This window comes from Methanosarcina sp. 1.H.A.2.2 (assembly GCF_000979975.1).
Lineage (GTDB): Archaea > Halobacteriota > Methanosarcinia > Methanosarcinales > Methanosarcinaceae > Methanosarcina.
This window is the reverse complement of the sequence record NZ_JJQL01000004.1, coordinates 1-57,671: the sequence shown is the minus strand read 5'-3', so window position 1 is coordinate 57,671 and position 57,671 is coordinate 1. Positions and strand designations below refer to the sequence as shown.

Genomic DNA, 57,671 nt, shown 5'->3' with positions numbered 1-57,671 from the left:
CCGTCAGTTTTTTCGATTTCCATATCCTCACAGCCCTCTCAGTTTTTTTCAGGTCTGCATCCGGAACTGAGTTACATTTTCAAGATAGCTGTCAATAATCTCGTAGTGGCCTCTTTCGTACCTTGACAGCATCTCAAAGAATTTTTTCTGAGTCTCGTCTTCGATTCTTTTTGCCATTTCCGAATAAAAATCCTCACTCTTTCTCTCATGTCTCATGGCTGCAAGAAGAATGCCTGTCTCTCCAGGGGTGATCTCGCCTACTTTTGTTCTGCTGACATCGAATTCAGGGCTGAAAGACTGCCCACTTGGGACTTCCGTACTGATCGCGGGCAGTTCTTTTTTATCACGGTACCCTTCGAGGTAGCCAATATGCTTTACTTCCTCGCCTGCAAGGTGTTCATAGAGTTCCTTGAATTTCGGGTTGTCCATTAAGGTAGCCTTCTGCAGATAGAAGTCCCTTGCTTCAATTTCTCTCTCGATTGCCAGAGCTATGGCTTCTTCAATCCCTTTAAGATTTCTTACTTCCTCTACTGTATCCTGATATGAACTCTTCATACCTTTTACCCCCCTTAGAACCTGATTTTCAGGTTTCCCCTAATTTAAAGTGTTTAATCTCCAATTTCTTTCCTTGCTTTGTGTTTCTTTTGTTCTTTCACTTTCAAGATTATATCTTCAGAAGGCCGTTCAAGCCCAAATAAATCATAAATCTCATATGGACTGGCAAGTACGGTTATGTTTTCCATCTGCGCAAGTTTTTCCGAGTTTGTAACATCTACTTCGCGCATACTTAGCTCAAATGCTCTCCCGCTGGGTGCAGCAGTTTTTACAGTTCCCCTTTTCTGGTCCACAGGCAGGATGAAAATAGGCGTTTTTCCTTTTGCGGTCTGAGAAACCGCATTTGTAACAAGGGTATCTGCAATCCCGTACACGATTTTTGCCACTGTATTGGCAGTTGCCGGGGCTATGAGCAGGAAATCATAATGTCCCATCTGCAGTGGGCCTGCAATGAATGGGGAGTTGGGGCCTGCATCTACTTTGAAGTTAGGGAAATCGTTCTGGATTTTGTCCCACAGGTGATACCATTTCATCACGGTTTCGCCCTCTTTGGACAGGAAAACCATTGTTTCAACGCCTGTCTGGTTCTTAATGTCCACCAGAATACTATAGGTCTCAATCATCTGGTCTCCGGAACCTGTAATTCCCCATGCTATGCGTTTAACTTTCTTGCTTAGCGGTTCTACCAAAATAACACCCTCCTTAAGGTTTCAATCTAATCTCTGCATTCCCTCATTATTCTAATTGATTTGATTTCTTAAACTATTATTCCCCTGAAACTTCCGATCTTTCTTAATTGATCTATCTCCCTGAGTTCTGTCCATTAGCCTGATTTACTGTTTGTCCTTAAGCCCAACTCTGGTTTTAAGTGACCAGTTATGTCTCATCTGCCTGAGAGGTACAGCTCATCCTGAGTTTTCAGTCCTGCGATGGCTTTTTACCTTCTTCTCCAGGGTTTTCGGGTGCCGGGGTTTCAGACTCTTCTACGGAAGCTGCTGTCTTTACGAGTCGGGCTGTCTGGATGAGCCTCTTAAGGGTTTTTTTAAGGCTCCGCATACCTTCCGAATCTTCTGAAACCCCTTCTGCTCCCTTATCCTTTGACCAGAAGGTCCCTCCCAGGTTTGCTCCAAAGGAACCCCCTCCAACAGGGATCATTTCATTAATTACATAAAAGTTAAGAATAGTCTGGATAGCAGGCTCCTGCCCGCCTATCCTGTCCCCTCCGTCCGCTATTCCCATTCCGACCTTATTTAAAAAGACCTTTGGGTCTCTGGCGACGACAGCTCTGCAGCGGTCCATAATCGTTTTTGTCTGGGCGCTTACGGTTCCCTGATAGACAGGAGTGCCTATAATCCAGGCATCTGCCCAGATCATTTTGTCGTACAGCTCAGCCGCAATATCGTCTTTATGGACGCAGCCTTCCTTTTTCTTAACACAAAAATCACAATGGATGCAGAAGTTTAACTTTTTCCCTTTGGAGGAGAAATAGTCAGTCTCTGCACCGTATTTCTCTTTTGTAATCCTCAGGGCTTCCTGAACCAGAAAATCAGTCGCCATATTCCTGGGACTTCCCGATATTCCCAGAATCCTTATTGGTTTGGTTTCGGTTTCTTGCATGTCCCCTCGCCTGTATTTCTTATAAAAGCTAAGTATCTAAAATAAAAGCTAATATCAAAAGTTAAGCATCTGCTCAAATATGTCTATATGATAGTATGTCTTCAGGGCAATAATCTTATGCCTGAATGCTTTTAGCCCTAATTTTTAACGTTTGTCTTCTTTTTGTCTTTCTTTTTATCTCTTAAGCCTTCTGAAGGCGCTACCCAGAATGAGTGCAATTCCCGTTCCGATAATTCCTAAGCCTGGAGTTGAAGACTTTTCCTCGTCGGGGTACGCTGCCATATCAATCACAGGCACTGAATAGGCTCCTTCACCGAAAAGCTCGTCAATATGCTCCTGAGCAGCCGATCTGTAGTGAAGAACCGCCTTTGTGCTGATAGGATTGGAGGCATTTTCAGGCATTATGAATGAATGCTTTTCAACTACAGATTCTTTCGGGCTTATTCTGTTATCGGAAAGGATACTTTCTGCTTCCCATACTTTTACTGTGGGGTTTCCTTCAGAGTCCGCAAAAACCGTGTGATAGACCGTTGCTCGAGGGTCAATTATCCCCTTTTCGTCAAGTTCCCCTGAGTGATATATTTCCTTTCCTTCACCGTCCAGTGCAATAAGCTCAAGCCAGATTTCCCGCTCTTCAGTAACCCCGGTTGGAATTTTGTGTCCTGCCCCTGTATTTGTAATTTCTACCTCCATTTCCACATTTTCTCCCGGTTCTGCCGAATCAGGAGCTGTTACCTCAAGCTCTGCAGCGTGTTGAAGATACTCAATAGCCCTTTTTTCGTGCCTTCCTTCTCCCATAATGCCTGTTACGAAAGCGTTTGCGCCCACAAAGTTATGGGTATACACATGTTCCCTCTCCGGGCCTGTTGAGGCAGCTTTTCCAGGGTTTTCTTCGAAGCCGACGATTCCGGGGGTCATATGGCAGGCCTGACAGGTCACTCCTTCTTCAGCATATGGGCTTTCTTCCCATTCTGTATAAGTGGCGGCAAGAGTCAAATTATTTACCGGATGGTAGATATTGTGGCACATGCCGCAGTATCCGGACTCGTTATAAAACTCGTGCGCTTCGATCTCATGGGAAGGAGACTCTGCATCGGCCCTGTTTCCCCATTTTACATCTCCGGGCTCAAGGACATAGGGAGCGTTTCCTATCCCCTCGCTTTCGGCAACTGAGTGGCAGAAATCACACTGTACTCCTTCTTTTGAAACCTCGCTCAGTTGAGAACCGTCGAGGGGAGGGATTTCAGCCGAAACCACTCCGATGGGCGTATGGCAGCGAGAGCAAAACTCAGGAGAAAGACCCTGGGCTTCTGCAGCTACACCGTATTCCTGAAGCATTGCCTGGTAAAAGAAGTCGCTGTCCGCATTCGAATGCATTGAGCCATCCCATTCTCCAAAGCTGCTCCCGTGGCAGTTGGAACAGATGCCGGATTTCGAAAATTGGTCCGATGTAAAGTTTCCAGGTCCGCCTGGTTCTGCAGCTCCGGTAGATGCACATACGAGTCCTGCAAAAAAAATAGTAGTAATTAGAATTAGAAGTTCCGTGCTTTTCACTGACGTTCCCCCCAGACTATGTCCTCAGGTTTTCAGGTTTTCCAGGTGCACGTTTGCTTTTTTCCCCGGAGATATTCTTTAGACTTATTGATAATAGTTCACTCTTCACATGCTATAGTTAGTCGAATTTTAAGGAACAGTGAGTTAGTGGTGCGAATATAATCCGTTACTTGCAGAGAAGTGCGCCACCACTACTTTAACTGCAACTTTGATTTAAAAAAATATAATTTTGGAATGTAGTTTTTTATTTATTTTAAATGTGGCTTTCACATTTCTTTCAGCAGTTTAAGAGCATTCCTGCATGCAGCCACGGCAGGAGCACCTGAGGTGATGAAGATGACTTCCATCGTCTCCATAATCTCTTCTTTGGTAGCCCCATTTTTGAGCGCACTTTTCATCTGGGATACTGTACAGGACTCACACTGCTTTGATGCCACAACTGCAAGGGCCATAAGGATCTTTACTTTGGCCGGGAGGGCTCCGTCTGTCAGAATTTTGTGGTCGCATCTTCTGTATTTGTGCAGGAATTCCGGATCAAGGTCCCCAAGTGTCTCCAGAATTTGAGGGGTGAACCCCATTTTTTCTCCCATACTCTCGAGTATCTCTTTGTGTTCTGTCATTCTTCTACTCCTCCGCTCCGTTATTATAGCTACCAATTAGTTACTTCTGATTACCAATTGGTTATTGATTTTGATTATATTGATTTTGATTATATTGGCATTTATGTTGATTATTACTTAATATTTATCAAATATATATATTCATGACCCTTAATTGCCATACCCGGGCTTCCCATGTCGCCTTATAAATGGTCTGCCAAATCGTCTTTTTAGACGCAGAACCCGTCTTCAAGAATGGAGCCGATGCATTCCTGACACATCATCCTTGGAAGGCCCTTCTTTAGCGTCTTGTGGGGCAGCGGGTATCCTCCTCCCTTCATGGGGAATTCTACCTGCTTGATGTGTTCCATGCAGAGGCCCTTTCCGCAGACGATGCAAACGCCTACTGCTTCACTATCCTTATTTTCTTCAATGCAATCGTAACATTTCAGCATTCTAGGCCACCTCAACAAACGTCATTAAACAGACAGTTTTCTTTCAGGGCTTCATGGCAGGGAATACAGACAATTCTTTTGATGTGTTCCCGGTCAGGCTTAAGTTCAACAGGATAGTCGCCTTCCCACGCAGGAGTTTCCTCGTGAATAAGGTGCTCTTTGCAAACCCCTCTCCCACATACAATACAAATCCCCACAGCATCCGTGTCTTTGCCCTCTCTGGCACATTCATAACACTTCATCACTTTCCCTCCGAATCAGGAAATCCTGTTTTTATTCGTATTTTATCCGAAAATTTTCAGGTCTTAGATCTCATAAACTTATCATATGAGAAAATTTCTGACTCTTTTATTATTCTTCTATGAGGGTCATGTCTTCTCCGCAGCAAACAAGCGTTCCGCCTCCGACTTCTGTTACGATTACTTCATTGCCGCAGATCTCACATCGGTACTTTTCTCCTTTTCTGGATACAGCCATAGCTAATTCACCTCCTGTTTTTAGTTTAAAATTATCAAAACTTTTAAGCGGGCTTTCCCCCTGCCCTGTAATTCCCGGTACTCACTCCGGATTTTATCAACACTCCTATATATTAACCATTCTTTGTATATAATTGTAAGGATTTTTAAAAACGTAACATAAATTTTTCCCTTCTATCCAAATCGGTTTTATTTTTTTCATACATCTTTATCCTGGGCTTTAAGGTGTTTTCTTCTCTTCTTTTCTTCAACTGTAAACCCAATATTTGTCACTTGCTAAACAGGGTAAACTCTGCAAATTTCGGCACCCCACATTTTTATAATATAAACCTTTTCCTAGTTCCAGAAGAAAAACTTCCTTTAAAATAAGCTAATTATTCTTTTTCCTGCACCTTATCAGTACCGTTTGAAATATGGCTTGAAAATGTCCTGTTCTGGAAAAGGTTTATAAGGTTTGATTATTTCATTTTGAATGAATCAGGTCTTAAACCGGTCTTGAACAGGTCTTGAATAGGTTTTGAACAGGTCTTGAACAGGTCTTGAATAGGTTTTGAACAGGTCTTGAACAGGTCTTCAATTTAAAGAACTGTTTTAAAAATTGTTTTATCAAGTTTTTTATATACATCTCATTTAATACAGTTAATTATATATAGATTCTTAAATACTGTTATGTGAATTATAGTTAAAGGTTGTAGTTATCATCAATTATAATTGATGATAATTATAATTTGTAACATATTTATATATGGGGCGAATAACAGACCCATCTAGCCATTAAGCAGTAGTTAAAAGGAGTTATCAAAGATGAAGTTCGGAATAGAATTTGTACCGGCCGATCCTGCTTTAAAGATCGCATATTACGCAAAGCTTTCAGAACAGCAGGGATTCGACTACGTCTGGATCACTGACCACTACAACAACCGTGACGTATATTCCACTCTTACCGTTCTCGCTCTGAACACCAATAGCATCAAGATCGGCTCCGGTGTTACAAACTCCTATACCAGGAACCCTGCAATTACAGCATCCAGCATTGCTTCAATTGCTGAAATCTCAGGCGGTAGGGCAGTCCTCGGTCTCGGACCCGGAGACAAAGCAACTTTCGATGCCATGGGCATTGCATGGGAAAAGCCTCTTGCAACCACCAAAGAATCAATCCAGGCTATCAGAGGTTTCCTTTCAGGCCAGAAAGTCTCCATGGACGGCGAAATGGTCAAGTTCGGAGGCGCAAAACTTGCTTTCAAAGTTGGAAACGTCCCTATCTATATGGGTGCCCAGGGCCCCAAGATGCTCGAACTTGCCGGTGAAATTGCAGACGGTGTCCTGATCAACGCTTCTCACCCGAAGGACTTTGAGGTCGCTGTGGAACAGATCCGCAAGGGTGCCGCAAAAGCCGGCCGTGATCCAAGTGAAGTCGATGTTACCGCATACGCCTGTTTCTCCATTGACAAAGACCCTGCAAAAGCAATTAATGCTGCAAAGGTAGTTGTCGCCTTTATCGTTGCAGGCTCCCCTGACCTTGTCCTTGAGCGCCACGGCATCCCGGTCGAAGCCAAGAAGCAGATCGGTGAAGCTATTGCCAAGGGAGACTTCGGTTCCCTCATGGGCGGACTTGTTACCCCCCAGATGGTCGAAGCCTTTGCAATCTGCGGAACTCCAGAGGACTGCATGAAGAGGATTAAAGACCTTGAGGCAATCGGAGTAACCCAGATTGTCGCCGGATCCCCTATCGGTCCTGACAAAGAAAAAGCAATAAAGCTTATAGGCAAAGAGATCATTGCAAAGATGTAATTTTATTACATCCTGCATAACCATTTTTTATTTATTTCGTTATATTTTTAAAAACATCTTGCCGATAAGGCAAGCTTATCAAGGCATTGGAGGTAACTGATTGCCACCAAAGATTGCAGAAGTCATTGACTTTGACGTATGCGCAGCCTGTGGGGCATGCGAGGCCGTGTGTCCCATTGGGGCTGTTACCGTAAAGAAGGCGGGTGAAATTCGAGATCCGAACGATCTGGGCCTGTATGAGAAAGGGGCCGGATACCAGGTTTGTGAAGGTTGCTTAACCTGTAGTCGGGTCTGTCCTGTAGTGGACGGCTTCATCGACAACGAGCTTGCAAACGTGCGTAAGTTCTTTGGTGCAAAGTCAAAGGACAATGCCGGCAGCCAGGATGGAGGAGTATCCAGCGGCATCCTCAAATCTCTTTTCAGGCAGGGTAAAATCGACTGTGCAGTTGGGATTACCAGAAATGAGAAGTGGGAGCCTGAAGTGGTCCTGCTGACAAGTGCAGAAGATGTGGAACGGACAAGAGGGACAAAGTACACATCAGACCCCGTTCTTGCAGCGCTCAGGGAAGCCTTCGAAAAGTACGACCGGATTGCAGTTATTGGAGTGCCCTGTCAGGCCCATGCTGCACATCTGATCCGGGAAAATGTAAACGAAAAGATCGTGCTAATTGTCGGATTGCTCTGTATGGAAAGTTTCCATCATGATGTCATGCTTGAGAAAATCATCCCTGAATTCCTTAAGGTAAATGTCGAAGACGTCCGGAAGATGGAGTTCACCAAGGGTAAGTTCTGGGTCTACACCAATGACGGTGAGGTTCACTCCGTACCCATCAAGGACATAGCCAAGTTTGCCCGAAACCCCTGCCACCACTGCTGTGATTATACCTCGGTCTTTGCCGATATCTCAGTAGGTTCTGTCGGGGCTCCTGACGGGTGGAACTCGGTCTTTATCAGAACCGATGTCGGAGAGAAGTACTTCGATATGGTCCGTGATGATATGGAGATCATGGAAGACCCCAAGCCGGGCCTCGAACTTGTCGGAAAGCTTATCGATATGAAGCGTAAGGGCAATGCTGAACATTTCCTCGAAGTCTGCGAGAAGTTCAGCTTTGAGACTGGAATCCGCAACGAAACGATCTAAAGAAATTTAATTAAAAAAGAGAAACCCAGTACAAATTCGAGGTTGGACCCGAATGACACGAGCTTTCTATATCGGACGTTTTCAGCCGTATCATTTCGGGCACCATGCCGTAATTACGCGGATTGCAGAAGAGGTGGATGAACTGGTTATAGGCATCGGAAGTGCCCAGAAAAGCCATGAAGCCACCGACCCGTTTACTGCAGGGGAACGGGTACTGATGCTCTATAATGCGCTTGAGCACCTCCCTATCCGTCATTACGTCCTACCCATCGAAGATGTCAGGTATAACTCTATCTGGGTCCACCACGTCGCATCCAGAACCCCTCGTTTTGACGTGGTGTACTCGAACAATCCTCTCGTCATCCAGCTTTTCCGGGAAGCCGGGTTCTGTGTTAAGGAGTCCCCACTCTATATCAGGGAAAGGTACTCTGGAACTGAAATCAGGAGGCGGATGACTGCGGGAGAAAAGTGGGAGCACCTTGTCCCGAAACCTGTTGTAGAAACAATCAAAGATATCGATGGAGTAACCCGTCTCAGGAATGTTTCTGCAAGCGATAACAACTTTTCTCTATAATGTTTTTTCTTACTTTTCTCTATAATGTTTTTTCTTACTTTTCTCTATAATGTTTTTTCTTACTTTTCTCTATAATGTTTTTTCTTATAGTGCTTTCTTTCATAATGGTTTGTTATAATTTTGTCATTTAATGGTTCTTTTGAGCCCTCTAAACACCAGCATATTCTTAATTTTATTTTATTAATAACATTTAAAAGTTAATGGCCGCACATATCACAATATTTTTTCTCTAATCGAAAAATTTTTATAAAAGATGGAACTATCTACATTCAGCATACTCTCTAATATTATTCAATATATGTTCGATTATTTATTTGCCTTTTGAGGATGATGTGTTCTAAATTTTAACCTGTATTTTACGTATTGGTTTTATTTGTAATTGAGCATAATCTCGAAAATGCACTAGGTGATTCTACTATATTGAAAAATATCTCAGTATGCCTAAATTCTAAACTATATAATTATATTAAAACCGTTTGTTGCAAAAACACACCTAAAAATCGCTTAATCATAGTAACATATTTTACTCTTTAAATTCCTGTTTTTAATCTGGAAGAGTATGTTTTATTAAACAGTAAAAACCGGATTAGAAACCAAACATCTTTAAAATATTTATGATTAAGTGACTATTATGGAGGATGTAATAATGCTAAAATTTGCGTTTGATAAATGGATGAAGGTACTGTGTATTTTCACATTAGTCTTTTTTGTCCTGTCAGTGACAGGAGCAGCATGCAGTAGTAGCAGCAGTACAAGTAAATATAAAACAGATGCAATATCTGATACATACAAAGTACCTGCCAGCCAGACATCCAAGACATTTAACGTACTGGCTAATGACAAAGGATCCGGCCTCAAAGTTGTAACTACCGGGTACATCACTACGGCAAAAGGCGGCAAAGTGCTGATGAAAAGCAATGGTGCATTTAGCTATGTAAAGCCAGTTGCCTGTTCTAAAAAAAGTGATAGTTTCACATACAGGGCAGTAAACAGGTACGGAGCTTATGACACTGCAAAGGTAACACTGAATTTTAAATGCAGCACCAGTTGCTCTACATGTTCCAAGACCTCTACATGTTCCAAGACCTCTACATGTACAAAGTGCTCTTGCAAATAAACATTTTAAGGGAACAGTGAAGTGTTAATTTTCCGGGGATTTAATCCCCGTTTCCCTTGCTCTTTCCTTACACAATCAAGGAACAAGGTCAATCCAGTCAATGGACCCGGGTTTATACTCCGGCATTTCTTTTTCGTTTCCACTTAAGATGTTGTCTATGATTTTTTCGAGATCCTGCTCTACTTCTTCAACACTCTTTCCTGTAGTATTAACCTCATAAACAATATCACACCACTCAAAAGCTTCAACCAGGATAACATCGAGAGCTTCAGCTTCAGTGTTCTCCCTGATTTTCTCTTCCGAGTAGCCGCGTGTCTCCAGTCTGTTTTTCAGTTCCGGCGGGTATGCCCGGAGGACGATAATAGTATCAGCAATATAGTGGGCAAGGTGGCTTTCAAGAATTACTACTTCGTTTGCGGATCCTTTTTCCATTTCATTAATAAGCTCAGGAAGACGGCTTTGGACAAGCTCCATATCCGCTACTACTGCATCCCTTTTTTCATCAACCTCGGTGTAGAGGTGTTCTTGTTTGATAAGGTCGTTAAGGTGAATTACCTTCCACTGCCTTCTTTTTTCTAGAAGCTTGCTTACCGAGGTTTTCCCCGTACCCGGCGTACCTGTGAGTCCTATGAGCATGGAGAGGGAGATAAGGTTTTATCGCAGTTATACTTAATGCCGGTGATTGGCTGGGCTGCTGATTGTGAGACGGCGAATTAAGAAATTTTTCGGATTTCTTTCATTCCCGCCTTTTCAGCACCGTGACGATCCCCAGGTATCCGTCCACTGCGAGGTAGTCTCCGTTTTTTATGAGCTCTGTTGCATCCGGGACGCCGGTAACGCAGGGAATCCCATATTCTCGTGCAATGATTGCCCCATGTATCAGCATTCCTCCTCTGCGCTCCACAATTGCGGAACAAAGGGGCACGATAAAAGTCATATTAGGGTCTACGGCATCACAGACAAGGACTTCCCCTGCTTTCAGGTTGAAAAGGTCGGTCTCTTTCAGGATAACTTTTGCAAATCCTTCGGCTACTCCTCGCCCGGAAGGGTTTCCCAGGAGCTGCCTTGGCTTTACCTTTTCCCTGAGGATTTTCGACTTTAGCGGCGGTTTTTTCCATTTGGGGCTATAAGAAGGGTCTCGAAGAGTTTTTGTTAGCTCTGCTGCGAGTTCCGGGGCGTAAAAAGCCTGAGCTTCTTCCGGAAGCCTGGCTTCTTCGTGAACTCTTTCATTTAGTCTTTTTCTGCCTTCGAAAAACGCCCTTTTGAGTTCAGCCTCTATTTTCCCGAGATAGATGTTGTCATCATCTCTGAGGCGGTAGCTCGCACGTCCAAGGTCAAGCAGTTCGGATGCACACTGCTTATTTTTGTCTTCGAAACCGGATATAAATTTTTCTTTCAGGTACTGCATACGGTTACTGCTTATTTTTTCTGCAGGCATGGGGGCCGGGGGATGGAGGGCCATCTCAAGGAGCAGCCTGTAAAGGCCTTTTTTTGCTCCGGGACTTTCAGAATAGCTCCCTCCGTATCTGGATATAAAAGAGTCAAGTTCTTCTTTAAATTCAGTTAAGGCTTTTCTCTCAGCTTCAATTTCAGGTCTTCCTTCAAGCTCAGTTCTATTTGTGTCTGAATGTCGGGTATCTGTATCCGAAGGTCTTGTTTCCCCCGCAGGTACTATCTCGGGCTCAGGCCTGCTCTCTTTTTCCGGGGCAGTTTCCTCAGCTTCAATCTGCTCCTTTATCGACTGTATAAGCTCTGGACTCTTCCGGATTTTTTCGGAAATTTCCTCAAGTTTTCGGTTCCTTTCGAGGCTTAACATTTCAGTCCCGGAAAGGAGGTCTGCAAACTCATAGGGGTCTTCGGGGTTTATGGTTTCATTATAGACTTTTCCAAAAAGGCGGGCCCCGTGAGCAAAGGGTATGAACTCCTCCCAGTAAATGTCATACCACTTCCTGTAGATTTCAGCCCTTCTTTCTATTTCCCCCGCAAGAGCAGAATCTGACAGTCTTTCAATATTTTCTCTTTCCAGGTCCCTGGCTTCTGCCTGCATGGCCGGGATGTATTTTTCCTCTATGGCTTTCCTGAGCTCTTTGAGGTTCTCGAAACTTCTCCTGAGGCTCAGATACCAGCGCCGTTTTTCGTCCCTGTCTTCCCGCAGGATAGTGGTTATCGGCCTTGCCTGGAGAATATAAAGGGTTGAGTCCCTGAAGGTCCATTCTATATCCTGGGGAACTCCGAACAGGTTTTCTGCTTTTCGGGCCAGTTCAAAGACTTCCAGGACCTCAGCAGGGGTAAGAGGAGGGGTTTTTTGAAAAGCTTCTGGCAGGGCTTTAAGTTCCGAACCTTCTCCTCCTGCAAAAACCGCTTTTTCCCTTTCAGCCGGCATGTGAGTTTTTATGCTTCCAGTCTGCCTGGCAAGGTTCCAGCGGTCAGGCTCCACAGTGCCGTCAACAAGTCCCCTGTTAAGCCCGTACACAGCTTCGATAACGGCTTCGGACTCGTTATCAGGATTTTCCCCGAAAGCAACTCCAGATACTCTTCCCTCTATCATTTCCTGAACCAGCACAGCCATTGCACTGCTGAGAATATCAAGCCCCATTTCTTTTCGATATAGGAGAGCCGTATCCGACCAGAGGGAAGCCCATACAAGGCGGAGGTGCCGCAGGATAGCCCGGGCTCCACGGATATTGACATATGAGGCGTGCACACCTGCAAAAGAGGTATTTGCGCTGTCTTCTCCGGGGGCAGAAGATCTGACTGCAACTGCTTTATCTCCAAAATGACTGGCAAGCCCTTCTTCCAGTTCCTTTTCCATTTCCCCGGGAAAGGGAGTCAGAGTGAACATGTGCTTGATTTTTTCAGAAATATCCCAGAGTTCTTCCCAGCGCATCTCCTCAAAATGCTTTCGGCTGAGTTCAAGGAGGATTCTGCCCCTGAGCCCTGTCCTGTCAACATATGTCTCGTAGGCTGCAGTGCAGATGCAAACACCTGCCGGGACAGTCAGTCCCTTCCTGTGCAGTATACCAAGGGCGGAAGCTTTTCCTCCGCAGACTTTTCCGGTATTTTCCCGGATCTCTTCAATAGGTATGATCCACCTTCCCGTAATCAACCCCCTCTCCATTAAAAATATCAGACCTGAATAGAAAAATGTCTGATTAATGTCTGATTAATGTCTGATTAATGTCTGATTAATGTCTGATTATATCTCTAAATGTCTGATTAAATCCAAAAAGGTTTGATTATAAAGATCTCAAACCGAATTAATATATTAAACCGAAACTTCAACAACATGCTGGAAACGGGTCACAACAATGTATTTTTCTACCCGGATTTTCAGAAAAGCCGTTGTGGGCGAATGCAAAAAATCCATAAGGTAAGGATGCTTCATCAGATATATTTTTTCCATTATGCTGCGCTCAAAGTCCTCGACGGGCTCTACTTTTCCCAGCACTGTTACAGCCATTGCGTCCCGAAAATCTTCGATTGTGTTCTTCCTGTTATCAATCAACAGGGAAATTGAAGGATTTGCTGACAAATTTGAGTATTTCCTGGTTGCTTTCGTGGTCGAAAACAGAATATACTTGAGCTTTTCATCCGAGGCAAACGCAACAAGGCTCACGTAAGGCGCTGTTCCGTTTTGAGTTGCCAGGACGGCAAGGGGCTGAGGTTCAAAAAATTCTTTCAGTTGTTCTAGCAGTTCTTTTTTTTCGAGCCCTATCTTCTTCTCTACAGGGGTTTCCCCTTCCTTTTCTTCCAGGTCCTGAGGAATTACGGATGCAATCTCATCTTTCATACTCACAACTCCCTCTTGTTTGCTATTTCCTGAATTTTCCTGAAACCTTCAAATCATTTGTCAAAACCATTCATTACAAAGCCTTTTTATTTTTTCAAAGTTCCGACAACAGGGTAATCCTTAAAAACTTCAGGGCCGTGGGGCGCTTCGTTGTCCATTGCTTCCGAGAGGTCCTGCCCTGAATCATGGAGCCCCTGGTGAGTGCCGTCTTCCCATAGATAACTGTTTGACACGTCGTATACCTGGCCGGCATAGGCGATGTAAACCTTGCCGTTCTTCCCGTTGTACTCTGAAATTTCTTCAAGTGTATACTCTTTCATTTTCGATTTTCCCCTTTCTTTTACTTTGCAGTACTGATCTGAGTTTTAATCTCATCCAATCTGAGTTTTAATCTCATCCTGAGGCATGTATCCAGCTGAGTGCGAACCTCAAACATTAAGCATCTTTAACATATCGTTGGTTTCAGTAGTAGGAAGCCGGCATTCATAGTTCTGGCAGACGTATGCAGTTGCCTTTCCCTCAATCGGGAGCTGTTCTTTTGTGTATTTTGCAAGGTCTGTAATTTCGGAATTTTCTCCTTCGGGCCTGAAAACCAGCACTTTATTAGGTATGAAGTAGCTCCAGAGCTCTTCAAGCATATTTACTGTATCCGGAGATTCGCGTTTTCCTGAAATAATTACTTCATATGAAGGTCCCAGTCTGAAATCAAGGGAAGACAGAAACTGAGTGTACCCCGAAGGCGCTTTCCGGATCAGCTTTGAAAATGAGCGTTCGAGCCTGTCAGCAGTTTCCTCGAGTTCAGGATCTGCAATTATCCTGGAGAGGCGCAGAAGGTTCAACATTTCAATTGAGTTCCCGGATGGTATTGCTGCATCTGTAAACTCCTTTTTTCTGAAGATAAGAGATTCACTATCGTTGGCTGTGAAATAGAGCCCCCCGTTGGCCGGGTCCCAGAAGTGTTCAAACAATTCACTGTTCAGGGAAATGGCTGCTTTGAGGTGCCGCAGCTGGAACCCTGCCTCATAAAGTTCCAGGAGACCATATGTCAGGAAGGTGTAGTCATCGGAAGTTCCGGAAATTCCTGCAACTCCATCCCTGTAACGGTGAAGTAGCCTGTTGTCGGGGCTGTAAAGGGTTTCCATAATAAAATCTGCGGCTTTTTCTGCGGCTTTCAGATATTTTTGTTCCCCAAAAACCTGGAAGCCTTTTGCAAAAGCTGCAATCATAAGCCCGTTCCAATCGGTCAGGATCTTATCATCCATTGAAGGCCTTTTGCGCTCGTATCTGGCTGCAAGTAGTTTCTCTCTGGAACGTTTTATCCGTTTTTCAACCTCTTCGACGGGAATATTAATTTCGGCTGCAAGGGAACCCGGAGAGAGGGCCATGTAGAAGAGATTTGTTCCGGTTTTTCTGCCCCTTATCTCTTCTTCAAAGTTGCCTCCCTCCCTCAAATTGAACATTTTTATAATCAATTCGGAATCCTCAGGGCCAAGGACGCTCCGGACCTCTTCTATGGTCCACAGGTAGTACTTTCCTTCTTCCCCTTCAACATCGGCATCCTCCCCGCAGTAAAACCCGCCTTCCGGAGATGTCAGGTCCCTTAAAACGTAATCAAGGATTCCCTCTGCTGTTTCTTTATACAGGTTTTTCCCGGTAACCTGATAGGCTTCAGTGTATGCAGCTGCGGTAAGAGCCTGATCGTATAACATTTTTTCAAAGTGAGGCAGAACCCACATGTTGTCCGTGGAATAACGATGAAAACCCGAGCCCAGCTGGTCATAGATTCCTCCCCTGCGCATATTGTCCAGGGTATGTTCTACCATATGAAGGGCTTCAGGGTTTCCGCTGCGTTTCCAGTAGCGGAGCAAAAAGGAAAGTTTGTGCGGGGTCGGGAACTTTGGAGCCCCTTCAAAGCCTCCATACTCGATATCAAATGAATTCAGAAGTTCGTCACAAGCTTCTTCGATTACCTCTTCCCCAAGTCCGTCTCCGGCAGACTCTACAATCATGCTCTGGATGGTAGATGTAATCTTTTCAGCTGAATCAAGCACATCCTCATGTTGCTGGTTCCAGATTTCTTTTATCCTGGGCACCAGTTCCAGCATTCCTGTCTGGTTGAAGCGCGATTTTTTCGGAATATAGGTGCCTGCAAAAAATGGTTTTTTACCCGGAGTAATAATGATATTAAGAGGCCAGCCTCCTCTTCCAAGAATAATCTGGCAGACAGTCATATAGATATTGTCAATATCCGGTCGCTCTTCCCTGTCCACTTTTATGGAAACAAAAGCTTCGTTCATGAGTCTTGCAACTTCTTCATCCTCAAAAGACTCATGTGCCATCACATGGCACCAGTGGCAAGTGGAGTATCCAATTGAGAGAAAAACAGGCTTGTTTTCGTTTCTGGCTTTCTCAAAAGCTTCTTCCCCCCATGGATACCAGTCCACAGGATTATAGGCGTGCTGTAGAAGATAAGGGCTCTTTTCGTTAATCAGGCGGTTATGTTTTCTTTGTTCTTTTCCCAGTAAAATCCCCCCTGCGTTTCCTCACGTTTTCTGATCCCGCCAGGCAATCATGCCGCCTCTCAGGACCTTTACCTTTCCAAAACCATTTCGGGTAAGAATCTCCGCAGCTCTGACCGCACGCATGCCGGAACGGCATACAACTATTATTTCCCTGTCTCTTACATTTTTTAGCTCCGAAATCCTGTTTTCCAGGCTTCTAACAGGGATATTTACCGAGTTTTCCAGATACCTCAGTTTTCCGGAAAGTTCATTTTCGTCTCTGACATCAAGGATAAGAATAGGAGCTCCAGACTCCAGTTTCTTCTGCAGTTCAGAGGCTGAGATAGTTTCCTGATTCAGACTTTCTCCCTTCCCGGATGTAGCTTTTCCTTCATCTGAGCTGCCGGACTCTATAGCCTCTCTGGAAGCTTGAGAACTGCGGACGCCGGAGTCTCTTGATCTAAAAAGTTTTTTTACCCAGTTTGCAGGCCCTACTTCCAGTTCCTCAGCTATTTTAAAATCCCTTCCTTTTCTGTAAAGTCCGAATTGAAAATTCATAAACCCTCACAGGAAACCCCTGAATCTTTAGCTCAGGGGCGGTTGACTATAATATTTGCAGCCTTTGAGGAGGTCGGGTAGAAGCTCCTGAAAATACCTCTTGAAGCTGTATGCTGGTGCCGCAGTTCCTTCTCAGTCAGGGCCTGGTAGAAGCTCCTGAAATATCTCTTGAGTAGCTGTATGTGCCGCAGTCTGCATGAGTTTCAGCTTTCGCCTTTCCAGAAACTTTAAATAATCCTGAAAATAGCCCTGCGCCAGATAGGCAGATATATCATCATCAGGTTTTCTGATCATTAAAATACATGCCCAGCAGGAGTAAGGATTTAACCCTCTACAAGCGCCCATTATAACTCCCCGTATCTAAATCAGTAGCTACCAAATATTTGGTCCTTTATCGGATAACCTTGCCGGATAGCTTTATCCCGTCAATAGATTTTTTTATTTTATCGGGTCTGCGATAAGTTCTCAAGGTCATCTGAGTGCCCCGAAAACTGAAAAATTAGGTATAGCCAAACTTTCCCCAATTTACATAGTCGTCACCGGAATATCAATATATCGGTACTTTTTGGGATTGTTTTTCCGGCAGGCTACCAGATCAGGAAGAAACTTTGAAAAAGCAGGGACATGAAATCTATGCAGTACAAAAAAAGTTTATTGTGATTATGGAACTTACAGGTTAACAGGGGACTAATTGTTCACCTTATTTAAGCAGGATACCCCCCTTCCTTTACTACGAAGCAGCAGGGAGGAGTAATGACATCTATTCATGTATCCTGTTTTCCACAGGCTTTTAATATCTCAGGATACTCCCTGTTTTTTTACTGGCAGAAGCTTTCCGAGTTCTTCGTTTTTTTCCCCGCATTTTCCTCCTCTAAGGAAATTTATAATTTTTGAGACACGATATGAGTGTTCCCGCTTTTTTTCGTCTTTTCGGGCCTGATACACTCTGATTGAACGAAGAAGGTCGATTTTTCGGAATTCTGGCCAGAAAGGTGCGCAGAAGTAAGTTGCGCACTCGCTGCCATTAGCCTGCCATGGCAGGAAGTTGGAAACCCTCTCATCTCCTCCTGTACGGACGATCAGGTCCACATTCGGGACGGACACACCCGGAGCAGGGTAGAGGTGTTTTGAGATCAGGTTTTCATCAACATCTTCAAGAGAAAGTTTTCCACTGGACACGCAGGCTGCAATATCCCGGACTGCCTGCATTATGTCCTGCCTGCCCCCGTAAGCAATAGCCACGTTCAGGTTAAACATTCTATGGTTCTCTGTGGCTTTCTCAATCTTTTCAATGGATTCATTCAGAAAAGCCGGCAGTTTTGACCTGTCTCCTATAATTCGGACCTGCATCTCTTTTTCATGAGTCCTCGGGTCAGAATAAAGCTTAAGGAATTTTTCGTTGATAAGGTTGAAGAGGCCGTCAACTTCTTCTTCAGAACGCTGAAAATTTTCCGTAGAAAGGGCATAAAGTGTAAGCTGTTTTACTCCGATCTCATAACACCACTCAATAACCTGTTCAGTGACTTCTGCCCCCATGGCGTGCCCGAAACTTCGAGCTTTTCCCAACTGCCCTGCATATCTGCGGTTTCCATCCATAATTACGGCTATGTGGGCGGGGATTTCAGAACTCAAAATCTCTTTTTCAAGCATCTGCTCATACTTTTGGTAGAACACACTGAAAGTCCGGTTTTTCATGAAGCGAAGCCCTGCCCGGAAGGCTCCTGTATTCCACGGTACCATTTTCAGGCTAATTATCTGTTTTCCTCCTGGCAGTATAATAGGTAACAGGAATATTAATATACATTTTTTGTGGTATGGAATTCAATATTTCTCATAAATCCAAACGTTAATTTTTCTTTTTCCTTAAAGGTTTTACTGTATATATTTATTCAGGATCATTTCAATTCTTATGTCCGTCATCCTGGAGTTTACTAAATAGAGATCATATCGTTCTATTATATGCTCCTGTTCTATTTTATACTATTATATGTACGTGTGGATGGAAAAGCTATATGATTATTAATAGGAATCTCAACTAGGTATAAACAACTAACGATTTTTAATTTTTATTAAATTAATTAAGTTAACCATCCGGCATTTAATAAAGCCAGGACTAGGGCATCAACTCCCAGTAGGGGGTTAAAGTTATATACTGATTTTAACGGAAAAACTATTTTCTACATGCCTGTTTTTTATCCCCCTAAAAGAGGAGTTTTTTATAGAGCTCTTAAACCTGCAGTTCACTATGTTTCATCTGGTGCATCAACACAGTAAAACAGGGGACTTGAAAAATTCATATCATATAAAAAACAGGATTTTTAGTACTAAAAACGGCTCAGTAGTTCTCAAGAACAGAGCCGACAATGTTCTTGTAACTCTCTTTCAGGGAATAGACGTTATGGTCCCCGGTGACATTTATGCTCAGGATTCCAAGCCTGGTATTCATAAGCCCGACCATGGCTGACACTCCCCGGTAACTTACCTCGAATTTTCCTTTATCAAGGTAGTCATAAACTTCACCGGTGGTGAACTTGTCTCCGGTCAGGAAGAGATTGAGCACAACCTTGCGTATCCCGTTTTCATCCCTGCCGAGATACTTTATCAATCTCGCTCTTACCCTTTCTTCCGCAGTCTGCAGTTTCGGACACCTCAGTTTTAATGATAATTTGAATTATATTCTTTTATTTGAGTTATATTCTTTTAATACTGTATTCTTCCCGGTCTGATTGTAATTTCCAAACAGATGCGACCCTTAAGTAGGGGCGCTAAGAATCGAATACCCTATATCCTTATCGTTTATATATTTTAGGATTACTTTTTTTTAAATATTTATACTGAAGTATATTATGGATATACAGATATGTTATGCAGATCCACCGATCAATTCAGAAAAGGATGAAACCTCATAATTTCTATCTCTCGAACCTTCAGCCTCACACAACAGGAATGCGGTGAACGTTAACTGTCAGTTACTAACTGTCAGTTACTATACCTGAGATGGTGCCCTTCTTGAAGATCCATTAGATCCATTTGTATTGCAGAATAACATCTTATGTATAAGTAGTTTACAGTAGAAATTGGTGGAAACAATTTTGAACTAATGTTGCCAGTTCAGCCTGCAAGCAGAAAGACGACAGGGGATAATTAGAAAAGGGATGATTAAAAGTATAAATCATGGATTAAGTTGCTTTGTTAAAATTACCTGAATAAGCAACCTGAATCTGATTTGGTCCTATTTGTCTGGAATTGTCCAGGGTTCTTTGAATATAAGATTGTGGATAGTCATAAAAAAAGAAAGTAAGCTGCCGCAGTAAACAGGATTATATATCAACGCTATCTGGCACACACAGCCCTGAAATTTATTCAGAAGCAGCTCATTAGTCATTTTCCTGTCTTCCAGTTTGCGGCAAGGCAGAACACCCTTTTCAATTCATATTCTTTGTGCTTTTACTCAGTTGATTTTCCAGTACATAGAGAATATGGAGACGCAAAGGCCGAACAGAAGAGTGCTCAGTATTGAGATAATCTGATTGACTCTGCCACTCTCTCCGTTTTCTTCAGATCTACTCTCTTCTGGCTGTGCAGAAGCTTTCACAAATTCCTGCATGGTTTTTGTGGATAGACCTGTGTTGTCATCCGGAACCTGATCAGAGCTGGCTTCAGCCTGTATGAATGCCCTCGTTACCATTGACATTCCACGGCCTGAACTGCTCTTCTCATTCAGTACATCGTTATCTTTGTCAGATTCCTTTTCGTTATCTTCCGCGTCATCTTCTTTATCTCCATTCTCTTCGCTTTCGTCTACGTCATCTTCATCTTCTTTGTCAGATTCCTTTTCGTCATCTCCCGCGTCATCTTCTTTGTCAGATTCTTTTTCGTCATCTCCCGCGTCATCTTCTTTGTCAGATTCCTTTTCGTCATCTCCCGCGTCATCTTCTTCGTCTACGTCATCTTCAACATCTTCGTCACATTCATCTTCTTCGTCTACGTCATCTTCATCTTCTTCGTCACATTCATCTTCTTCGTCTACATCATCACAGTTGTTGTCTTTATCTGATCCGTTGTCCTTTTCCTTATCTGATCCGTTGTCCTTTTCTTTATCTGATCCGTTGTCTTTTTCTTTATCTGATCCGTTGTCTTTTTCCTTATCTGATCCGTTGTCCTTTTCCTTATCTGATCCGTTGTCCTTTTCCTTATCTGATCCGTTGTCCTTTTCCTTATCTGATCCGTTGTCCTTTTCTTTATCTGATCCGTTGTCCTTTTCTTTATCTGATCCGTTGTCCTTTTCTTTATCTGATCCGTTGTCTTTTTCTTTATCTGATCCGTTGTCTTTTTCTTTATCTGAGTCCCCTACTGAATCGTCTCCGCTCTCAACTTGCTTTTTATCTTTTTCTCCATTATCGCTGTAATTCTGTTGCCCAGCAGCAGCCATGCACACGGTGCATGATAGTAAGAGCATAAAAACAAGAAGCCCCGAAAATATTTTCCTCATTTATACCTCTCCCATTTCTTATTTGAGTTTAATTTTTCTTCACTATCTATTTCTTATGCAAACGTGGACAGTATCCACTATCGCGCTTCTTACTAAGCCCTTATACACACTTATTCACTCCACATGCTCTACTCCACATGCATGTGTTGATAGTGTTCGAATATGGTATCCACTCCGTATACTATGTTTATCTGTATACCCCGACGTGGATCGTATCCGTATGTCTGTAAGTGGCCTTTTTACCGGTATTCAAATTCAGTGTACCTTTTTAATGTCGGTAGTTCTTCTGTATACACACCGGCATCCTTATATTCAGGGTGGATAGGCTCTCTGGAACTTTTATTTTTTTATATTTTTTAAAGCAAGAGCTATCTACCAGAATATTTTAAAAATTTTTTAAGGTCACACCTATTGAACTATTGATTATTTAATGTCCAAATAGTCCATTATTTACCTTACTCCGTAACATTCCACCCCACTTATGAAATGTTTACGCACATACGTCTTTTTTATTACTATTAATCCTTTTCTCTTTTTTGTGTTTTTTCCCTAACTTTATTCATCTATTTTGGGTGTATGGGGGCCTCGTAAATTCTATTTTTCAAATATATTTAATTTTCATTATTAAATTTCAAAATATACTACAGGGAGTTTTTTTTCTTTCCTTTGGAAGTGGGTGGTCTTCCCACGCCATTTTCTTTGAAAGCTCCCCTCTTTATAACAATTATTATATTCTATGCCATATTCATATATATTTTAAAAAAAAAATAATATTAATTTTTAATAAAAATATAATTTGTGATATCCGCAAATTCATCGGAGTTTGGAGAATATGGAGAGAATTTGCCCTGACTTATCAGGTATTTTTTCGTTCTTCTCTTCTTCCCTTCAGGGGCTTTCTTCTGTTATTCAAAATAAATTCGGCTCTTCGTTGTTTTGTGTGGATATCCTCATAAAAACCAACGAGGTCTTGTAGTGAAAATAATCTTATCCATAGGGAATGACGAAGAGCCATAACATTCTTCCATGATACCCGCGTCGTTTCAGAGCAGGGCCATGAATTAAGGTTGATGGAAATATAGCAAATAAAAATTGATGGGTAAAGATTGACGCATTAAGGATAAAGATAAAAATGATCTATAAACAGAGTAAATTTCCATGGTTTTGGAGATTTTGGGGGGAATTACCACCATAGAACTTCGGATTTTTGGCTGAATGAAAATATAAAGTCCTGTTCTCTTTTTCACCAGTTATGAATATGAGCTTTCATATACAGTCAATTGTAGTAAATATACTGTGAGTTGCATGTATACTGAGAATTTGATGACACTCTCTTTCGTTCCTCTGGAAAATATACCCCACTTATGGGAACAAAACGATGTTCTTATCTTTCTTATTGATCTGGATAATTATGACACATTGAGTATGGAATGTCTCAACAGCACCGAAAGAGAATATCTTGAAAAACTTCATACAATATATTTCAAAAAAAGATATATTGTCTCCAGAATGGTTTTGAAACATGTTCTATTCCATCTCCTTAACAAAAGTTCTGTCCTGGATATCTCTACATATAAAGACGAGTGCGGAGAAGTCCATATACTCAACCATAAAGAGTTGCACATCTGCATATCCTACTCTGAAAATGTTTTAACTCTTGCAATATCAAAGGTTGAGGTTGGTATTGATGTCGAAATTAAAAGATCACTAACACTAAAAAATACTTTAAAATACTTTCAAACAACATCTTCATGCACCGTAAAATCTGCAAGTGACGCCGACATTTTGAGGACATGGACTATGAAAGAGGCTTATTGTAAGTTTTCTAATAAAAATATATTTTCCATTCTCAGTAAAGAGCCGAACTTCAATAATATCTGTTATTTAAGCTATTTATTAGATAATAAATACATCTTTTCTGTCATTACTGATTCGGATCCACATACTATTAATATAAGTCGCCTTGAGAAAATTAACTATGGTTGAAGCAAGAATGTTTGATAAAATCAGGTAAAAAGGCATAATAGATCAAGGAATAACCCTTTTTAACTTCTTTGAATAATTTTATTATTTTTTTTAAAGCTGTATGAATCGAGTGCCATAACCTGATACATCTAAGCTCATTTGAATTTCTTTTTTTCCAATGATTTATTTAGCACTCTATTGTTTCAAATTATTTATATAGTTGTATTACATAATTACCTGTGGGGCTTTCAACTACTATAGACAAAGTGTGTATTACGTGCGATTAATGATCTTATTTGAGTACAGGGGTAAGATTGTATGGAACAGATAAAGAATGGCATACTTGATTATTTGAAGGATAATTCTTTCATGGAGCGGGAAACTGTTCTTAGAGACAGTGACTCTCTCACCCAGAACGGCATCATAGATTCTATCGGTTTACTCGAATTGATAGATTATATCTGTGAAACATATTCTATCGAAATTCCTGAAGATATGCTAACTCCGGAGAATTTCGATTCTCTACAGGGAATCACTGACCTGATAACCAGACTGGCGAAGTGAATGGTTATGAGAATTGATGCTTATATCACTGAACACGCCAGAAAAATTCCTCACCAGACTGCCCTTGAAGAGGGTAAATATTCTATTTCTTACAGCTGTCTTGATGAGGATATAAGCATAATTGCCTCATCTCTGAATGACTTTGAGCACTGCAGGTTTGCAATACTGGCTGAGTCCGGCATTCACTACATAAAGGTACTTATGGCAGTATACCGGTCAGGCAACATCGCAATACCCCTGCCAATCGAATTGCCTGGGTTAAGCCTTGAACGAATTCTTGATGCTGCATGCATTAATAACATAATTGCAACGAAAAAACAGTACTTAAGATTTGGAGATGGATTTTTTGAGCGTTTTGGAACTGTGATCGTTGTTTCAGATGATACTGCAGTGGAGACCCTCAGCAAAAGAACGATCCTCGAGAGAAACAATCCCGAACTGAGGCTGGTACTCTATACATCAGGCACAACAGGCACTCCTAAGGGAGTTATGTTAAGCGATAAAAACCTGGTCTCAAATTCCAGATCAATAATCGAGGTTCTTAACATAACCCCAAAAGATAAAGCAGCCCTGGTAATCTCTCCACACCACGCCTTTGGGAATTCAATAATCAATTCCCACCTGATGGCTGGAGGATCAATCCACACCGGAACAATGAATTTCATAGACCCGGTTTTTAACCTCATTGAATCCGGAGTATCCATATTCTATGGAGTGCCCAGTACCTATCGCATTCTTCTTAGATACCCGGAAAGGTTCAAAAAAGCCTTTGCGAATGTCAGGACCGCCGCATCTGCCGGCGGAGCCATGGACAGTGTTATAGTGCGGAGTATCAGGGAGTTAAGTCCGGGTACGCAGATTCTGCCGATGTACGGCCAGACCGAAGCCACAGCAAGGCTTGCCTACCTGCCATCAGAAGATGTGGACAAATTTATAGATACGATAGGAAAGGCAATTCCAGGAGTTACCCTGGACGTCTTCAACTCTGAAAACAGGCCAATGGGACCTGATATCACAGGCGAGCTTGTTGCCAGGGGAGATAATATCCTGCTGGGTTATCTGAATGATGAGGCGGCAACTGAAAAGAAGATCATCAATGGATGGATGCATACAGGGGACCTGGCGCAGAAACTTCCGGGAGGATACCTCAGGCTGCTTGGTCGCAAGGACGACCTCATCAAAATAGGTGACCACCGGATTAACCCGAGAGAAATCGAGAAAGAGATAGAGATGAACAATGAGGTTTCCAGCGTTTTTGTTGTGCCTGTTTCCCATGAGCTTATGGGCAACGCAATCAGCCTCATGGTCATACCCAATCAGAAAACTAAAGTCGACGATATTTTTGCTTTTTGCAGGAAGAACCTGCCGGGATACCTGTACCCTAGGGAGATCCTCTTCATTGACCATCTTCCGCTGAGCGAGAACGGGAAAATCTCCAACAGGTCCATTATAGAGGAGTACCAGCATGTCAAAGCTAGCATGTAAAAAGTGTGTTCTGAATTCGGATATTCCGGGCATAGAAATTAACGAAGAAAGCGGGCTCTGCCATTTTTGTGAGACTTATGTCCCTCTTTCCTCACAGGAAAAGGAGCAGTACCTTAACAGGATTGAAGAACTCTTCAAAGAATACAGCGGCAGGGGCAATTATGATGTGATATTTGCACTTTCAGGTGGAAAAGACTCTTCATACACACTTTACAAACTCAAAAAAGACTATCCTTTCCTGAAAGTACTTGCTGTCCAGTTTGATAATGGGTTCACTTCAGATTATGCCGTAGTAAATGCAAAGAAAATGTGTGAGATTACAGGATGCGACTATTTTAAGCTGACAATGGAAACAGAGGTCCTGTACGAGCTCTTCCGAAAGGCAGCCGAATCCTATGATGCGTTCCCTAAGTTTGCCAAATACAGGGCAAGCGACATATGCAATATCTGCATCAGCGTCATCAAACAGAAATTGCTGGAACAGGCCATAGTTCAGAACGCGCCTTTTATTGTATTTGCCTTTACAGCAGGACAGTCGCCCAACCCCATAATCAATCTATCAGCTAATTTTATACAATGGTCAAGGAATCTTTTTGAAAAGCAGCTTCAAAAAATAGGTGTTGATGACAGGGATGAGCAGTTCCTCATTAAAAATGAGGTCATTAAAAATATAGGTGAAGTTGCTCCATCCATTCTGCATCCGCTCTGTCTGTGGGAATATAGTGAGGACAAAGTGATTGAAACAGTAATGGGGCTCGGGTGGAAAGCTCCCGACCTTAATGACAGTAATTCAACTAACTGTACGCTGAATTCTTTTGCATGCCATAATCACCTCGAAAAGTACGGCTTCCATCCATATGCCTTTGACATAGCAGGGCTTGTCCGAAGTGGGGAAATGTCAAGGGAAGAAGGGCTGGAAAAACTTCACCAGGAACTATCGCAGCCGTTGATAGAGGAAGCTGCAGAGAAACTTGAAATAAAGATAAATCACTCATAAAAGAGCCGGCTGAAAGTTTAATCCGATATTCTTTCAGCAAAGAGTTATTCTTTATATGCCCAGTTATTTTAATAAATGATCCGGGGATTCAATCTATTATTGCATACAGTTTAAATGTATAACTAACTACCATAACAAATAATCGATCAGGGGAGTAATACTATGCAGATAACCGGGAGTAGCGTAGCGCAGACTACAGAGGGTAATATCGCGCAGTTATCAAAAAATAATACCGGGAGGTTAACGGACAGCAGTAATACGCAGATTATGGATGAATTGAACAGAGATGCTGATAAGCTTGCTGAAATACTCAGGGGTTTTATTAGAGGTCAGATCACGGCTTTTAAGAAAAAAGGAGTGGTTCTGGGGGTTTCGGGGGGTATTGATTCAGCTGTAGCCCTTACGCTTTGCGTACAGGAGTTCGGCAAGGAAAACGTATACGGCCTTCTCCTCCCTGAAAAAGAATCTGCTCCTTCAAGCAAAACCCTGGGGGCAGAAATCTGTGAAAGCCTGGGAGTTTCATATGAGGAGGTCCCGATTTCTCCAATCATTGAGTCTCTTGGCATCTATAACAAAAAGGAACAGATTATAAAAAGGACCTGTCCGGAATACGACCCCGAAATACATAACACCTCACTTGTGCTGCCTGATTTCCTTAATCAGGGATTGTTGAATGTTCCTCATATCAGGCTGATAAAAGACGGGGAAACGGTTGCCAGGCACAGGTTGAAAGCAAACGATTATCTGGAATTGATAGGGCTGCAGAATGTTAAGCAGCGGTCCAGAATGATAGTCCAGTATATGTATGCCGAAAAGATGAATTACGCTGTTTGCGGCACAACCAACAAGACCGAACTTGTCCTTGGCCAGTTTGTAAAATATGGAGATGGAGGTGTAGATCTCGAACCTTTTGCAGACTGCTATAAGACTCAGATCTATGCTCTGGCAAAACACCTCAGGGTAAATGAGGAAATTATAAAGCGCCCGCCAAGTGCCGACACATGGAGCCATTATACGACTGATGAGGAGTTCTACTGGCGTATGCCCATACACATCCTGGATCAGCTCCTGTATGCTCAGGAACATAAGCTGCCTTTAGAGATCACTGAAAAGAACACTGGTCTGCCCAGAGATACTATCGAAAAAGCCTGGAGGCACGTTGACAGAGTAAGAGATAGCACAGAGTATACACGGGCTGCTCCTCCAATCTGTTATCCGGGCATATAAGTCACATGGAGCAAATGCTTCATTAAATGTGGTGCCTGCCAGAAAAGCCATTTGAGGGTTTTTCCTCTTAATGGTCAACAAAATCAACATTCGAAGTCAACGTTAACTCAATCAGCAATTCTGAAGGATAAGCGTCAACTACCTCTGAGCTAAAGACTCAGGGGTTTCCTGCTGAGGTTTTATGAACACTAGAGTTTCCATTGTACGCTGTTCCGACTATTCGGGTGTAAAAGGTGCAATTAAGGAGGCACTCAACCTGATAGGCGGGCTTGAGAGCGTTATATCTCCGGGTAATCGCGTGCTTCTTAAACCCAATGTACTTGCGATCCGGCCTCCGGAGGATGCCGTCACCACTCATCCTGCAATAGTCTCTGCAATGTGTGAACTGGTCCTGGAAGCAGGAGGTATTCCTGTTATAGGGGACGGGTCAGGGATTGCGAAACCGGGTTCTACCACGACAACGGAGGCTTTTCGTGCATCGGGAATTGAAGGTGCCGCATACGCTGTTGGTGCAGAGCTTATCAATTTTGAGACCTCAGGTTACACCGAGGTCTCTGTTCCCAACGCCAGGCATTTCCCACGCCTGTACGTCGCAAAAGCAGTCCTTGAGGCTGATGTGGTAATCTCACTTCCAAAACTCAAGACGCATGAACTGACACTCTATACGGGGGCTGTCAAAAACTTCTTTGGGGCAGTGCCTCAGAAAATAAGAAAGCAGGCACATGCCCTGGAAGATCGTGACCGTTTTGGACATGCTGTTGTCGATATCTACTCTATCGCCAAGCCTCATCTTGCAGTTATGGACGGCGTTTTCGGAATGGAAGGGAATGGACCTTCGAATGGCACACCTGTATTTGCAGGCGTGGTCATGGCAAGTTATGACTGTGTAGCTCTGGATATCGTAGCCTCTGAGCTCATAGGAATCGACCCTTTAAAAGTTCCTACAAACAAAGCTGCGCTCTCAAGAGGGTTCGGCACCAGGCATCCTGAAGTTGCAGGAGTGCCTCTGCAGGAGGTAAATCTCAGGTTTAAAAGACCGGAAGGTGGAATTACTGCCTACATGCCGGCTTTTCTTATTGGAATTCTTCGAAAGCAATTAACTGTAAAGCCTTTTATCAACACCTCAAGATGCGCATTTTGCAAAGCCTGTGTTTTGAACTGTTCTGCGCATGCAATTGAGGAAGTGGGCAGGACACTCACAATCAACCAGCAAAAATGTATCCAGTGCTACTGCTGTCGCGAACTGTGTCCGAATGATGCGGTAGAAATAAAAAAGTCTTTACTCCTTAAAATTGTAACCCGAAGTAAAACCTGATAAGATCATCACATGATAAGGTCATCACATGATAAGGTCATCACATGATAAGATAATCATAATATAACTTCTTTCAAAATTGTATGCTCTAAAATTTCAATTAATATGGTTCAAACTTCAATTAATGTAGTTCAAGACTGACTATAGGAAATATATTTATCGGTGGAAGATTAATGGAAAGTAAGTGCCAGGTGTTTTTCACCGCAAAATGGGGGGCATCACCATGACGACCGTGATATCTAACAGAGATAAAGTAACTTTTAATGAAGTAGCTGATCATTACCATAGCAATAAACTCGTCTTTGGAATGAAGTACTTTAAGAACTGGGTTCTGGAACGTGTTGCTTCGTGGTTTCCGATTCCTTCATGGAGAGCGAAATTTCATAAAATGCGAGGCGTGAATCTCGGAAAAAACGTATATGTCGGCTATGATGTGGTTTTTGACAGGCTTCACCCTGAAATGATCACAGTGGGAGATTACTCTGAAATAGGAGACCGCTGCATCCTCTCAGCTCATTCCAGAGGCAGCCTGACCACAAGACAGGCATATCCGAGGACTATAGATCCCATAAAAATAGGAAGTGGAGTCTCTGTAAATCCTGGTTGTATAATCACCCAGGGAGTCGAGATCGGAGATAACTCGATAATTGGTATTGGATCTGTGGTTACCCGTGATATCTCTCCAAACAGCCTTGCTCTGGGTTATCCGGCTCGAGTTGTCAAAAAGCTCGATGGAGTAGGGGATCTCAAAACCTGATTTACAGGTTTTTAATTTTTTTACTTTTTTATAACTTTACTTGTTGTATTTTTTAATACTTATGGGTGGTTATTTTTATCCAATATTTTTTATTTGTTATCCAGGATTTTTTGTTAAATATCTCAACCAGGTCCGGAATCATTTTTCAGCTCTGTAACTGAATTCAAACCCAAATCGACTCAAAGCAAACAGTGCCATTAATATTACCATGAATATAAAGAAAACAGATACAAAAGATGCTATCAGATAATAAAATAAACCGGCCCCTGTGAATTCTGCATTCATTAGTGAGAATATACTGGTAGGTTTATTGTAAAGCGGATAGAGATAAGGACAGTATGCTTCAGCTATATCATCTAACAGCAGGTGTGTGAGGAAAGCAGATTCTGCAAAAATTGCCATGTATACCGCTTTATTGAGCTCCCTGTATGCAGCATATCCGACAATCCCTCCGAACAGAATTGCAGTAGAACTGAACAGCAATGAATGTGTCGGGATCGGGCCAACCCAGCAGTGTTGTAAAGTGCCGTTTATGAGCAGATTATATACAACTATTAGATCCGGGAACATAGTGCATAAACCACCTACAAACATCAGCAATAGTAGCTTCCTTGAGTCTCTGAATGAGAGCTCTCCGCGAGAGAGCGCTTTTGTTATAGCATATATGGCTACCGCGCCGATGCAAAACAAAAAAAACAGAACATGTACGACCGGATATGGCATAAGGACCCCCTTTTCCAAATTTATGGCTTATTTTTTCACACGAAATGGATCTGAGAGCATTTAGGATCTTCCATATCTAATCAAACCAGAGAGAAGATTAGTAGCTCTCTAAACTCTATTGGTCTATCTTCTATAAGGCGCATCTTCTATAAATTTTTGTCGATGTGCCGATCCGCTGAAAAATCTTGTCCTGCTTTCTTTAAAAGGAATTTGGATTAAAGTCCGGGCAGATACTCTCATAGAGGAATAAGTTCTACAAGCAGCCCGTCTTCAAAAGGATGCCTTTCAATTATGAAAAGCTTTGTTCCAAGGGGTTCAAGTTCTTCTTTGAGTACGTCCTTAAGGTCTTCAAGCACCCACCAGGCGATCTCAATTTTTCCTTCCTTTACTTCATATAGTTCGTCAGGAACTTCTATCTCCCTGAGGATCTCTTTTGCAAGTTCCTGGTCCCCTTCGTTGATAACCCCATAGATAAGAGTGCCTTCTTCCGTGACCTCGTCAAATTTTCTTGCTGTGTTTTTTGCAATCCTCTGAAACCTTTTGCGCAGCTGGACTGCATCCTTATAAGTCGAAGAACAGAAATGCACTCTTTTGCACGTACTAAAGGCAGTTTTAGCATAAGTATGGGACCCGGCAGCAGCACAGGAAATGTCTGTTTCCAGGGAAAACCCATTTTCATGAAGGGCATTTGAGTTATTATCAGAAAATTCCAGTTCGTTCAGGTTGAGGAAAATTCCCATTTCCTCTGCAAAAGCCGCAACTTTCTCTGCACCTTCAAGGGAAGGAATTTCTATTCCGGTTTCTATTCCCAGATCTTTTGCATTTCGCAGGGTATCTGCATAGGGGCTGTGCATGAGCTCTCCCCAGACAGCCTGTGGAGGATGGAAGCGGATTTCGTCAAGGCCTGCTTCTGCTAACTTTTCAAGGGTTTCCCTCTCAGGAGCAAGAGACGTATAAAGATGAATATGATGAGCTTTTCCAAAAGAGGACTTAAGCAGGCGGATGTAGTGCAGGACTCTCTCCACTTTAAGTAGAGGCTCTCCACCAGTAATCCCTGTCCCGAGGGCGTCCATAAGCTCAGCTTCCTTCAACAAATCCTCATCGCTTTTTACAAGCCTTTCGTTTGCAAAAACCAGGTCTTTTCCACGCCTTTCATCGGAAAGTGGGCAGTAAAAACAGCTTTTAGGGCAAAGGCCAGTTACAAAGAGCACCATTTTGGCGCCCTGCTGGCAGAGCCTGCAGCCTTCTGAAAGATAACTGCAAAAGGAGCCCGTCTCATCTTCTGTGAACTTTTCCATACCTGAGACTGCATATTCTTTTGTCCTATATAAGGCTTGTTTCCGGATGCCGGCCCTTGCCCCGAATGAGATCTCCCAAATGAAAAGGAATTTTTTCGGGCCCGGTTCAGAAATTAATGGATCAGAAACTAATATATCTGTAAGGTACCAAAGGTTCACTGATGTCAGAGATGGATGGATACGTCGTAGTTTTTGGCTGCAAAAGGTGTGGTAAGTGTAAGGACGTCTGTCCTGTGGGGGCCATTTATGAAGAAAACGAGCTTGCAAAAATCGATCCTGAAAAGTGTAACCTTTGCATGAAATGCATAGATGAATGTACTAACAGGTCCATTATTTACATGGAATGACATGAGAATTATTTACATGAAATTATATGAGAATTATTTACATGAAATTATATGAGAATTAAGTCGAAGTGAAGTCAGAACAAAGTCTAAAAAAGTCAGGACAAGGTAGTAACGAGATGTTTGCCCCGGAAAAAATGCCAGTTAAGGGAAATATCATAGATGTTACAGTCCCTATTTCATCTCTTACTCCGATTTTTCCAGGAGACCCGGAGCCTTCAATTGAAAAAGTCTGTACTCTCGAAAAGGACGGGTGTGCAGTATCCAGATTGAGTTTCGGGAGCCATACCGGCACGCACGTTGACGCGCCGTCTCACATCTTGCAAGATGGACTTTCAGTTGATAAACTGGACCTTGAGCGCCTTATGGGCAAGGCGGTTGTTCTGGATTTATCCCGAAGAAATGGGGCATTGACAGACAATATTCTTGATAAGGCTTATAATGACCAGAAAATTACTGAACGTGTTTCTATCCTCCTCCTGAAAACACAGGCTTCTTTCCGGAATGAACAACATCCCGAAATTCCTGGCTTTCAGGCAGGGAAACCCGATAGAAAAGAGGAATTTGAGGAATCTGCATACCTCGATGCAACTGCTGCAACCTGGATTGTCCGGAAAGGGTTCAAAACAGTAGGAATTGATGAATTTTCCGTGGACAGCCTCTCCTCAGAAAGCCTGCCTGCTCATCACATGCTTCTTTCAAATAATGTGAGCATCGTGGAATGCCTTGACCTCAGTGCAGTCGAGGCCGGGAAGTATTTTTTCCTGTGCCTGCCCCTTAAAATTGAGGGCTGCGATGGGGCTCCGGCAAGAGCGTTACTGATTTCCGAAGACTGATTTTTTATGACTACTTCTAAGTATCCATTTTTTTAATTACTTTTTCTTTCATATCGTCTGATAACATCGTTTTAAGTTTCCTTTATTATTGCTCTTTTTAATACTATCCCAGAAACAATCACTCTGCCAAAATAGAATAATTTTTAACATACTATATACATTGCATATATTCTAAAATACATAACTGGTGCAAGCAACTCAAACAATTCAAGAAATTTTGATCTCATTGGTAGAACTAAGAATGGTAGAATGTGAGAAATATGGGAAAAATTAAAGAAAAAAACATTCAGTATATGATCGCAAAAGAACCTAAAATGCTCGGTCGTGGTGAACTTAAATTAATAGACATGGAAGTAACATACGAAAATAAAAGACGACTAGATTTATTATTTCAGTCAAAAGATTTAAAAATAATATATGAAGTTGAAATTCAATTAGGTCAATTAAACGGATCACATTTATTCAGAACTGTCGAATACTGGCTCAATGAAAGGGAAAATAAATCTGGGCATAAACATGTCGCAGTTCTTATAGCTCAAGTTGTCACAGAAAGGGCATTAGAAATTGTAAAGTTGTGTATGGAAAATGTTTCAATCATTATACTGGAAATGACAGCACATGAAAGCGAAAATGGAATACTGGATTTGAAATTTAGGGAAGTATATCCAGGTGAGTGCGCTATTGTGGACGAATATAAGCAATATGAAGAATACGAAGAAATTGTACTATGTGATAGACAGTATTATGAAAATTATGCGCCTGAGGCATTATTAAATGCGGCAGACACTATATTTAGAATCCTAAAAGAAATTGATCCCGTTATAGAAATGAACTACACACAAGGCTATATTGGATTCAAGACGGGGAAAATAAGGGGTCTTGCATTTATTGTGATAAAAAAGGAAGAGCTAATATTAAAACTTGTACTAGAGAAACTAGCTGAGACAGAAACAAAGATTAGAGATCTGGGGTTAGATTTAATTGGATATGCCGAAAGAAAAGGGAAAAAATGTGGGGAGTACAAAATTAGATTAAAAGTTGATGATGTAAAGAATAAGGAGGCAGACTTAAAGGTATTACTCAACATGGCACATGAATATAATACAAAAAATTAACAATATTTGAGCAGTTGAAGAATGAACTAAAGGGAATTAGGTTTCGTCACAATTATTGTGATTAAGACAGTTAGGTATTTTATTTATTTTATCTACTGAATTGATAATATTTGCGTGGACATACCCCATTGCTTGTAGTGGGGTATATATGCTCCCATCGGCTTTGTATCTGCCTTCATTTTCAGAATCGAGACATTGTATATCTTGTGCCATTGTAGCTGACCATCTCAAAAAGGAACTCACCTGAAACAGGGTATTCTATTACCACGCCCGTACTTTCGAGCACTGAAGCCTTCTGGCTGCTGTCCTGGCTTTCGGCAGGAATCCATATGCCTTCCGGATTCTGTATGCCCTTTATAAAGTGGATGGGTTTTCCTTCAAGCAGCATTCTTTTTTTAACCCCGTTTTTGTACTGGTAGATTAGGGTGTTGTTTTCCGGAACCCACTCGGAATCGGTCAGGTTGCCATTACATTCCTGGTCGGGGTCCACTCCGAAACTGATGTACCTGACAGACGGCGGGAGAGAAAAGATCAGGGTGCACATGCTCCCCTCAGGGCTGTACCTGTCTGCAGGGTTTCGGGCATATCCTCCCTGGATCGAGAGAAGGGAAAGGGAAGCAGTTTCTGCCTGGGCTTTAATCTCCGCTTCCTGAAGGACAGGAGAGGCTATATTCCAGGCCTGGGCCAGAAGGAGGACTACTGCAGCCAGAAGCCCAAGATAGACTACGAGTTTAAGGGGGATCGTATCTGCGGCCACAGTGTCGGAAATAATTTTTTTCATGTAATTGTAAATGACTTCCAAATAATAAAAAATTTTACTTGGTAAGACGAAGTTTTCTGGTAGCTAAAATCTAAAAGGAAAACTTGAAGATAAAGAGCAGGCTAAAAGATAACAGGAGACGACTGACAAAAGCAACCTTGAATAAAATAATGCTCAAAAGATAAACCTGATAAAAAGATAAACTGAAAATGAAAAGTACAATTCATCGGAACACACAGGAGGGTTTGGGATAAACGAAGAATGCGAGGAAAATCTGCTATGCATTCCTTTTTCTGAGGAGCAGCTTGAGGAAATCAAAAAGTATGCAGCCCTTAACGGCATGGAGGTTGAAGAATTTATAAAAAACGTTTGCCTGACTCACTGTCTCCAGCAAATGGAATACGTCCATGGGCAAAAGCCAGAAGGACCTGAAGCTGGAGAAGGGGCTGCAAAATCGGAAAACGGGTCAAAAACCGAGCCAAAGAAAATCGATATTAAAGGCAAAAAGCCTACCTCAAAAGATCTGCTTGACGGGCCGCTCGTCCTGGACCAGCAGTGCATAATGGATTTATTTGCAATCAAACGAGAGTTCGGCCATACTTCAAATAACAAGATCATTACTGTCGCCCTGAAACTGGGTTTAAATCAGCTCAGTGTGGCCCTTGATATGCTCAAGCACAAACTGGAAGAATAAAAGAAAGTGAAAAAAGAGAATAGAAGAATAAAATAAAATGAAAAAAGAGAATAGAAGAATAAAATAAAATGAAAAAAGAGAATAGAAGAATAAAAGAAAGTGAAAAAAGAGAAAAAGTTAAGAAAATGGCCTTTGCAGGCAATTTTTCCGAAAGTGCAGGGTTTTTAAGCCCTGCTGGTAAACCATTCCAGGAACTTATCGACAGCCCTGCGCCGGTGGGAAACCTTATTTTTCTCTTCGTCCCCGAGTTCCCCGAAGGTCATGCCCTGGTACTCGAAGATAGGGTCGTATCCAAAACCGCCCGTGCCACGCTCTTCGTATGCGATTTTCCCTTCCACTATTCCAGGGAAAACCAGGGGCTCTTTTCCGGGTTCGCAATATCCGATTACGGTTTTAAAATATGCGGCCCTGTCCTCTTCTCCATCCATCATTTTGAGCACTTTAGGATTTCCCAGTTTGTCTTCCACAAAACGGGAGTATGGGCCTGGAAAACCGTTTAAGGCATTTATGAAGATCCCGGAGTCGTCTACCATCACAGGCATGTTCAGTTTGTTTGCAACATACTGTGCCCCGTAAGCCGCGATCGGTTCAAGTTCATCTTCCTGGAGTTCCGGATAACCATTTTTGTTCTGGATTACCTCGATTCCGAAAGTTCCGAGGATATCCCTTACTTCGGCAAACTTGCCCTTATTTCCCGTAACAAAGACGATCTTATGCATAGCGAGCCCTCTTTTTTATCTCTTCAACTCGCCGGAGTACATCCTCTGAATCTATAAAAGTACTTCCATACCCTTTTTCGAAAGCTTTAACAAGGGTTTCGTGGTCGCGGTGAGTACTTTCAAATGTCTGGAAAAGCACATGGACATCCACACCTCTGGCTTCCAGGCTTTTGTCAAAATAAGCAAGCCCGAAGTCAATGAGGTAAAGCCTCTCGCCCGCAAGCAGGAGGTTTGAGGTGGTAAGGTCTCCGTGCACTATACCTGAACTGTGCAACTTGCCCACAAGTTCTCCGACCTTTTCCGAAACCTCGGGAGTTATAAGATACTTTATGGGGACTCCTTCGATGAACTGCATTTTGAGCTTGAATTCCTCAACATCGTAGATGATTGGCGTAGGTACTCCCGTGCGCCTGGCTTCAGACATCAGGCGGGCTTCTGCCCGGTTCCTTTCTCTCCTTATTCTCTCATCTATCTCTCTGTGCCTGTAAACCTTAGGGACCCTTTCCTTAACAAGCACCTTCTTCCCTTCAGGTCCATCCTCAAGGTAAACAACAGCTTCAGCTCCGCTGTCCAGCATTTCTCCGGGGGGAGTCCTGAAAAACGTCTCAGGAGAGATTTCAGGGACCCTTTTCATATCCTCTTCCTTTATCCAGGTCACTTTCACATCATCGGTCCTGAAACTCGGGTTCACACGCGAGTCTTCAATGGAGAGGGTATTTCCGGACTTATACATCAGGAGCCCGGTATATGCGATCATTGTCCCGTTGTCGCCCATGAAGCGTTTTTCGGGCACATAGAACGTTGCATCCCTGGCTTCACACATCTTGTTTAACATCTCGCGAAGCCTGGTATTTGCACCCACTCCGCCTGCCAGCAGCACTTCCTTTTTTCCTGTGTGGGCAAGGGCTCGTTCTGCAACCTCCACAACCATTGCAAAAGCTGTTTCCTGATAGGAATAACAGACATCTTCAAGCGAGGCTTTTTTCAGGGCTTCGCTTGAAGCAGTTGAGAGTCCGGAAAATGAGAGGTCCATTCCTTTAATCACATACGGGAGATGGATATATTGCTTTGCGTCTTTTGCGCATGCCTCGATTTTAGGCCCTCCCGGGTGAGACAGGCCTGCTCCCCGCGCAAATTTATCAAGGGCATTTCCAAGGCCAATATCAAGAGTCTCGCCAAAGACCCTGTACCGCCCTTCCATATATGAGATAACCTGGGAATTTGCCCCGCTTACATAAAGAACTACAGGGTCCTTTGCAGGGGTTTTCCAGATCCCGATTTCTATATGAGCAATGCAGTGGTTGACCCCTATAAGAGGAATACCCAGGGACAGGGAAAGCACCCTGGCTGCGGTTGCAACAGTCCTCAGGCAGGGTCCGAGTCCGGGGCCCTGAGAAAAAGCTATGCCGTCAATATCTGAAGGCTCTACCCCTTTTCCTTTTGCCTCTGCAAGGAGTTTTTTGATAACACTTGCTGCATATTTTGCATGGTGCTGGGCGGCTTCCCTGGGGTGGATTCCGCCTTTTTCGGGTTTATATGTCTCTGTGACCTCGGCAATGATCTCGGTCTCGGTCACGATTGCGGCACTCAGGTTCCAGGCAGTGCCTTCGATTCCAAGGATGAATGTGTTTTTCACGGCTTCCACTCTCCTTCCGGTGCGTCTCCTCTGCTTGCTATCACTGCCTTCGATAATATCGGAGAGGGTTATATACATTTGCTTTTCCGGTTTCTTTTCTCTGGCTTCAAAACTTCCCGAGCTTTAAAACTTCCCGAGCTTCAAAACTTCCCGAGTTTCTCAATGCTTTCTCTCATGGGTTCCGGAGAGAACAGGCTTTTTTCAAGCTTTTCCGTAAACCCTTCCAGAATGGATGCAGGGATGTCAAAGTCCGGAGGCGGTGGAGTAAGCGTTTCAAGTTCAAGTTCTTCTTGTTCCGGCCTGCCAAATCCGAATGCCGGAAGGAACAGGAGGGCGGACAAAATCAAAATCGAGCTTACATACTCTTTTTCATAAAGCGCCCATAAGACATTGTTTTCACCAGGCTGGTAAAAAATCTGGCTTACAATGGATGCCGGCCAGGATACAATGGGGAGGGTTGAGGCTGCGGGGTGAGACAGCAGCAAGCTGAAGATCAAAAGGAAAATTAGCCCGAATCCTGCTTTTTTAATAAAACCGTATGTTCCCGGAGCAAGCCACCATTCCCACCAGGCATATCTACGATTTCTTGAGCGGATACTTTTAAGGAGCAGGGTTGCAGGCTGTTTTACCTTCCTGGAATTCTCAAGCTTCAGGCATTCTTCGAGCCTTTCCGAAGCTTTTCGGAAGTAACGGATCTTGCAGTAAAAAAGTCCCAGGAAGTACAGGGCATAAGCTTTCAGTTCGTTGTCTTCGGGTTCCTGGCAAATGGCTGCCTTTTCAAGTTTTCCGGCAGCTGCAAGGAGCATGTACCTGAAACGTGCACTATTTTCCTCAAAAGAAGCTTCTGCACACATATACCTGGCGTATGCATCCCAGAGCAGGAGCCTCTGGTCTTCCGTATCCAGGGCAAGAGCTCGCCTGAAGGACTCAAGAGCGTCTTCACATGCCTGTTCTTCAAGCTCTACTCTGCCTTTCAGGCTCCTTGAGAAGGCATTCTCCGGAGCTTCTGCTATTGAAGCTTCAAGCTCTTTTAACGCACCCATGCTGTTCCCGAGCCTGAAGTAAATCTCTGCAAGCCCGTTTCTGGCATGAATGTTCTTCGGGTTTGCTTCAGTTGCTTTCCTGTAAGCCTGAAGGGCTTTTTCAAAACCTCCCTGCTTAGAAAAGGCAAAACCCAGCAGGCAGGAGGGAAGATCAGGGTCCGTCTTCTCTACTGTGGACCTCTCAAGGACCTCGGCAGCCTTCTCAAAATCCTGAAGCCTTATCAGGGCAAAGGCTTTCATTACCGAAGCCGTGGCATCTTTGGGATCGAAGATAAGGGCTGTATCAAACGCTTCCAGGGCTTTTTTCCATTCTCCGCAGTGTGAAAAAACAATACCTTTCCCGGAACAGGAGATTTTCCCGTTTCCGGAAAGCTTTCTGGCACTCTCAAAAGCTTTCAGGGCGTCTTCGTATCTGCCAAGAGCGTCAAGGGCAAAACCTTTCGCGGTCCTGAGCATTTCCAGCATGGGCTTTTTCCTGGCAGGGTCCAGAATCCGGGACATCTCCACTTTTTGTTCTTCACCGGGCTTTCCGGCTTTTTCTGTGCCTATGGTTATGTAAAAAATCTCTTCTGCCTGCTCAAAAGCCTCCAGAGCTTCTTCATATTTTTCAAGGCATATGAGGGCAATTCCTTTGTAGACAAGGGGAGATATGTCCTCTGATCTGTATTTTGCTGCTCTGTCAAAAGCTTTAAGTGCTTCTTTATATTCCCCAAGTTCGGCAAAAGCAAGCCCCCTGTATTTCCAGCCCTCAGCCCCGATTTTATTTTCAGGAAGCTCCTCGGACAGCTCAAGGTATTTTTTAAAAGCTGTCTGAAGCTGGTTTTCAAGAGGCTCTTCGGTATTATTTTGCCTGGTTTTAAGCCTGGAGAGGGCGACTCCGCGGTTGTAGCGGGCAGGCAGGCTGTCATAATCAAGTGTAAGGAGATTTTCATAAGCTTCGAGGGCTTCCCTGTACTTCCCGAGTTTGCAGAGTACATTTCCCTTTCCGTTCCAGGCAAAGGCATTCTCTATATCAAGCCTCAGAGCCTTCTCAAAAGCCTCAAGAGCTCTGGAACAATCTCCAAACTCATAATAGGCCTCCCCAATACCGCTCAGGATGCAGCTATTTTCTGGCCCGAAGGAGAGGGCTTTTTCGTAAGCTTGCATTGCTTCGTAATATTTTTCGAGGGCAAGGAAGCAGCTGCCCATCCCCTCCCAGCCTTCTGAATTCTCCGGGTCTTCTTTAAGGGTTTTACTGAATGAATCAAGTGCCTGTTGATAGTTTCCAAGAGCCAGCAGGGCTTTTCCCCTGTTAATTTTTGCTTCAGTAAGGGAACTGTCCATCTGAAGTACACTTTCAAACGCCTGAAGCGCTTCCCCATACCTTCCCAGGCTTCCGAGCAGCTTGCCTTTTTCTATCCTGTTTTTTACGTTCATGGGCTCAAGAATAAGGCTTTTTTCAAAAGCTTCAAGCGCTTCTTCTTTTTTTCCAATGCCTTCCAGAATTTTCCCCTGAGTTTCCCAGGCTCCTGCAGAAGCGGGTTCAAGTTCCAGAGCCTTTTCACATGCTCTCAAAGCTTCCCTTCTTCTTCCCAGGGAAAGGTATGCTTTTGCCTTGCCTTCCCAGGCCCCTGCATGTAAGGGTTCCAGCGCCAGTGCTTCTTCAAAAGCTTCAAGAGCTTCCACACTCTTTCCCAGAATGTAGAGGGATACTCCCCTGTAGTACCAGGCTCCAGGGTTTTCAGGATTTATTTCAAGGGCTTCTGAAAGGGCTGAAGCTGCTTCGATATGCTTTCCAAGCCGGTTTAAGGCAAGCCCGGTGTAGTAAAGAGCTCCTGCATGTTTTGCGTCTCTTTCAAGCACCCCTTCGAAAGCCTCCAGAGCCTGCTCCGGAAGGTTCAGGTACCCGAGTGTAAGCCCCTTAAAGTAGCGGGCAGAAACATTGTCCGGATCAAAAGAAAGAGCCCTTTCAAAAGCCCCCAGAGCTTCCTCCGGTCGATCCAGGTACCGCAGTATATTTCCCCTGTATTGCCAGGCGACTGTGTCCTGAGGGTTTATCTCAAGCAGGGCATCGAAAGCTTCAAGAGCCTTTTCAAAATTTTTCTCTGACCCGATCGGATTTTTCAGGTTCAAAAGAGCAAGTGCTTTACTGTACCAGGCTCTGGCATAAAGAGAGTGCATGGTGCCTCGGGAATTGTCTTCTAAAAATATTTGTGTGGAATTATATATGCGCCCGGCTATATATACGACTACAGAAAATAGTTACTGATTTGCTAAATTTGAGATCTCGATTGAGCTTCAGGTTTCATTAATGGGGATTTATTGCAAAAAATGGCTTATTCCTAAAAGAGTTTGTCCAAAAAAAGAGCTTTATGTGAAGATAATGGTTGATGGTTCTCTGTTATCAATCGGTATGTCTAATAAAAGGAGGTAGTAAAATTGTCGAGGAAGAGGGATTTTACAGCTACATTAATTTTTTTTTTGATGCTTTTATTTATTTTGATTCGTTTTTTAAGCTCATTTCAGAATTAGGTTTCTCATTAAGGGATTTATAAAAAAGTATTCTAATTTTTTAGATATCATCATTTATTTTAGGTTTTATTAATATCTATAAATATATATGATCTAAAATAAGCTGCCATTAAATTTTATTTTAAACATCTTATATTAAATACCATTTTATGCATTATAAAGTAAATCTCCGGAAAATAAAAAAACAGCTTTTTTTAGATGCTAAACCAATAGTCATTCACTCTTTCTTTTCCGGCGGAAGCTTGAAGATCAGCCTGACGTTCTTTAAGGTCAGGTTCTTTATGATAAGGGGTTTTGGCCCTAAACCTTTTATTTTCAGATTTTTTATGTTCGAGTCTTTTATTGTGATAATTTTCGTTCTCGTGTTTTTCTCTGACATGTTATCCCTTTACTTTTCTGATGTCCTTTAAATTCAGGTTCTTTATAATAAGATGTTTTGGTCTCAGACCCTTTATTTTCAGGCTTTTTACGTGAATGTTCTTTACTCTGATTATTTTTGTTTTCGTACTTTCCTCAGGCATATTTTATTCCTCTCCTTGCTAAACAGTGTCTTTCAGCTTTCGGACTATATTTTGGATGAAGTATAATATTCTGAAAATAACTTGTTTTTTATCCATTGTTTTAAGTTTGAGACATCTTTCCGTAGGTGTCCTCAAAAAATGATATAACTTAAAGATATTACTTCCAAATAGAAATTGGCATACAAAATAGATAAATTATTGCATAAAAATATTCCTAAAATATAACTTAGCGATATTTAATTAGGTAAATAATTGGGGTCTAAAAAAATATAAATATTGAAAGGAGACCTGCGACAACTTAAGTGGAAAAAGTGAACCGAATTTGGCATAATCTGCAAAGAAAAGACTTGAGATATTTCTCAGAAAAGACTTGAGATATTTTAAAGAAAAGACTTAAGATATTTTCCTCCGGAAGAGGGCGTAAGTGAAAGGAGCCGCAGGAAAAACTCCTGCGGCTCGGGTTGAAAAATGAGTTATGATTTCCCAAGCGGGTTATTTCTTGAATTCGGTGTAGCCGCACTTTCCGCAGGCGAGGCGGTTTTTGTGTTCGGCAAGGAATACACCTGGTCCGCATCTGGGACAGAACTGTTTGAGTCTGGTTACGGAGTCGCCCTGGACTTTGTAGTAATCTTTTACTGCCATGTTTATACACCTCAGTAAGGCTTACGCCTCTTCTTCCTCAGTTTCTGCTCCGGGGGCAGGGTTTCTCTTCAGGACGTATTCCAGTTCTACTGCTTTCATGCGGCTTGCATCTTCGTAGAGCTTGGCATAACCCTTGCTTTCCTGCATTCCGTACTCTGTGTTGATCCTCTGGATGATCAGAAGTTCAAGGGGAGCATTCAACATTGCAGCAAGCTTGTTCCGTACATCACTTCTGGAAGGAGTAGAACCTTCATATTTCACAATGAAATCCAGTTCCCTTCTGTTTAAAAGTGCATTATTTTTATCTTTAAGGATCTTTATGTCCATCTAAAATTCTCCGTATCTTATCCAATTCATTATTCTGATTTTTGCTGATGAGCTTTTCAAAAAGAGCCCTTATTTCTTCCTTCTTTTCCTCAGTGACCTCTACAAAGACCACACCCTCATCGGGTTGCCCGTAAAGGACCACAGACCCCAGCGGAGCCATAAGGATTACCGGAAGGGTTGCCAGATCCTCTTCTCCTTTTACAAAAATGCGGAGAAGCTTTTCTGAGGCAAACGCTTCGCAAAGGGTTTTTATCAGCTCATCGGTGATAATCCCTGCGGGATTGTCAACCGAAACTTCTTCATAGACCTTATCCCTGTTCCGGGCCGACACATCTCTGGATACCGGTTTCCTTTTGGTACGGTCATCCACAATACAGATGTCCGGAATAATCCCGGCTTCGAGCAGGTGGAATGTAGTAACATCCCCTACGGATATAAGTTTTGTGGGGCTTGCAAGCTCCCCTACAAACTTTTCTATGGTATCCCTGCCCTTTCCCCTATATAATGTACCAAGGGGTCTTTTCATAAGTGGGCGAAGTTCTCTCGGAAGTTCGATATGAACACTCAACTCAGCGCACCTTCAAGGCAAATCTATCCGGGATGTCAACCCCGAGTTTTTTTGCGATTTCCGAGCGTTCTGTGTCAAGAATTATCACAAGTCCACTCCATTCTTCTGCAAGGTCTGAAGTTCCGCAAACAGGACAGGTTTGCCCTTCCAGGACCCTCAGGCAGTGTCGACAGACTTTTTCTGGCATTGCAATCCTCTCTTTTGCCTTCTTTATTCAGGCAGTCTTTCACCTGTGACTTCCTGAGGCTGCTTCTTCCTGCGGGCTTCTTCGAGCCACTGCAGTTTTCCAAGGGCAGTCTGGCGCATGGTAAGCCCGATCTTGCTTTCTTTTGGTTCCCTTTCATTGATGCTTACTGCAACAATTCTGGCTCTTACATGATCCCCTTCAGCAATTGACTTGCCTCCGGTTTTAGTGACAAGCCTTGCGTTTTTGGCATCATAGGAAATAAAGTCGTCAGTAATCTGGCTTACGTGGAGCAGCCCGTCCATTGGACCCATTCCTATGAAAACTCCAAAGCCGACGGCTTCCACGACCTCACCTTCGATAATCTCCTGGAGCTCTGGAATAAACATTACTGCTTCGAATGTCACATCATAGTATACGGCCCCGTCTCCGACAAGGATATGCCCTTCTCCTACCTCGTCGATATTGTAAACCGTGACAAGGGAGCCAAGCTTTTTGTCAACCTGCCCTTCAAGTTTTTCCCTTAACGCGTTTTTAATGGTAGGCATCACTTCTTCCCCAAGAAGGGTGGGAGGGATACGAACAGTATCAACGAGTTTCATTAATTTATACATCTGCTAATCACCCGTAAACCTAATCAATGGAACTGCTGCCCGGAAATATGTCCGGTGGGGTTTTCAGACAACGTCAAGTCTGTTTTTCTGGCGCAGAGACACGGCCTGAACCCTGTGTTCTGCAAGCCTGCGCTTCAACCCTATATCATTTGTCAGAACAGCCGCTTTCATCTCTCCCGCGAGCCTGAGAATAACGTCATCCGCAGGCCCCGTACCGGCTATTCGCTCGCACCTGGTCATCATGGACCTGGCAACCTTTGCGGCTGTTCTGTCTGAACCTTTTTCCCGCTTTATTAGTTTTTCGATTTCAAATACAACAGCTTCAGGCACATAGAACTCATTAAAACCCAGCCTTTTCAGTTCTTCGAAAATATCCACTCCGAACTGGACAGGGATCATGAACCCGTTAGTATCGATTATGATTTTCAACTCTTTATTACCCCTACTCCAATGAGCCTCCAGCGGGAATCGATTCTCCTGCTGATAGCAACCATCGCCCCGACTGCTGCACTTATTGGGCGTTTGAGTGACACCTGTGCTTCATTTTTCCGGGCACTTGTGACCACACCTACAGTCGTTGCGGTTCCTATATTTAACATAAGGGGTTCACTGGTCTTGATTTCATTGATCTTTTCTTCCTTGGTGACTCCCACAACCCTCTCAAGCAGGTGCAGTTCCATGACAAACTGATGCCTGGTCTCAGGAAGAGTGCCTGGTATGCCTGCGATCTGTCCGGTTAAAGAGTCGCCTTTTGTCAGGGTAGGGTCAAGGTAGGTTCCAACAGCCAGAAGACCTCCGGGAGTTGCTTCCTCGACCTTTGTTGCGCCTGCAAAAATGGATGAGACCGTGGTCAGGATAGGAACCCATTTAGTGCTGCCTTCGGTTGTGATTTTTATTCCGGGCCTTATCTCAAGTTCGTCGCCGGGATGAAGTAAGCCTTCTGTAAGGGTGCCTCCGATAACTCCTCCGCGGATTTCATCAATTGAGGCTCCGGGCCTGTTAATGTCAAAAGAACGGGCAATCAGCATGCTGGCAGGCTTGCCTGCTTTATGTACAGGAGTCGGGATCTGGGTTTCCAGGGCATCGATCAGGATATCGATGTTGATGTTTTGCTGGGCTGAGATCGGGATTACAGGTGCATTTTCTGCGACCGTGCCTTTGACAAATTCCTTTATCTGGTGGTAGTGCTCGACAAGGCGTTCCCTGGATACAAGGTCAATCTTGTTCTGCACGATAACAATGTTTTCAATCCCTATTATGTCCAGAGCCATAAGGTGTTCTTTCGTCTGGGGCTGCGGGCATTCTTCGTTTGCGGCAATTACGAGCACTGCTCCGTCCATGATTGCAGCTCCTGAAAGCATGGTTGCCATCAGGGTTTCGTGCCCAGGGGCGTCTACAAAGGACACTGTCCGGTATTCTTCTGTTTTTTCTCCGCAGTTGGGGCAGGTCTTTTCCACAGTATAACACTGAGGGGCAGGGCATTTCGGGCATTTCATGAATGGGGAGTCCGCATACCCCAATCTTATCGAAATCCCTCTTTTTACTTCTTCACTATGCGTATCCGTCCACACGCCGGATAAAGCTTTAACAAGTGTGGTTTTTCCATGGTCGACATGGCCTACCATGCCGATATTAACACAGGGCTGACTCAAGTTGTAGTTTCCTCCAGTAGAGTGAAGATAATCTGATATAAGGCAGGTATTCTGATATAAGGCAAGTATTTATCCGAAATCTGCACCTTCAGGGAGTTTAACTGCTTTTTTCCCTCAGGCCTGCAGACTTCAACTCTAAAACTAATCTAATCCCTAATTTTCACTATGTGATCCTTGGTTTTATTGTAATCTGTAACTTGAAGCGGGATTTTACTGGGACGGGCTTTACATGAGCCCGAACCCCTTCCCCCGGGCAAATTCTGAATTTCCAAGCTGGAAACCCGGGCAAGTTCTGTCATTAAATTTTTAGTTAAGGCTTGAATCTAACAGATTCAGATGATACTTTTAAAGTTTACGGTATCCTGCACAACTCATATCTACTAATGCCGGAAAGCCTTAATAAATTTATGTGACGATCATATCAAGTTTCTCGAGCTCCAGAGCGCGCCTTATCTCAAAGGCAAGTCTTCTGCCCGTACTCATCGGTCTTCTCCAGAGTGAGTTGCCGTAGGAATGCCCGACTGACATATGCACATTCGTCCCGCCGCCCACTCTCGGGGCCACATCATAAATATAGAAATTCAGGTCCTTGTCCACGCAAGTCTGGAGGCAGAAAGGCCCTATAACTCCAGGTGCGTAGTGCTCCTGAGTGGCTTTTACATACTTTTCTCCCATTTCGAATACTTTTTCAAGGAGGGACTCGCGAAGAGTTGACGAGTTGTGTCCGCAGACCGTATATTCCGGGGTGAGCTGGTGCTTGGCAAGAGCCATCTGCTGAGGGGCAGGGAGCCTTACATGTCCGTCCAGACTGGTCTCAAAGCGCCAGTCAACGCCAAGGAGCTCCAGCTTGCTCATTTTCGGCTCTATTGGGGAATAGAACATATCAAGGTTGAACACAGGCCCTATAATATAACGCTCGATCCTGGCAGTCTCAAGAGCTTCACGCGTAATCACTCCCTGTTTTATAAGGGCTTCGGATTTTTCCAGGTATTCCCCGTAACTTGAAGCCGTAAAAAATCCCCTTTCGAGTGTCTTTACTGCATGAGGAAGCTTTACCATTACGAGCTCGTCAATGTCCTCTGGAGACTCTATTTTTTCCGGGAAAGGAAGCCCTGCTTTTTCGAGGATCCAGTAGTAGCTCTGCTGCTCGCTTCGTTCCTCGCTCCTGAGAAGGTTCCTGCTCCCTACCATAGGCACTCTGAAATTATCTTCGATTTCATCTATGCTGCAGTAGGAAGTAAAAGAGCGGTTAGGGATAAAAAGCACGTTCTCGTCAACCAGTTTCTGCTGATTCTGGGGCAGGAGAATTTCATTATACTTCTTAAATACAACTGCCTCATCGACAATTCCTCTCTTTATTTTCCCATAAGGGTCCCTCTGAGCTCTGAAGTATTCGGTGTAGGTCTTCTCCCTTCCTGCCTGGCAGACTGCAAGGGTCCTGAAATCTTCTTCAACTGCTCCGTCGCAGATGTCGAGTCCTGAGTGAGAGGCAATGGTCCCTACTTTAATCTTATCAGCATGCGCGTAATAGCCTTCAACGATTTCCTTAATTTCTTTCCTGTCAATCATATATAATGTCCCTCAGCTTTTTCGAGGTGTTGATAATTCTGTGAGATGGTGATCAGGTCTGATACTGTGTGATTCTTAACCTGATATGTGATTCTTAACCTGATATTCGAGACGAGATGCCTGAAGTACAGATCCCGGCGGTAGCTTGCCAGGTTTTAGGAAACAAAAGCTCTGATTGGATTTTTCCCCATTAACGGCTTTACCTATTAAAACCCTTTCTAATAGAAGTAATCGTTTATATAATGAAGGGTAAGCTGGAGTGGCTGTTTTGTCCTCTCACAGCAATCTTCACGTTTACCTGATTTTTATAGGAAACTCAGGATCAGAGGTGTAATAAAGGCCTCAACTACTGCTGCCAGAAAAAGAAGAGGCACGATCCAGTGGAAATAAAATCTGATCCCTTCTTTAAATTCTTTTTTGATCTCAGTAGGCCTGCCTATAAGGGCAGAGAAAACCTGGTGCCCGAGCCTGACCCCTATCCCAGCTGATATGAAGACCATGGGTAGTTCCACGATCCCGTGCGGGAGAAGGGCAAGGAAAATAAAAAGCAGGCCTTTTTCCTGGGCTACGAGGTTAGAGATAACTCCTACAATATATCCATTAAAGGCGATAAACATTACCGGAAGGACACCGAAGACAAGCCCGAGTACAAGAAAAAGCAGGCTTACAAAGGCATTGTTGAGAAAGATTCCAAGCATAATGACTATCGGAGGCTTATCCATGAGGGGTGCGAAACGGGAGCTGAAACCTTCCATGAGCGTATCAGCCATATCCGGAAAATTTGCCGATGAAGTATAGCCTGCAAATAGAGCCCCGAAGAACACAAAGGTAATGAATATTACATATGGCCAGATAAAACGCAGGTAGCTGGTAAACTCAGATACCTTTGAGGTACTTCTTCCTCCTGGCCGGAATTTTGTTTCTCCGTGGGCAGCTAAAAAGGCATTTTCCGCTGGAGCATATATTTTTTCCTCCCTCTCCCCTTCAGGAGTTTCTGCTCTTACTTCTCCTTTTCTCTCCCGTAAATAATAGTCTTCCTCTCTTTCCATGTTTATCCCCAATAAAGACTTAATTTATTGAATCCCGGTGTCCACTGCAGGTACCTGTTTACCCTTTATTTCAGATTCCCAGCATCATTCGGATTGTGTTCCGGGTTGCCGGAGAAAGCCCGAGGATCAAAATAACCATTTTAATAAGCATTTTCAGGTTGTTTGACTCCTCATCTTTCTCAAACTGGGTATCAAGTGCATAAAGAACCCCTACGAAGATAATTAGTTTTAATGGATACATAACCAATGCAGTATCAGTAAGTTTAATGAGATAAGAGGGAAGCACGTGTTTTTCAAAGTACCCCAGTTTATCTATCCCTATGTATGTCGAAGAAGCATCCAGCATATGGGCCAGAAGGATAGACAGGTTCAGAGGGTCGGTAAATATCGAGGATTTTAAGCGGCGCGCAACCATGTAAAAGGTAAAGGTCAACCCTATCCCTGCTCCAAGCACAAAGACCGGAACGTAAGCAACTACAATGTTCTCATAATATAGCAGTGTGCCGAGGTTTAATAAAAACCATGCCAGCCCGAAGCCTGCGAAAACGGAATGATACTCTTTCACAAGCCCTGCTTTCTGCAGCCGGATTGAGAGCCAGAGGCAGACTACGGTTATCCCGAAAACCAGGAAATAAATATTCGGGGTTATAAGCAAATAGGAGAAAGGAGGGTGAAAGATGCCTGCGGGGGAATCTTCAAGCACGCGCAGAGAAGAGCCTGCAAGTACGAATGGCAGGATTGAGAGGATGAACCTGGGTGTTATCTTTACTTCCAGTTTTTCAAGGAGCCTGAAAACCCCGAAAATACAAATGCCCAGTACCACTGCCCAGGTAAAAGTGTTTACAAGGTTATACCCGTCATCGGTCCTTATGGGATCCAGATAGTAGGTATTGATAAATTGTGATATATTATCCGTTAAATAACTCATCTTATCACTCATTCAAAATGGCAATAGCCTAATACAATTAATACTTACTGTACATAGCTGAATTTGTGTACTGGCTCATATATATGAAACAAACTTATTTCCGAACTATAAATGTAGTAATCTCATGTAGTAATCTCAACTGGTGAACGGTGTTCGGTTTAATTACAGATATTTCTTTGCCTTCTCGAAGCTTTGTTTCCGGAAAAGCAAACATTTTATACGGGCGTATTATTCTACATATATTATATTACTATATTTATATAATTAACCTATGTAATTGTATCTGTTAAAAGGTAATAGTTAACAGACTTATCAATAGAGAGAAGAGAGAGAATTGATTTAAGTAAATTCCCCTGGCGAAATATCCATGTTTTATCATAGTCAGGTACCTAAATTCCTGACATAAGCCCGGACGAAAAGTTAAATAAGGTAAAAAGGGTGCGGAATGGACTGATCAGAAGCATTGCGTTCTTAATATCATCTGAGAATTAAGGTAATGAATTAAGTTAATGAATTAAGTTAATTAATTAAGTTAATTAATTAAGTTCTCCTATTAAACCAGGTATATAAACCAGGTATATTATATTCGATAAGTTGTTTATATTTGATAAGTTGTCGATGTTTTCTGCAGTTATTATCATCTGTCAATATCAGATACCTGTATAGTTATCTGCTGGTGTTAAATACCCGGATGATTAGAGATATCTGCAGTGATAGTTGAGATGTTAATCTTCAATAAGTAATCTTCAAGTAGTCTTCAATAAGTAATCTTCAATAAGTAATCTTCAATACCGGCTGGCTTACACCTGCCGTTTTTACGAAATAAAGTATACACTATAATCTTTATCACAACTAAAAAATCATGCGGGTATGAAATTGACCATCAATAAAAACAGCGCAAAATGGATGCAGCTTCCAAGGGACGTGCTGATTGGGCATGGTGTACTTGAGGAAATTGGAGATGTCTGCAGGGACCTGAAACTGAAAGGAAATGCGCTGATAGTGACCGGGAACACTACCCTGGACGTTGCGGGTAAAAGAGTGAGCAACCTCCTGGAAAACGCAGGGTGCAGCGCAGAAACGGTTCTTACCTGTAGGGCAACCATGGAGGAAGTCGAGATAATAATGCAAAAAGCCCTCGAGACAGAGGCGACTTTTCTTCTTGGAGTAGGAAGCGGCAGGTCTATTGACCTTGCAAAACTTGCTTCCACACGGCTTGAACTTCCTTTTATCAGTGTGCCGACGGCAGCTTCTCATGACGGCATTGCGTCTTCCAGAGCCTCGATAATTGACAATGGAAAAAGCTCTTCTGTACAGGCTCAGGCTCCTATGGCCGTAGTTGCGGACACAGAAATTATCTCGGCGGCTCCTTTCCGATTTCTTGCAGCTGGCTGTGGAGACATCATTTCCAATTATACGGCAGTGATGGACTGGGAGCTTGCAAGCAGACTCCGAAACGAGTACTTCGGGGAATACGCTGCAGCTCTCTCTCGCATGGCTGCACGGGTGGTAATAGAATCTGCCGATTCGATTAAACCAGAGCATGAGAAGTCTGCCAGGCTTGTGGTAAAAGCTCTTGTCTCGAATGGAGTTGCAATGAGCATTGCAGGTTCTTCAAGGCCGGCTTCGGGATCGGAACATATGTTTAGCCACGCCCTTGACAGGATTGCCCCAAGGCCTGCATTACACGGAGAACAGTGCGGGGTTGGTACAATCCTGATGATGTACCTGCACGGAGGAAACTGGCAGGAGATCAGGGATGCCTTAAAAAAGATCGGGGCTCCTACGACTGCAGAAGAACTGGGCATAGAAGATAAATATATAGTCGAAGCCCTGTTACATGCACACAGTATCCGCCCGGACCGCTACACAATTCTCGGAAACGGTCTTACTCCTTCGGCAGCCGAGAAAGTTGCAAAAATCACAAAGGTCATAAGTTGAAAAGTTGTTTTAACTCAGGCCAAAGCAGAATCTCAGCAACTGTTTGAAATATCATAAAAATAAACAATGATATATCAGAACCTTTTAAGCTGGGGTTCAGATTTTATAATAATTAACGGCTCACTCGAGTCTTAATTAATTTAATTTATTTATGATCTGGCTTAAATTCTTTACTTCAGGTCTAATCTCAATTTTCAATTCAAAATATTTCGGGATAAGCTCCAGGAATCCCGATAATTCAATAAATGCCAGAATAAATTTAAATGGAAGAACTATTATGACAGAAAGCGATACCAAAATAACACTCATCGGATCACGGCTGGCAAGGGAAGGGCTGGAATTCATATTCAAAGGTGAAATGCCAGAATGCAAGAAATGCCGGCTGAAGAACACCTGCCTTAACCTTGAACCCGGACGCAGGTATAGGGTCGAGAGAATAAAAAGTAAAGACATACATGAATGTTTCCTGCATGACAGCGGGGTACTTGCTGTGGACGTCAGCAGGGCTCCTATCCTGACAACTATGGAATCGAGAAAAGCTGTTGAAGGGGCAAAAATTATGTATGAGCCCACCAAATGTGGCAAGAGGGAGTGCGGTGTGTATGAGATCTGTCACCCGGAAGGGCTTTTAAAAGGGGACAAATGCAAAATTGTAGATGTCCTTGAAAGCCTTGACTCAAAATGTGAAGCTGGCAATTCCTTAAAAAAAGTGAAACTTGCCTGGTGAACATAAACAAACACCTTTTAGTAATAGTAAGATCGATTATTAATTAATAAAAAATGTATATAAGCGGTGTTATAAGTGCCTGAACATGATATGAACCAGGTCCCCCCCTATGAATTTTATACCCAAAAGCGCTGGGAAAACTGGCTCGGACGGGCAAGGGAAAGCGGTTTTCAAATAAAAGAGACCGAAGAAGAAGCCGGGAAGGAAAGCGCTGTATTCGTCAATATGGTTGATGATGTGATCCTTGCTTGCCTGAAAGTAACCGTTCGCTTTGAAAAAGATCTGCTCTCTAAAGAGAAAGCTTTAAAGATTCTTGAGGAGATCAGGGATATCGTGCTTTCCGAGGTCGAGCCAATTTCTGAAGATATCGACCTTATGGTCGATTCGGTACAGACCTCTCTTATGGGGGCACTTGTCGCCTTTGAATGCTATTTTATGGGTGACTATGAGGATGAATCAAATCTCGAAGAACTTATAAAAGAAGCTGTCGATGCTGAAGCCTCGGATAACCTTGAACTTGCTCTTGATTACACTGCACAGTGCGGTGCAATCGTGCTCAAAGGACAAAGCCTGCCTGAAGAGGTTATGGCTGAGCTTCCATACGGCATTGTTGCAGAATGGCTTGATGGGATTGACTCAATCTCGGCAGCAATGGTAGGAAGTGACAGTTATAAAGAATTTGATGAGGACGATGGGGAAGACAGTTAACATCTTCCTCTTTAAATTGTATGGAAAAAAGTAAGTTTCACATATTTGCTGAATATTTAAAAATTTAGCCAGGTCTGAAATATATACTTAAGAGGCACATTCAACTTCATAAATGTGTGATAAAATTATTGTATATTTTACTGGTTGGAAAATCCTTCCTTGAATTTGAAGAGGATACTATAATCTCTTCCTCTTCAAATTTTTTTAAGTACTCATATTTTTAAACATTCAGGTTTTTTCGATTACTTTTTCATATACTTCAAGGGTTTTTTCAGCTATCGTTTCCCAGTTGTATCTATTTTTCAGGAGTTCGTACCCCTTCTCTCCCATCCTGTTGCGGCCCAGCCCCTCAAGTACATAGTTGAGGCCCCAGGCAATTGAAGAGGGCTCTTTATGAGCAATGATTCCTGTTCTGAAGTTTTCAACAAGAGCAACTGCATCGCTTGCAACCACAGGCTTTTTCGCATCCCATGCCTCAAGTACAACTATCCCGAAGGGTTCGTTCCGGCTTGGGACACAGACAAGGTCACAGGCGTTGAACCAGTCTATGACAGTGTTATCCGGGGCGTACCCAAGGAAATTGCAGGAGTCCCCTATGCCAAGCCGCTGAGCCTGGTTTTCACATTGAGCCCGCATATCCCCTTCTCCTATGAGTACAAACTGGGCATCCCTCTTCCTCAGGACTTTTGCTGCAGCTTCGACGAGCAGATCAGGTCCTTTCTGGTAGGACATCCTTCCGGTGAAGAGCACTACAGGAAGGCATGGGTGGATTCCGTAGTTTCTCTTTATTTTTCCAGGATCAACTTCCCTTTTTATTTTTCCCACATTTATTCCATTGGGGATCTCCCAGAGCTTATAATCGGGAATTTTGTATAAGTGCCTGACTTCTTCTTTCAAAACAGTAGATGTCGTAATTATGTCGGAAGCTTCATACCCTCCAAGCCATTCCCTGTGCGAAATCTCTTTTGCTTCCCACCAGTCCCCGTGAAGGTTTCCGTTGCGCCCCCATTCCGTACTGTGGAAGGTCAGGACGAAAGGCAGTCCAAACTGGGCTTTAATCCGGCAGAGGACGTTTACAGGATGCCAGTCGTGCCCGTGGAGAATATCAAACTCTCCTGCCTCTTCACGCACGTCCAGAAACCGGCAATACATAGCGTCGCACATCCTGTTCATCTGCTCCACTATTCCCCCAGTCCGGTCACATGCAATTCTGTGGTAGTGGACTCCCCTGATTATTTCATCATTGTTTTCAAGGCCTCGGGTAAAAAGATGAACCTCATGACCCTTAGCTGCAAGAGCCTCAGAGAGTTCGGATACATGGGGAGAAATACCTCCTACACGTATCGAATACAAACTTTCCCAACTAAACATTCCTATTCGAATCTTTTTCATAGACTCACTCATTCCTTTTTGTCAAAGTGAAGGACATCACGGTTACTAAAAGTTCCAGGCTTCCCCCAGCCTGTGCTGTTCAAACCCTTCAGCTTATCGGGTTAATATATATTTTTCCAGATTGATAAACTCAGGTTACTCTTTTCCTGCTGTAATTTCTCTGTACGTATTCCCCTTAAACCCTTCACGTACCTGTTCTGAACAGGAATTATCTAAATATGCCTGGTCTACAGGACAATTTTCGCATTAAGGATGCATCTCTATACTTCCCTAACTTTATTCCTTTTTAATTGTACATAAACATATCTCCGGTTTATTCCACCTGTTTTTCACTGGAAACTTTCACTTCAGTTGTTTGTTTTTCTCTCCCTGATTTATCCTGAGACAACTCATTTAGCCCCCCTCAGGTATGAGGCTGCCTTTTCCGGAGAAACAGTATTGATATAAATTCCGGTATTCAGTTCGAACCCTGCAGTAGTGGAGATCCGGGGCAGCAGCCTGAGGTTCAGGTGGTACTCCGGAGTTTCAAAAAGCTGGTAGAACATATGGTTATAGGGCATGTTTCCGAGTACTTTTGCATAACTCCTGAGGACAGTTCTCAAAATCTCACCGAGGGAAAAAAGGAGCTCCGGACTAAAATCCCCAAGAAAACTTATATGCTCTTTTGGAAGGATCCAGACTTCAAAGGGCCCTATTGAATAGTAAGGGGCAAAAGCCACAAACTTGTTATTTTCATGGATAAGGCGTGATGAGGCTTTTTCTGTTTCAAGGAGAACACAGTAAGGGCACTTTTCTCCTTCTCTAATAACCTCCAGTTCCTTTTCCAGAACCGGAGGGCAAACCGGCAGGGCGATGAGCTGGCTGTGTGGGTGGTCCTGGGAAGCGCCTGCGGCTTTTCCAGAGTTTTTGAACAGGGAGACATAAAGGATTTTTTCATGGGCTGCGTAATGACAAACCCTGTCCTTATAGACCCTCATAAGCCCGGATATTTCAGTGTCGGAGAAGTCCTTCAGGTTTTTCCCGTGCACAGGGGACTCTACTATCACCTCATGGAAACCGGACCCCGGGAAAACTTCAAGATCTTTTCCGTGAAATCGGGGGGACGGTGGCGCAGGAGAAGGCGCAGGAGAAGGTGCAGGAGAAGGTACAGGAGAAAGTGCAGGATAGAGGTTTGGAAAACAGCGAAAATCCCAGTCGCGTACTCTATTTTCCCCTGTATCGGCAAAGACCTCCCCATTCTTATATACCGCAGTTGCAGGAGGCGTTTTTTCTTCATTTCCCCCACAGAACACGCAGCTTTCAGGAGCGCTTTTTTCGGAACCTCCGGCTGCCCCTGTAAAATCCGAAGGTCTTTTAGCCCTCTCTTCAGCAATTATGCAGTATTCGGGGAGAAAATAATGCTTTCTGATTTCTGACATTTTCGGAAAACCTCAACTCGTTCCGGATTTCATTTTTTCTCTTTCCCGGAGACTTCATTTTCCTGCATACAGAAGCGTGCCCCGCTTATCAGTTCATAATACTGTTCTGTAGGGTTTTCCCAGTCCATATCCTTTGCAAGGAGAAAAGCTTCCCTGCAGAGAAGTTTGTATTTCACCCGGTCATCTACGAAATTTCTGGTAAAGTAACTGACTGCCAGGGCGTAGTCAAGGACTGTCTCATAGTAAGAAAGGTCTATGTTGTCTACCACTATTACTCCACCAAGACCTTCTACCAGGGACTCAATAGTTTTTATGGCATCACTGAAACCGCAGACCCGGCTTACCACGCTTGGGGTCCCCTCTCTTCCGGCTTCAAGCCCCGTGAGCAGGAACGGGTCGTAGCGGGAGGGAAAAACTCCGGCACAGCAGCCTGCCATAAAGTCCCTCACTCCCATTCCCAGCCCTCCGTCCTCTGTTGAGATAATCTGGGGGTAGAGAACCGCTGCAACTGAACGCTTTCCCCTTACCATCTTCGGGAAATCCAGCCCCCTCTCCTCTATCATCTGCTGAAGCCTCAGCTCGTTTCCTACAAGCACATCTTTTGGCAGGTTTACCGGAAACCCTTCCGGGAGGTTATTTTTTGGGCCTTCTGCAGCTACAAGGAAGCAGATTACCTTTATTCCCTCTTCCATATGCCCTTCCAGGATGCTGTTCCTTATTACATGCTCGAGAGCCACAAGGGAATCTAGAAGGTCAGGGTATCCTTTGTTTTCGACCTCTATGCGGGAGATTGTGAAAATGGGAATGATCTTTTCGGGTTCGATCTTTTCCCCTCCGTGATATCTGTACAGGTTTTCGGAAAGGAAATTCTGGATCTGTCCGAGGCAGCGTTCTTTCCGGTTCCAGTCTATTTTTTCGGACGCTATGGTTATCCCGTTTCTGATGACAATCCCGTTAATCCCGTAAAAAAGTCTGGCTTCCTGACGCGTAGATTCCCCTACTGCCGTAACCGTGTCTGCGTACAGGGCAAGGGCTTCGAGGGAGGAAAGGTTTTCAGGCACACCGGGAGGCCATGTACTGTCATTATTTCTTCTTTTTTGAATGGAGTTATATCCGGCAGCCCTGCCAGGAAGGGTAGCATGCAGGGTTGCGACAGTATTTATCGGGACTCCCAGTTTCTTAAGTCTCGCAGGCGCATAAAATACCCCGAACTCATGGCAGTGCAGGGAAACTCCGGGACAGGGAATTAAATTTTTACCCGAGTCTGCCTCTTCTGCCCAGGTGTCGGCAGTTTTGGGAGCCGAACTTACAAGGAGCCGGATAAGCTCGGAAATCGAATGTGAAAGAGAAAGGTAATGGGTATATTCCGCGCCATTTGGCATGCTTTCATATCTCAGGGAGTCAAGCCCCAGGAGTTCATAGGCTTCGGTTTTTACCCTGCTTTCGAGAGTCATCTCTTTTCCCATATATGCTGAGCGGATTTTTCCAAAATCAGAGGTCTGAAATTGCAGGTAACCTATCCGGGTTTTCCCTACCATTTCTTCTCCTGTGAAAACTTTAATGCCTTCGTTTTCAAGGGCTTTCAGATTTTTCTCTAGCTCTCCGTCAGAGCTGAGAGGATCAAGCCCGTTCATATCCGTAATCCTGCTCAAGCCCCGGTTCCAGTCCGCGCCCCTGTGCCCGAAATATGGCCCTGCAACAAGGATTTCCGTGTCTTCTTTTGCCTTGAGTTTTCCGGAGTCAAAGAGAGCCGCAAGGCTATGTGCCTCTTCATTAATGACGTTCCAGATACCGCCCATTTTGTTTGATGCAGGACCTGCCTCTTCTCCGGCAATTATAATGAAATGGTTTCCCAATTCCTGAATTCCCCCTCAGGTCTTTTGCAGTTAAGATTTCGTGTCCTTTTTTTGCCTTTGAATATTAATACTTATAAATTGATAAAGGAAACTGGTTCGGATGGTAAGACGGAGAACATAAGGTGATAAGTGTAAGACCGAAAACTGTAAACTCAATATAAGTTCCAGAGCCGATCTAAAACTCTTTTCTAAGGATTTCGACCGGCTATTGGTTTTTGCTCAAAAGAAAGGCCGAACGAAAGAAATACTGAATAAAAGAGAGAACGAAATAATAACTAAAAGAGAGAACGAAAGAAATACTGAATAAAAGAGAGACTGAAATAATAAATAAATAAATAAATAAATAAATAAATAAATAAATAAATA

At 43.3% G+C, this 57,671-nt stretch carries 57 protein-coding genes (1 of these 57 running past the window's edge); 18 read left to right on the top strand and 39 right to left on the bottom strand.

Annotated features, from left to right (window positions below; genetic code table 11):
* From EO93_RS00705 to EO93_RS00665, 9 genes are all read right to left on the bottom strand, one after another.
* On the bottom strand, window positions 1–23 hold the 5' end (the start) of the coding sequence (locus EO93_RS00705; RefSeq protein ID WP_048160587.1) for an FprA family A-type flavoprotein. The gene continues 1,186 nt to the left of window position 1, outside the view; only the first 23 of its 1,209 coding nucleotides appear in the window; the start codon lies at window positions 21–23; its stop codon lies beyond the left edge, outside the window.
* A 25-nt stretch (window positions 24–48) separates the two neighbouring features.
* A complete protein-coding gene (locus EO93_RS00700) occupies window positions 49–555 on the bottom strand; it encodes a ferritin family protein (RefSeq protein WP_048160585.1) in 507 nt (168 codons plus the stop codon).
* Between the two features lie 53 nt (window positions 556–608).
* The gene (afpA, locus tag EO93_RS00695) at window positions 609–1,244 is read right to left on the bottom strand and encodes an archaeoflavoprotein AfpA (protein WP_048160582.1); all 636 of its coding nucleotides are present in this window, start codon (window positions 1,242–1,244) and stop codon (window positions 609–611) included.
* Window positions 1,245–1,473: 229 nt separating this feature from the next.
* Entirely contained in the window at window positions 1,474–2,172 is a 699-nt protein-coding gene (locus tag EO93_RS00690; RefSeq protein WP_048135756.1) for a flavodoxin family protein, read from the bottom strand.
* Window positions 2,173–2,346: 174 nt separating this feature from the next.
* A complete protein-coding gene (locus EO93_RS00685) occupies window positions 2,347–3,726 on the bottom strand; it encodes a multiheme c-type cytochrome (protein ID WP_048160581.1) in 1,380 nt (459 codons plus the stop codon).
* 266 nt (window positions 3,727–3,992) lie between these two features.
* The gene (locus tag EO93_RS00680; protein ID WP_048135753.1) at window positions 3,993–4,346 is read right to left on the bottom strand and encodes a carboxymuconolactone decarboxylase family protein; all 354 of its coding nucleotides are present in this window, start codon (window positions 4,344–4,346) and stop codon (window positions 3,993–3,995) included.
* A 209-nt stretch (window positions 4,347–4,555) separates the two neighbouring features.
* Window positions 4,556–4,780, bottom strand: a complete 225-nt coding sequence (locus EO93_RS00675) for a DUF2180 family protein (RefSeq protein WP_048135751.1) — start codon at window positions 4,778–4,780, stop codon at window positions 4,556–4,558.
* A gap of 11 nt (window positions 4,781–4,791) precedes the next feature.
* Entirely contained in the window at window positions 4,792–5,022 is a 231-nt protein-coding gene (locus EO93_RS00670; protein WP_048135749.1) for a DUF2180 family protein, read from the bottom strand.
* Window positions 5,023–5,131: 109 nt separating this feature from the next.
* Window positions 5,132–5,257, bottom strand: coding sequence for a desulfoferrodoxin FeS4 iron-binding domain-containing protein (locus tag EO93_RS00665; RefSeq protein ID WP_048135747.1), 126 nt, complete (start codon window positions 5,255–5,257; stop codon window positions 5,132–5,134).
* Between the two features lie 803 nt (window positions 5,258–6,060).
* Between EO93_RS00665 and mer the strand changes: the two genes are divergently transcribed.
* From mer to EO93_RS00645, 4 genes are all read left to right on the top strand, one after another.
* Window positions 6,061–7,047: a 5,10-methylenetetrahydromethanopterin reductase gene (gene mer / locus EO93_RS00660; protein WP_048160579.1), complete on the top strand. Its 987-nt coding sequence runs from the start codon at window positions 6,061–6,063 to the stop codon at window positions 7,045–7,047.
* A gap of 100 nt (window positions 7,048–7,147) precedes the next feature.
* Entirely contained in the window at window positions 7,148–8,188 is a 1,041-nt protein-coding gene (gene fpoF / locus EO93_RS00655) for a F420H2 dehydrogenase subunit FpoF (protein WP_048160577.1), read from the top strand.
* A gap of 52 nt (window positions 8,189–8,240) precedes the next feature.
* On the top strand, window positions 8,241–8,762 hold the full coding sequence (locus EO93_RS00650) for a nicotinamide-nucleotide adenylyltransferase (protein ID WP_048135740.1): 522 nt from the start codon (window positions 8,241–8,243) through the stop codon (window positions 8,760–8,762).
* Window positions 8,763–9,408: 646 nt separating this feature from the next.
* Window positions 9,409–9,879 carry an Ig-like domain-containing protein gene (locus tag EO93_RS00645; protein WP_048160576.1) on the top strand — a complete coding sequence of 157 codons (471 nt, stop codon included), beginning with the start codon at window positions 9,409–9,411 and terminating at the stop codon, window positions 9,877–9,879.
* A 75-nt stretch (window positions 9,880–9,954) separates the two neighbouring features.
* On the opposite strand, the gene EO93_RS00640 is transcribed toward EO93_RS00645, so the two are convergent.
* The 10 genes from EO93_RS00640 to EO93_RS00595 all read right to left on the bottom strand — a co-directional run bounded on the left by EO93_RS00640 (window position 9,955) and on the right by EO93_RS00595 (window position 21,220).
* Entirely contained in the window at window positions 9,955–10,515 is a 561-nt protein-coding gene (locus tag EO93_RS00640) for an adenylate kinase family protein (RefSeq protein WP_048160575.1), read from the bottom strand.
* 100 nt (window positions 10,516–10,615) lie between these two features.
* A complete protein-coding gene (locus EO93_RS00635; protein WP_052735341.1) occupies window positions 10,616–12,985 on the bottom strand; it encodes a PEP/pyruvate-binding domain-containing protein in 2,370 nt (789 codons plus the stop codon).
* A gap of 159 nt (window positions 12,986–13,144) precedes the next feature.
* The gene (locus EO93_RS00630) at window positions 13,145–13,669 is read right to left on the bottom strand and encodes a pyridoxamine 5'-phosphate oxidase family protein (protein ID WP_235283039.1); all 525 of its coding nucleotides are present in this window, start codon (window positions 13,667–13,669) and stop codon (window positions 13,145–13,147) included.
* 86 nt (window positions 13,670–13,755) lie between these two features.
* Window positions 13,756–13,989: a cytochrome b5 domain-containing protein gene (locus EO93_RS00625; protein ID WP_048135733.1), complete on the bottom strand. Its 234-nt coding sequence runs from the start codon at window positions 13,987–13,989 to the stop codon at window positions 13,756–13,758.
* A 108-nt stretch (window positions 13,990–14,097) separates the two neighbouring features.
* Window positions 14,098–16,158, bottom strand: a complete 2,061-nt coding sequence (locus EO93_RS00620; RefSeq protein ID WP_342764186.1) for a thioredoxin domain-containing protein — start codon at window positions 16,156–16,158, stop codon at window positions 14,098–14,100.
* Window positions 16,159–16,212: 54 nt separating this feature from the next.
* The gene (locus tag EO93_RS16400; RefSeq protein ID WP_052733600.1) at window positions 16,213–16,728 is read right to left on the bottom strand and encodes a rhodanese-like domain-containing protein; all 516 of its coding nucleotides are present in this window, start codon (window positions 16,726–16,728) and stop codon (window positions 16,213–16,215) included.
* A 132-nt stretch (window positions 16,729–16,860) separates the two neighbouring features.
* Window positions 16,861–17,073 (bottom strand): hypothetical protein, encoded by a 213-nt coding sequence (locus EO93_RS00610; RefSeq protein ID WP_048160572.1) that lies wholly within the window; start codon window positions 17,071–17,073, stop codon window positions 16,861–16,863.
* A 453-nt stretch (window positions 17,074–17,526) separates the two neighbouring features.
* Window positions 17,527–18,423, bottom strand: coding sequence for a polyprenyl diphosphate synthase (uppS, locus tag EO93_RS00605; protein WP_200895055.1), 897 nt, complete (start codon window positions 18,421–18,423; stop codon window positions 17,527–17,529).
* 640 nt (window positions 18,424–19,063) lie between these two features.
* Window positions 19,064–19,333: a DUF2551 domain-containing protein gene (locus EO93_RS00600; protein ID WP_048135725.1), complete on the bottom strand. Its 270-nt coding sequence runs from the start codon at window positions 19,331–19,333 to the stop codon at window positions 19,064–19,066.
* A gap of 846 nt (window positions 19,334–20,179) precedes the next feature.
* Window positions 20,180–21,220 carry a hypothetical protein gene (locus tag EO93_RS00595; RefSeq protein ID WP_048160571.1) on the bottom strand — a complete coding sequence of 347 codons (1,041 nt, stop codon included), beginning with the start codon at window positions 21,218–21,220 and terminating at the stop codon, window positions 20,180–20,182.
* Between the two features lie 1,323 nt (window positions 21,221–22,543).
* Here EO93_RS00595 and EO93_RS00590 point away from each other — a divergent pair.
* From EO93_RS00590 to EO93_RS00560, 7 genes are all read left to right on the top strand, one after another.
* A complete protein-coding gene (locus EO93_RS00590; RefSeq protein ID WP_235284061.1) occupies window positions 22,544–23,206 on the top strand; it encodes a 4'-phosphopantetheinyl transferase superfamily protein in 663 nt (220 codons plus the stop codon).
* Between the two features lie 297 nt (window positions 23,207–23,503).
* Complete coding sequence (locus EO93_RS00585) at window positions 23,504–23,749, top strand: acyl carrier protein (RefSeq protein WP_048160569.1); 246 nt, start codon at window positions 23,504–23,506, stop codon at window positions 23,747–23,749.
* A gap of 6 nt (window positions 23,750–23,755) precedes the next feature.
* Window positions 23,756–25,234, top strand: coding sequence for a class I adenylate-forming enzyme family protein (locus EO93_RS00580; RefSeq protein WP_048160608.1), 1,479 nt, complete (start codon window positions 23,756–23,758; stop codon window positions 25,232–25,234).
* Window positions 25,215–26,231 carry a hypothetical protein gene (locus EO93_RS00575; protein WP_048160568.1) on the top strand — a complete coding sequence of 339 codons (1,017 nt, stop codon included), beginning with the start codon at window positions 25,215–25,217 and terminating at the stop codon, window positions 26,229–26,231. Before EO93_RS00580 ends, EO93_RS00575 begins: the two co-directional genes overlap by 20 nt.
* Window positions 26,232–26,393: 162 nt before the next feature.
* A complete protein-coding gene (gene nadE / locus EO93_RS00570) occupies window positions 26,394–27,458 on the top strand; it encodes an NAD(+) synthase (protein WP_048160566.1) in 1,065 nt (354 codons plus the stop codon).
* A 181-nt stretch (window positions 27,459–27,639) separates the two neighbouring features.
* A complete protein-coding gene (locus tag EO93_RS00565; RefSeq protein ID WP_048160564.1) occupies window positions 27,640–28,773 on the top strand; it encodes a DUF362 domain-containing protein in 1,134 nt (377 codons plus the stop codon).
* 208 nt (window positions 28,774–28,981) lie between these two features.
* On the top strand, window positions 28,982–29,530 hold the full coding sequence (locus EO93_RS00560) for an acyltransferase (protein WP_048132220.1): 549 nt from the start codon (window positions 28,982–28,984) through the stop codon (window positions 29,528–29,530).
* Window positions 29,531–29,668: 138 nt separating this feature from the next.
* Here the strand turns inward: EO93_RS00560 and EO93_RS00555 are convergent, their stop codons facing one another.
* Both EO93_RS00555 and EO93_RS00550 read right to left on the bottom strand, forming a co-directional pair.
* The gene (locus EO93_RS00555; RefSeq protein ID WP_048160562.1) at window positions 29,669–30,253 is read right to left on the bottom strand and encodes a metal-dependent hydrolase; all 585 of its coding nucleotides are present in this window, start codon (window positions 30,251–30,253) and stop codon (window positions 29,669–29,671) included.
* 236 nt (window positions 30,254–30,489) lie between these two features.
* A complete protein-coding gene (locus EO93_RS00550) occupies window positions 30,490–31,551 on the bottom strand; it encodes a radical SAM protein (RefSeq protein WP_048160605.1) in 1,062 nt (353 codons plus the stop codon).
* A gap of 161 nt (window positions 31,552–31,712) precedes the next feature.
* Between EO93_RS00550 and EO93_RS00545 the strand changes: the two genes are divergently transcribed.
* The 3 genes from EO93_RS00545 to EO93_RS00535 all read left to right on the top strand — a co-directional run bounded on the left by EO93_RS00545 (window position 31,713) and on the right by EO93_RS00535 (window position 33,846).
* Window positions 31,713–31,898, top strand: coding sequence for a DUF362 domain-containing protein (locus EO93_RS00545; protein WP_048160561.1), 186 nt, complete (start codon window positions 31,713–31,715; stop codon window positions 31,896–31,898).
* A 116-nt stretch (window positions 31,899–32,014) separates the two neighbouring features.
* Window positions 32,015–32,731 (top strand): cyclase family protein, encoded by a 717-nt coding sequence (locus tag EO93_RS00540; protein WP_048160560.1) that lies wholly within the window; start codon window positions 32,015–32,017, stop codon window positions 32,729–32,731.
* Window positions 32,732–32,991: 260 nt separating this feature from the next.
* A complete protein-coding gene (locus EO93_RS00535) occupies window positions 32,992–33,846 on the top strand; it encodes a hypothetical protein (protein ID WP_048160553.1) in 855 nt (284 codons plus the stop codon).
* A gap of 181 nt (window positions 33,847–34,027) precedes the next feature.
* Here EO93_RS00535 and EO93_RS00530 read toward each other — a convergent pair whose 3' ends face one another.
* Entirely contained in the window at window positions 34,028–34,627 is a 600-nt protein-coding gene (locus EO93_RS00530) for a hypothetical protein (protein WP_048160603.1), read from the bottom strand.
* A gap of 319 nt (window positions 34,628–34,946) precedes the next feature.
* On the opposite strand from EO93_RS00530, the gene EO93_RS00525 reads away from it, so the two are divergent.
* Window positions 34,947–35,300, top strand: coding sequence for a hypothetical protein (locus tag EO93_RS00525; protein ID WP_048132212.1), 354 nt, complete (start codon window positions 34,947–34,949; stop codon window positions 35,298–35,300).
* Window positions 35,301–35,464: 164 nt separating this feature from the next.
* Here EO93_RS00525 and EO93_RS00520 read toward each other — a convergent pair whose 3' ends face one another.
* The 14 genes from EO93_RS00520 to EO93_RS00460 form a co-directional block, all read right to left on the bottom strand.
* Complete coding sequence (locus tag EO93_RS00520) at window positions 35,465–36,019, bottom strand: XTP/dITP diphosphatase (protein WP_048160551.1); 555 nt, start codon at window positions 36,017–36,019, stop codon at window positions 35,465–35,467.
* Window positions 36,012–37,733: a bifunctional N(6)-L-threonylcarbamoyladenine synthase/serine/threonine protein kinase gene (locus EO93_RS00515; RefSeq protein ID WP_048160549.1), complete on the bottom strand. Its 1,722-nt coding sequence runs from the start codon at window positions 37,731–37,733 to the stop codon at window positions 36,012–36,014. Before EO93_RS00515 ends, EO93_RS00520 begins: the two co-directional genes overlap by 8 nt.
* 62 nt (window positions 37,734–37,795) lie before the next feature.
* Window positions 37,796–40,858 (bottom strand): tetratricopeptide repeat protein, encoded by a 3,063-nt coding sequence (locus EO93_RS00510; protein ID WP_048160547.1) that lies wholly within the window; start codon window positions 40,856–40,858, stop codon window positions 37,796–37,798.
* Between the two features lie 568 nt (window positions 40,859–41,426).
* Window positions 41,427–41,588 (bottom strand): hypothetical protein, encoded by a 162-nt coding sequence (locus EO93_RS17115; RefSeq protein ID WP_156161095.1) that lies wholly within the window; start codon window positions 41,586–41,588, stop codon window positions 41,427–41,429.
* Between the two features lie 634 nt (window positions 41,589–42,222).
* Complete coding sequence (locus EO93_RS16650; protein ID WP_048137678.1) at window positions 42,223–42,372, bottom strand: 30S ribosomal protein S27ae; 150 nt, start codon at window positions 42,370–42,372, stop codon at window positions 42,223–42,225.
* A gap of 21 nt (window positions 42,373–42,393) precedes the next feature.
* Window positions 42,394–42,699 carry a 30S ribosomal protein S24e gene (locus tag EO93_RS00500; RefSeq protein ID WP_048132201.1) on the bottom strand — a complete coding sequence of 102 codons (306 nt, stop codon included), beginning with the start codon at window positions 42,697–42,699 and terminating at the stop codon, window positions 42,394–42,396.
* A complete protein-coding gene (locus EO93_RS00495) occupies window positions 42,680–43,267 on the bottom strand; it encodes a GTP-dependent dephospho-CoA kinase family protein (protein ID WP_048132199.1) in 588 nt (195 codons plus the stop codon). Before EO93_RS00495 ends, EO93_RS00500 begins: the two co-directional genes overlap by 20 nt.
* A gap of 1 nt (window position 43,268) precedes the next feature.
* Window positions 43,269–43,454, bottom strand: coding sequence for a transcription elongation factor subunit Spt4 (gene spt4, locus EO93_RS00490; RefSeq protein WP_048132197.1), 186 nt, complete (start codon window positions 43,452–43,454; stop codon window positions 43,269–43,271).
* A gap of 23 nt (window positions 43,455–43,477) precedes the next feature.
* Window positions 43,478–44,065: a DNA-directed RNA polymerase gene (locus EO93_RS00485; protein WP_048132194.1), complete on the bottom strand. Its 588-nt coding sequence runs from the start codon at window positions 44,063–44,065 to the stop codon at window positions 43,478–43,480.
* Between the two features lie 63 nt (window positions 44,066–44,128).
* Window positions 44,129–44,494, bottom strand: a complete 366-nt coding sequence (locus tag EO93_RS00480) for a PIN domain-containing protein (RefSeq protein WP_048132192.1) — start codon at window positions 44,492–44,494, stop codon at window positions 44,129–44,131.
* On the bottom strand, window positions 44,491–45,717 hold the full coding sequence (locus EO93_RS00475) for a translation initiation factor IF-2 subunit gamma (protein ID WP_048132190.1): 1,227 nt from the start codon (window positions 45,715–45,717) through the stop codon (window positions 44,491–44,493). Before EO93_RS00475 ends, EO93_RS00480 begins: the two co-directional genes overlap by 4 nt.
* Window positions 45,718–46,122: 405 nt before the next feature.
* The gene (locus EO93_RS00470; protein WP_048160541.1) at window positions 46,123–47,286 is read right to left on the bottom strand and encodes a formate--phosphoribosylaminoimidazolecarboxamide ligase family protein; all 1,164 of its coding nucleotides are present in this window, start codon (window positions 47,284–47,286) and stop codon (window positions 46,123–46,125) included.
* 305 nt (window positions 47,287–47,591) lie between these two features.
* Window positions 47,592–48,335: a stage II sporulation protein M gene (locus EO93_RS00465; protein WP_048132187.1), complete on the bottom strand. Its 744-nt coding sequence runs from the start codon at window positions 48,333–48,335 to the stop codon at window positions 47,592–47,594.
* Between the two features lie 70 nt (window positions 48,336–48,405).
* Window positions 48,406–49,275, bottom strand: a complete 870-nt coding sequence (locus EO93_RS00460; protein WP_394297227.1) for a DUF63 family protein — start codon at window positions 49,273–49,275, stop codon at window positions 48,406–48,408.
* Window positions 49,276–50,133: 858 nt separating this feature from the next.
* Here EO93_RS00460 and EO93_RS00455 point away from each other — a divergent pair.
* The 3 genes from EO93_RS00455 to EO93_RS00445 all read left to right on the top strand — a co-directional run bounded on the left by EO93_RS00455 (window position 50,134) and on the right by EO93_RS00445 (window position 52,639).
* Complete coding sequence (locus EO93_RS00455) at window positions 50,134–51,204, top strand: NAD(P)-dependent glycerol-1-phosphate dehydrogenase (RefSeq protein ID WP_048160536.1); 1,071 nt, start codon at window positions 50,134–50,136, stop codon at window positions 51,202–51,204.
* A gap of 277 nt (window positions 51,205–51,481) precedes the next feature.
* Window positions 51,482–51,931 (top strand): UPF0179 family protein, encoded by a 450-nt coding sequence (locus tag EO93_RS00450; RefSeq protein ID WP_048160601.1) that lies wholly within the window; start codon window positions 51,482–51,484, stop codon window positions 51,929–51,931.
* Between the two features lie 75 nt (window positions 51,932–52,006).
* Window positions 52,007–52,639: a DUF2150 family protein gene (locus EO93_RS00445; RefSeq protein ID WP_048132181.1), complete on the top strand. Its 633-nt coding sequence runs from the start codon at window positions 52,007–52,009 to the stop codon at window positions 52,637–52,639.
* Window positions 52,640–52,867: 228 nt separating this feature from the next.
* Here EO93_RS00445 and EO93_RS00440 read toward each other — a convergent pair whose 3' ends face one another.
* The 3 genes from EO93_RS00440 to EO93_RS00430 all read right to left on the bottom strand — a co-directional run bounded on the left by EO93_RS00440 (window position 52,868) and on the right by EO93_RS00430 (window position 57,305).
* Complete coding sequence (locus EO93_RS00440) at window positions 52,868–54,031, bottom strand: glycosyltransferase family 4 protein (RefSeq protein WP_048160535.1); 1,164 nt, start codon at window positions 54,029–54,031, stop codon at window positions 52,868–52,870.
* Window positions 54,032–54,420: 389 nt separating this feature from the next.
* The gene (locus tag EO93_RS00435; RefSeq protein ID WP_048160533.1) at window positions 54,421–55,449 is read right to left on the bottom strand and encodes a DUF4921 family protein; all 1,029 of its coding nucleotides are present in this window, start codon (window positions 55,447–55,449) and stop codon (window positions 54,421–54,423) included.
* A gap of 29 nt (window positions 55,450–55,478) precedes the next feature.
* Window positions 55,479–57,305, bottom strand: coding sequence for a glycosyltransferase family 4 protein (locus tag EO93_RS00430; RefSeq protein WP_082107510.1), 1,827 nt, complete (start codon window positions 57,303–57,305; stop codon window positions 55,479–55,481).
* Window positions 57,306–57,671: the final 366 nt, after the last annotated feature.

What these genes read in the sequence shown, in the direction of transcription:
- EO93_RS00500 (WP_048132201.1), bottom strand. Translation starts at nt 42,699, where the DNA reads ATGGACATAAAGATCCTTAAAGATAAAAATAATGCACTTTTAAACAGA.
- EO93_RS00455 (WP_048160536.1), top strand. Translation starts at nt 50,134, where the DNA reads ATGAAATTGACCATCAATAAAAACAGCGCAAAATGGATGCAGCTTCCA.
- EO93_RS00645 (WP_048160576.1), top strand. Translation starts at nt 9,409, where the DNA reads ATGCTAAAATTTGCGTTTGATAAATGGATGAAGGTACTGTGTATTTTC.
- EO93_RS00690 (WP_048135756.1), bottom strand. Translation starts at nt 2,172, where the DNA reads ATGCAAGAAACCGAAACCAAACCAATAAGGATTCTGGGAATATCGGGA.
- EO93_RS00510 (WP_048160547.1), bottom strand. Translation starts at nt 40,858, where the DNA reads ATGCACTCTCTTTATGCCAGAGCCTGGTACAGTAAAGCACTTGCTCTT.
- EO93_RS00550 (WP_048160605.1), bottom strand. Translation starts at nt 31,551, where the DNA reads ATGGAAAAGTTCACAGAAGATGAGACGGGCTCCTTTTGCAGTTATCTT.
- EO93_RS00525 (WP_048132212.1), top strand. Translation starts at nt 34,947, where the DNA reads ATGGAGGTTGAAGAATTTATAAAAAACGTTTGCCTGACTCACTGTCTC.
- EO93_RS00650 (WP_048135740.1), top strand. Translation starts at nt 8,241, where the DNA reads ATGACACGAGCTTTCTATATCGGACGTTTTCAGCCGTATCATTTCGGG.
- EO93_RS00460 (WP_394297227.1), bottom strand. Translation starts at nt 49,275, where the DNA reads ATGAGTGATAAGATGAGTTATTTAACGGATAATATATCACAATTTATC.
- EO93_RS17115 (WP_156161095.1), bottom strand. Translation starts at nt 41,588, where the DNA reads ATGTCAGAGAAAAACACGAGAACGAAAATTATCACAATAAAAGACTCG.
- EO93_RS00435 (WP_048160533.1), bottom strand. Translation starts at nt 55,449, where the DNA reads ATGTCAGAAATCAGAAAGCATTATTTTCTCCCCGAATACTGCATAATT.
- EO93_RS00640 (WP_048160575.1), bottom strand. Translation starts at nt 10,515, where the DNA reads ATGCTCATAGGACTCACAGGTACGCCGGGTACGGGGAAAACCTCGGTA.
- EO93_RS16400 (WP_052733600.1), bottom strand. Translation starts at nt 16,728, where the DNA reads ATGAATTTTCAATTCGGACTTTACAGAAAAGGAAGGGATTTTAAAATA.
- EO93_RS00630 (WP_235283039.1), bottom strand. Translation starts at nt 13,669, where the DNA reads ATGAAAGATGAGATTGCATCCGTAATTCCTCAGGACCTGGAAGAAAAG.
- EO93_RS00440 (WP_048160535.1), bottom strand. Translation starts at nt 54,031, where the DNA reads ATGAAAAAGATTCGAATAGGAATGTTTAGTTGGGAAAGTTTGTATTCG.
- EO93_RS00700 (WP_048160585.1), bottom strand. Translation starts at nt 555, where the DNA reads ATGAAGAGTTCATATCAGGATACAGTAGAGGAAGTAAGAAATCTTAAA.
- EO93_RS00520 (WP_048160551.1), bottom strand. Translation starts at nt 36,019, where the DNA reads ATGCATAAGATCGTCTTTGTTACGGGAAATAAGGGCAAGTTTGCCGAA.
- EO93_RS00610 (WP_048160572.1), bottom strand. Translation starts at nt 17,073, where the DNA reads ATGGGCGCTTGTAGAGGGTTAAATCCTTACTCCTGCTGGGCATGTATT.
- EO93_RS00485 (WP_048132194.1), bottom strand. Translation starts at nt 44,065, where the DNA reads ATGTATAAATTAATGAAACTCGTTGATACTGTTCGTATCCCTCCCACC.
- EO93_RS00670 (WP_048135749.1), bottom strand. Translation starts at nt 5,022, where the DNA reads ATGAAGTGTTATGAATGTGCCAGAGAGGGCAAAGACACGGATGCTGTG.
- EO93_RS00540 (WP_048160560.1), top strand. Translation starts at nt 32,015, where the DNA reads ATGTTTGCCCCGGAAAAAATGCCAGTTAAGGGAAATATCATAGATGTT.
- EO93_RS00515 (WP_048160549.1), bottom strand. Translation starts at nt 37,733, where the DNA reads ATGTATATAACCCTCTCCGATATTATCGAAGGCAGTGATAGCAAGCAG.
- EO93_RS00625 (WP_048135733.1), bottom strand. Translation starts at nt 13,989, where the DNA reads ATGAAAGAGTATACACTTGAAGAAATTTCAGAGTACAACGGGAAGAAC.
- EO93_RS00590 (WP_235284061.1), top strand. Translation starts at nt 22,544, where the DNA reads ATGACACTCTCTTTCGTTCCTCTGGAAAATATACCCCACTTATGGGAA.
- EO93_RS00595 (WP_048160571.1), bottom strand. Translation starts at nt 21,220, where the DNA reads ATGAGGAAAATATTTTCGGGGCTTCTTGTTTTTATGCTCTTACTATCA.
- EO93_RS00530 (WP_048160603.1), bottom strand. Translation starts at nt 34,627, where the DNA reads ATGAAAAAAATTATTTCCGACACTGTGGCCGCAGATACGATCCCCCTT.
- mer (WP_048160579.1), top strand. Translation starts at nt 6,061, where the DNA reads ATGAAGTTCGGAATAGAATTTGTACCGGCCGATCCTGCTTTAAAGATC.
- EO93_RS00555 (WP_048160562.1), bottom strand. Translation starts at nt 30,253, where the DNA reads ATGCCATATCCGGTCGTACATGTTCTGTTTTTTTTGTTTTGCATCGGC.
- EO93_RS16650 (WP_048137678.1), bottom strand. Translation starts at nt 42,372, where the DNA reads ATGGCAGTAAAAGATTACTACAAAGTCCAGGGCGACTCCGTAACCAGA.
- spt4 (WP_048132197.1), bottom strand. Translation starts at nt 43,454, where the DNA reads ATGCCAGAAAAAGTCTGTCGACACTGCCTGAGGGTCCTGGAAGGGCAA.
- EO93_RS00580 (WP_048160608.1), top strand. Translation starts at nt 23,756, where the DNA reads ATGAGAATTGATGCTTATATCACTGAACACGCCAGAAAAATTCCTCAC.
- EO93_RS00565 (WP_048160564.1), top strand. Translation starts at nt 27,640, where the DNA reads ATGAACACTAGAGTTTCCATTGTACGCTGTTCCGACTATTCGGGTGTA.
- EO93_RS00470 (WP_048160541.1), bottom strand. Translation starts at nt 47,286, where the DNA reads ATGATTGACAGGAAAGAAATTAAGGAAATCGTTGAAGGCTATTACGCG.
- nadE (WP_048160566.1), top strand. Translation starts at nt 26,394, where the DNA reads ATGCAGATAACCGGGAGTAGCGTAGCGCAGACTACAGAGGGTAATATC.
- EO93_RS00465 (WP_048132187.1), bottom strand. Translation starts at nt 48,335, where the DNA reads ATGGAAAGAGAGGAAGACTATTATTTACGGGAGAGAAAAGGAGAAGTA.
- uppS (WP_200895055.1), bottom strand. Translation starts at nt 18,423, where the DNA reads ATGAAAAACCGGACTTTCAGTGTGTTCTACCAAAAGTATGAGCAGATG.
- EO93_RS00450 (WP_048160601.1), top strand. Translation starts at nt 51,482, where the DNA reads ATGACAGAAAGCGATACCAAAATAACACTCATCGGATCACGGCTGGCA.
- EO93_RS00545 (WP_048160561.1), top strand. Translation starts at nt 31,713, where the DNA reads ATGTCAGAGATGGATGGATACGTCGTAGTTTTTGGCTGCAAAAGGTGT.
- EO93_RS00665 (WP_048135747.1), bottom strand. Translation starts at nt 5,257, where the DNA reads ATGGCTGTATCCAGAAAAGGAGAAAAGTACCGATGTGAGATCTGCGGC.
- EO93_RS00680 (WP_048135753.1), bottom strand. Translation starts at nt 4,346, where the DNA reads ATGACAGAACACAAAGAGATACTCGAGAGTATGGGAGAAAAAATGGGG.
- EO93_RS00560 (WP_048132220.1), top strand. Translation starts at nt 28,982, where the DNA reads ATGGGGGGCATCACCATGACGACCGTGATATCTAACAGAGATAAAGTA.
- EO93_RS00585 (WP_048160569.1), top strand. Translation starts at nt 23,504, where the DNA reads ATGGAACAGATAAAGAATGGCATACTTGATTATTTGAAGGATAATTCT.
- EO93_RS00535 (WP_048160553.1), top strand. Translation starts at nt 32,992, where the DNA reads ATGGGAAAAATTAAAGAAAAAAACATTCAGTATATGATCGCAAAAGAA.
- EO93_RS00575 (WP_048160568.1), top strand. Translation starts at nt 25,215, where the DNA reads ATGTCAAAGCTAGCATGTAAAAAGTGTGTTCTGAATTCGGATATTCCG.
- EO93_RS00675 (WP_048135751.1), bottom strand. Translation starts at nt 4,780, where the DNA reads ATGCTGAAATGTTACGATTGCATTGAAGAAAATAAGGATAGTGAAGCA.